The sequence below is a fragment of the Prosthecobacter sp. genome (genome assembly GCF_046154365.1).
In the GTDB taxonomy this organism is placed as follows: domain Bacteria; phylum Verrucomicrobiota; class Verrucomicrobiia; order Verrucomicrobiales; family Verrucomicrobiaceae; genus Prosthecobacter.
In genome coordinates this window covers 57,672-111,264 of record NZ_JBJXFV010000060.1, presented here as the reverse complement: position 1 = coordinate 111,264, position 53,593 = coordinate 57,672, and the positions used below count along the sequence as shown (strand labels likewise).

Sequence of the window (53,593 nt, the reverse complement as noted above, 5' to 3'; positions counted from 1 at the left end):
GAGGCCTTGAAGAAATCGAGTCAGCTTCAACCGGTCCTTGGACCTGCGGCTGAGGATGAAGTCATGCGCCTGATGGCTGAGATAGACCGTGTAAGGGCGCATCAAAGGCCGCGGGCGAGCAGAGATTCATGCTGTTGCAGGTAATCCTGGAGGGAGATGCGCTTCCCGGCATCCATTTCGGCGTGCAACCTCGCTAGCTCGCCAGCCTCGTCCTCGTCCTCGTCGGACTGAAGATCGAACAGAAACGCTGTCACTTCGCGTCGTTGGGCGCTGGAGAGGGTGCGAAGGTGATTTTTGACTTCAATGACACTCATGGCGTGAAGATAAGAGTCTTGCCGCTGATCTCAACGGCGAAGATTCATGCTGGACAGGGGATGAGGCGGTTCGCTAACATGTGCATCATGTGCTGCTTCACGGGAAAAGTCGAGGAGGTCAAAAATACGCGCATCTTTGCGCGGTTGGGTGAGCGTGGGAACCAGGTGCTCATTTACCAGATGTCGGTGAAGGCGCCGCAGGATCTGGCGATGGTGCTGCCGATTCCGGTCAAGGAGGGGGTGGGTGAGAATGCGGTGAAGTTTTTCGATTTTTCGAAGTATGAGACGGTGTTTGAGGATCTGTGGGAGTTGTTTCCACCGCCTGTATCAAGAAGCGCTGATCCGTTTGGTGCGCCGGCCGCAGCTGCGGTCTATTCGCTGCGTGTGGTTTCCGTTGGCGCTTACGATGCGAGCTTTGTGCCGACAATTGCCGACTTCAGTCGCCTAGATGCCCGGTTTCGACTGCCGAATGATGTGTGGGCGAAACTGCCGGGCTACGCGGACTTCGGGTTCGCCGTGTTCAAGCTGAAACCGGGCAATGCCCAGGTGCATCCGATGGCGTTTTCATTTCCGACGGCACTGGCGGGCACGGTGTTCTTCCCAACGTTGCACATTCATGAGGGTGAAGTGCATGCGAAGGAGAAATTCGACCACACGCTCTATCTTCAAGGCAGTGGCATGGACACGGCGCGCAGCGGCTGGCTGGAATCACCGCTGTTGCCGGTCACGAAGGTCAAATGCGGCAACACACACGGCATGATCCGTCCTGACCTGCATGTGTTTCGCAGTGTCATGCGTGGAAAATTCGAGAACGGCGATGTCGTGGTGAAGCCGAGGAAGGTTTGAGCATGGCCGAGGTCACACGATTCGCCCCCAGTCCCACCGGATGGCTGCATCTGGGGCATGCGTATGCGGCGGTGTTTGCGCAGGAAGCGGCAGGGCAGGGGGGAAGGTTTTTGATCCGTCTCGAAGACATCGATGGCACGCGGGCCCGGCCTGAATATGAAGAGGCGATCTTTGAGGATCTGGCGTGGCTCGGATTGAGCTGGGAGACGCCGGTGCGACGTCAAAGCGATCATTTCGACGATTACAGAGCTGCTTTGACGAAGCTGGAGACACTCGGCGTGCTGTATCCGTGCTTCTGCACGCGGCGGGAGATTCAGGAGGAGATCGCACGCGCTGGCAACGCACCGCAGGGGCCGGACGGGCCGCTGTATCCTGGAACGTGTCGCAGTCGTGATGCGGCAGAGCGGAACGAACGCATCGCTGCGGGTGAGGCATATGCGCTGCGGTTAGATGTGAGCAAAGCCATGCGGCTGGTTTCACACGAACTCGCGTGGACAGATCGCGAGCGTGGTCGTTGCAAGGCGCAGCCCGATGTGTTCGGCGATGTGGTGCTGGCGCGGAAGGATACGCCGGCGAGCTATCATCTCGCCGTGGTGGTCGATGATGCGCTGCAGGGCATCACGCTGGTGACGCGCGGTGAGGATTTGATGGAGGCGACACATCTGCATCGCTTGTTGCAGGAGCTGCTCGGCCTGCCGGTGCCGGAATGGCATCACCACCGCCTGATCACCGATGAAAAGGGCAAACGCCTGGCGAAGCGGGATGATGCGCGCTCGTTGCGCAGCCTGCGTGTGGCAGGGTGGACGCCAGAACGCGTGAAAGAAGCGATCCGCTGATCAGAACATGAAAGGCGGCGGAATGATCTGCACGCCACCACCGCCGAGCGGATTGCCTTTGGTCTCCTCGATCTCGGCGACGACGCCATCTTTGAAGCTGACACTGAGCGTGCCGACCTCGACCTTCACATAGATCACTGTTTGCACGAGTTGGCCAAAAGCATCACGACCAGTGGTCGTCTGCGGCACTCTTTCGTAGATGCTGAACTCGAGCTTCTCCTCCTTGCCTGCGGCGTTGATTTTGGCGCTGGTGCGGGAGGGCTTGCCCAGGGATGCCTGCACCTCCTGGCTGGTCATGCCGAGGGCGACTTGGTGGTTCTGAATGAGTTCCTCAACCTTCTTGGTGCGCTCGTAGAGTTTTTTGAGATTGGCGGCCAGATTCGGATCAGCGGACAACACATCGGCCTGACGAATCCAGCCGGCGACGTCGCCATGCCGCGCCCGGCCACGCACACGGTAGGCCGTATCCGACATGGCAATTAGTGTGACGAGCGTGCCCGGCGCAAAGGAGCCGATCGCGCCTTGAAATTTGCTGGTGGGATACATCGGTGCCTCGATCTGCACTTTGAGCACGACCGGCTTCGGTGTCATGCCTTCCACGGAAAACGTGCCCGGCTCCAGATTCTGCAAAGACGATTTGTTGCGGGAAGACGAGGTCACCGTCTGCCCCTGGGTGGTCTGCAATGCGAACAGGGTAAGAAGGATCCGACAGAGCGCTTTCATGGGCATGGGGCTGGTTTTGAGATGAGAATAGCCGACACAGACGGTCCCCGGCAACCTTTTGTTCGACGCCTCAAGCCTCCCGCGTATCCCTTCCCACCTCAGACCATGCCCAACGGACCTCTTTCTACCAAGCTCTTCGATCTCGCCAAGCAGTTCATCCCCGGCGGCGTGAATTCACCCGTGCGCGCCTTTCGCAATGTCGGCGGCGATCCCTTTTTCGTGAAACGCGCCAAGGGCTGCCGCATCTACGATGTCGATGACCGCTGCATGATCGACTACGTCGGCACTTGGGGTCCCGCGATCCTCGGCCATGCGCCGATTGCCGTTATCGAAGCCATCCACAACGCCGCCAAAGACGGCGTCAGCTTCGGCATCCCGAACCTCTATGAAGTCGAAATGGCCCGCACCATTTGCCAGTGGGTGCCCAGCATTCAAAAGGTGCGCATGGTCAGCAGCGGCACGGAGGCCACCATGTCTGCCATCCGCCTCGCACGTGGATTCACCGGCCGCGACCGCCTGGTGAAGTTCGACGGCTGCTACCACGGCCATTCCGACAGCCTGCTTGTCGCCGCCGGCAGTGGCGCGCTCACGCATGGCAATCCCGACAGCGCCGGCGTGCCGCGTGCCTTTGCCGAACTCACCAGCGTGCTGCCCTTCAACGACGAAGCGGCGTTGGAGGAACTGTTCGAGAAAAAAGGCCACGAAATCGCCTGCATCATCGTCGAGCCGTATCCGGCGAACGCGGGGCTCATCCTTCCCAAGCCCGGCTTCCTGCAAAAGCTGCGCGACATCACTACAAAGCACGGCGCACTGCTCATTTTCGACGAAGTCATGACCGGTTTCCGCCTCGCCAAAGGCGGTGTGCAGGAGCTGGAGAAGATCACGCCCGATCTGACCTGCCTTGGCAAGGTCATCGGCGGCGGCTTGCCCGTCGGCGCCTTTGGTGGTCGTGCCGACATCATGGACTACCTCGCGCCGCTTGGCCCCGTGTATCAGGCGGGCACTCTCAGTGGAAATCCTGTCGCCCTCGCGGCTGGTCTCGCGCAATTACGCGAGCTGGAAAAGAAAAACGGCTACGCCCTGCTCGAAAACCTCGGCCAGATCATGGAAACCGCCGTGCTCGACGTGCTCAAGAAGAAGGGCCTCAACTACCGCTGGTATCGCAAAGGCAGCATGTTCTGCCTCTTCTTCACCGAGCAGGAAGTCCACAACCTCCAGGACGCCAAAACGAGCGATCTCGCCGCCTTCCGCAAATTCTTCCACCACTGCCTCGACCACGGCGTGTACTTCGCGCCCAGCCAGTTCGAGACCGGCTTCATCAGCATGGCCCACAGCCGTGACGACCTGGAACAGACAGCGGAAGTCGCCGCTGCGGCGCTTGCTGCGCTGTAAAAAAGCCGTGTCACGAACACGGCGGCATGATAATCTCCCGCCATGCCACAGCTCACGATTGATCTTCCCGAGACCATCATGCCCGCCCTGACCCGCAAGGCGGAGGGATGGCAGCAAACGCCTGAGAGCTTCTTGTCCTCCTACGTCGTGCTTTGCCTGGAAAATGACGAGCAACCCGCCGCTGATCCAGCGCGTGAGGCGCTGGAGGATATTTTGGAGGAACGGGACAAGGGGCCGTTCGTTCCTGTGCCGGATGATCTTGTGGAGCGTGTGATGCGGAAAGCGATGGCCCGAATCCAGCAGCGCGAGGCGCATGTTTGATCCAGCCAAACACATGCATCCCGATGTGGAGGATGTCGATCTGGTGGAAATCGCCGAATACATCGCGTTGGATGACCCGGAGGCTGCCAGAAGAGTGATTGCGGCTGTGCGTGAGATGTTGCTCACGCTCGCCAGGAACCCTGGTGTCGGCACTGAATACTCGCCGCTGCGCCGCACGTTGAAAGGCATCCGCATGATCCCGGTTACCGAATATCGCAACTACCTCATCTACTACCGCCCGCTGCCCGACAATTCCGGTGTCCGCATTCTTTACGTCCTCCACGCCGCCCGTGATGCCACCACCTTCGCTCGCGAGCACCGCCGCCAGTAACGATTCGTCATTTCCATGAACTCCCCTCGCTTCGCCGTCGCCCAGCTTGATGAAATTCCGCCCACGCCTTGCCCATGTGGTCAGGCGCGACGTGCGTTCAAAGAAGACTGGAACACACTCGCCACCGTGCATCTCACCGACATCCACGCGGACAGCCGTGCGCACTACCACCAGAAGATGACGGAGATCTACATCGTGCTCGAAGGCGAAGGCCATCTGGAGGCCGATGGCCAGATCATTCCGCTCAAACCGATGACCACCGTGATGATTCGGCCTGGCTGTGTGCATCGGGCGGTGGGCAAGCTGAAGATCATCAATGTGCCGATGCCGCCGTTTGATCCGGCGGATGAATTCGAGGTTTGAGCACTGACCTGTATGCGCGACCTGTTGACCAGTTTGGATTCGACGCGGCTTGGTTTCTACAAGTCGATTCTCGAAGAGGCGGAGATTCCCTGCTTCATTCGCAATGAAACGACCGCGCAGCTCACCAACATCTTTATCATGCCGCTGCAGCCGACGCTGTGTCTGCTGAACGATACTGATTATGACCAGGCCAGCGCGCTGCTCGGCTCATACCGTTCTTCCCAGCCCGCCTCGTCCGAAGAATGGCTCTGCCTCTCCTGCAAAGAATCCAATCCCGTCTCGTTTGAGCTGTGCTGGAACTGTCAGGCCGCCAAACCCGAATGATCACGACCATGAACAAACTCGCTGTTTCTCTGCTGGTGGCACTGCTGCCGACCCTCGCGAATGCTGAAACACCCAAGGCGAAGAAATCGGGCATGCCCGAGGGATTCCATGAGCTGAAAATCGGCGAAGCTGCGCCGGATTTTGAGCTGATCGGCATCGACGAGGAAAAGCACACGCTCAAAGACTATGCGGACGCCGATCTGCTCATGATCGCCTTCCTCAGCAATCACTGCCCCACGTCACAGGCAGTCGAAGGGCGCATCAAAAAACTGGTAAAGGACTACAAGGGCAAAGGTTTGAAGCTCGTGGCGATCAATCCGAACGATCCCGCCGCCCTGCGGCCCGATGAACTCGGCTACTCGAAGTACAACGACAGCTTTCCCGAGATGAAGCATCACGCCAAGGAGCAGGGCTTCAACTTCCCCTACCTCTACGACGGCGACACGCAGAAGACCGCACTCGCCTACGGCTGCCTGGCCACGCCGCATGTCATGATCTTCGACCAGGAGCGCAAACTGCGCTACCAGGGCCGTCTCGACGACTCACGCTATGATGCTGAAGCCACGGTGACATCCCCCGATGCCCGCAACGCCATCGAAGCTCTATTGGCAGGCAAACCGGTGCCTGTGGCTGAAACGAAGCCACACGGCTGCTCCACCAAGTGGATCGACAAGCGCGGGCAACTCGCTGCCGACAATGAAAAATGGGAGAAGGGCGAGGTGGAGGTCGAATTGATCGATGCGAAGGGCATTGCTGCGTTACGGAAGAATGACACGCAGAAAGTCCGCCTCTTCAACGTCTGGGCCACCTGGTGCGGCCCCTGCGTGAAGGAATTTCCCGGACTCGTCGCCACCTCGCGCAAGTTCGGCCTGCGCGAGTTTGAGTTTATCAGCATCAGCATGGATGACCCGAAAGAGCTGTCGGCGGTGAAGGCTTTCCTCGAAAAGCACAACGCCATCGTCCCTGACAAGCTGAAGCCCTCGCTCAAAGCCGAAGGCCGCAGCGGCAACGCCTACGTCTTCAATGAAGCCAGCAGCGATGCGTTGATCCAGGCGCTTGATCCCGAATGGCCGGGACCGATCCCGCATACGCTGGTCGTCGCTCCCGGTGGCGAAGTCATCTTCCGCCACAACGGCGAGATCGACGGCGACGAACTGCGCGAAAAAATCCTGGCGCACATGGGCCGGTTTTATGTGCCGTGAAACCTGAGTTGATAGTGGATGGCCTGAGCATGCATCGTCTGCACCGTTTCAGGCTATCAACCATCAACTGTCGCAGGGTGATCAAAACCAGCCGCACACGAGTTTCACGAAGTTCAAACCTTCCGCCGTGAGCTTGCCGGTGCTGCCGCTGCCGGTCACACAACCGCGAGTTTGGGTGTAATGCGGAATGCCCGCATCCTTCACCCAGATCACGGTGGGTTGTGAGACGACGATGTTCGATGCTTTCACCGCCAGCGGCAGGCCCCAGCGGCTGAAGGTGACCTCCCAGCCTGCGGACTTGCCGGAAGGCCGCGGTCCATCCAGCAGCCAGGGATATTTCTTCACGATCTCCATCGTCGCATTGCCTGGAACGGCCACGCGGTAGCCGCTTTCCGTCGCCCGTACGGCACTGGCAGCGGTGACGGCGGGATTCTTGTGCTGCGCGAGGAACAGCGCCTGTAAATCGAGGCCAATGAGGTTCAGGCCGTTGAACACGCCATGATGATTCGGCGTGGCAAAATTCGCCGCATGCCAGGCCTCGAAGCGGCTGGAGAGAAACAAATTCAGCTCCACATGCACATGTGCACGCCGCTGGTCGATCCCGCTGCCGGTGTAGCCCAGAAGACCGAGCGTCGTGCCCGCCTTCACCTTCTGGCCTGCGACGACGCGAGATTCCGCCAGATGCGCATACAGCGAGCAAAACGGCCCCTGGCCCCAGTCATGCTGCACCACGATGTAGCGCCCGTAGTTGCTCAGATTCGCGGCCGCAGCGGCATACATTACCACGCCATCGGCAATCGCCCGCACTTCATCCTGCGGATTGCCGCGCGCATCACGTTGCAGCGGCTTGATGTCGAGGCCTTCGTGAAAACGTGCATAGGCGATGCGGCTGCCGAGGCGTCGCGGATCGCGCACGAAACCAAACTGTCCGCCTTCCCACGGCGTGGTCTTGGCGCCCTCGAAGTCACGATCCACGAACTGGAAAAACTCAGCGGGCTGGTCAAACAGCGCACGGTTGTCCGTGGGCAGCAGCATGTTCTGTGCTTGCGCCACGCAGCCGAGCACAAAGAACGTGAACAACGACAGGTCGAGACGCTTTCTCATGTGCCGGGCAGTTTGAAGCCTTCGAGCGGGATGTCCTTGGTCTTGGGAGCCGGGCGGATGACGCCGCGTTCCTTGTCACGCTTGGCCTTGGCCTCGGCTGCTTCCGCTTCTTTGGCCACGCGGCGTGAGTTCAGCTTTTCCGTATGCGTGGACGGCAGCATGTCCATCCAGCGCGAGGAGGACTTCATGTATTTGATGCGCGGGTAGAACTTGTCCATCTTGTCCACGGTCTCCTTGGACAGCCCGCGCCAGATGGTAAAACGACCATCTGTGATCGGCTGGTCGAGTTCGACCATGTCGATGGGCAGCGCATTGACCATGGTCAGCATCACCATGCCATGACTCATGCGGGAGGCGAGTTCGAGCGCGTTGCGGCCCTTGGTGTCGAGCTGCAGCAGCACGCCATAACTCTGGCCGTCTTCGGCCGGAAACGGCTCGAAACCCGAGATGCTGCGCTGGCTGAACTCAGGAACTTTCCGGAAGGTCATTTCTCGACCACCGATGGGCAGCTTCATGATCTCATTGGGATGCACGATCTCCTCCGACTGCACATGCGTAGTGATCAGCAGCTTGTTCTCACGCATAATATCGCAACTGGCCAGCGGTCCGCAGAGGGCCAGTATCAGAATGGCACGGGGAAATGGTTTCATGGACGCATCAAACCAAAGACGCGCATGCTTTGCAACCCCGGCATCGGCTGATTTGACAACACCGCGTTTCGCCGGACTGTCCGCGCACCACGCCGCCATGCCAGAACTTGTACGCACGCTCATGACCAAGGATGACATGGATGATGGCATTCAAGTGCTGGCGGATTGCATCGCTGCCGCGAATCTCGACGAGGAAAGTATCGCGCTGGTCGGCATCTTCACCCGTGGCGTGCCCCTGGCGAAACGCATCGCCGCCAAAATCGAAAATATGGGCGGCTCGAAGGTCTTGGTGGGCACCATCGACATCACGCAGTACCGCGACGACCTGAACACCTTCCAGATGGTGCCGAAACTCGAAGGCTCCGACATCGCCTTCGACCTCGACGGCCTCAATGTGGTGCTGTGCGACGAGGTGATCTATACCGGCCGCAGCGTGCGCGCCGCATTGGAGGAACTGCTGAACTTTGGCCGCCCCAAGCGCGTGCAACTCGCCGTCCTCGTGGACCGCTGTGGCCGCGAATTTCCCGTGCAGCCCGATTTTACCGCACTCAAAGTCACTCTGGCTCCTGGTGAGCGTGTATCGGTGCGTTTTGAAGAAGTGGACGGCCAGGATGCCTGCACCGTGCAAACCCAAGCCTCACCGAGATGACCCCGCGCAAAGACCTCCTCGACATCGCCTCGCTCACGGATGAGGAAATCGCGTTCGTGCTCGACAACGCCGTGCCCTTCAAAGACCTCTTCAAACGCAGCGTGAAGAAAGTGCCCACGCTCAAGGGCCGGACGATGCTCACACTGTTTTACGAGCCATCGACCCGCACGCGCTCCAGCTTTGAAGTCGCAGCCAGCCGTCTCAGCGCCGACGTGACGCATTTCGACATCGAATCGAGCAGCGTTGTCAAAGGCGAGTCCGTGTTGGACACCGTCGAGACCCTGGAGGCCATGCGCGTCGATTACATCGTCGTGCGGCACAAGCAGTCCGGCACGCCGAACCTCATCGCCAAAAACACCCGCGCCAGTGTCATCAACGCCGGCGACGGCTGGCACGCGCATCCCACCCAGGCGCTGCTGGATGCCTTCACGCTGCGCGAAATCTACAAAGACCTGCGCGGCTGCCGCGCCCTCATCGTCGGCGACATCCAGCACTCCCGCGTCGCCCGCAGCACCAGCCTGATGTTCCGTCGCCTCGGCATGAACGTGGCCTATCTGGCCCCCGGCTCGATGATGCCGCGTGAGGTGCCGCAGGAAATCCCGCAGTTCGGCAACTGGCGCGACGCCTTCGAGTGGAAGCCCGATGTCATCTACCTCCTCCGCGTGCAGAGCGAGCGTCTCGACGAGCCCTTCTTCCCCACCGCCGCCGAGTACCACAAAAACTACGGCCTCACCAACGAACGCGTCGAAATCCTCCGCGAACGCGGCCTCCACCTCATGCACCCCGGCCCCGTGAACCGTGGCGTTGAAATCACCGACACCGGCATGAACTACGAGAAGTGCCTCATCAACCAGCAGGTCGAAAACGGCATCGCCGTGCGCATGAGCGTGCTCTACTGGCTCAGGCCGGGTGCGGTGGAGTAAGCCGTGGGTTTGATCGGTAGGGGGGACTGTCCGCAGCCCGCCGCACGAGGCCAAATCGTCTGCGAACACTACATTCACGACGTCGAAGCCCCGAAGGCCAACGGCCTTCCGTACCTCAGCCCAGGGTTGGCACAACCCTGGGTCACCGAAACCGCCCGCCGCCCTCATTTCGTGCAACCCCAACGGGGTTGCGTCCATCTCCACGCCAGCCCAAACTCTCAAGATGGTCAGAGAGTTGGCGGCGATGGACGCAACCCCGTTGGGGTTGGCCCTTGAGTGACGTTGGGTCGCGGTCCGTTGACCCAGGGTTCTGCGAACCCTGGGCTACCGACGCAAGCCCGTTGGGCTTGATGAGCCCGGCCCCGTGAACTGCGGCGTCGAAATCACCGACACCGGCATAACGACTCGGTGTATCACCTCAACCAGAAGTTCGAAAACGGCGTCGCCGTGCGCATGCGCGTGCTTCTTTATGGGTTGCGGCTGGGACGGCGGAGCGAGCCGCAGCCTACAACTCAAATGGCGGGTGCATCCCGATGGCGATCAAAGCCTCGCGCAAGCCCATCAGACCCGGTCGATTCAGCCGCAGCATCTCCACGGTTGCGCGTCCTGTCGGCGAGAGGCCGACCAACCGCCGGGCATCCGGCAGCCAGGCGAAATGTTCCCGCCACGCCTGCTGGCGCGGATGATACAGCGCCACGGTCAGTTCAGTCACCGGATCGACCGCGCGAGTGCGGGTAAACTTGTGATTGTTACAGCCCTGGCAGGACAGCGCGAGATTATACCCAACGTCACCATGATTGGTGAATCTTGACTGCGGAGTGATGGAGTCGTGGAGTGCTGGAATGCAGAACTCCATCACTCCAAAGGCCCGGGACTCCTAAATCTTGATGACGCGAGGTATATCTGCTGTGGACGTACCGCGTTTGCTGCGCGGCAAAACATGCTCCACTGAAAATGCCTCCGGCGCGTAAGCCTCCGGCGTCATGCAATACTCGCAGCGGCCCTTCGCACGAGCGCGGACGAACCGCCGCAAAGCCGCGCTGACATGCTCAGGCATGAGAGGCGAGTGATTCCAAACCCAGCCGTTCCATCAGTTCCGGCACCGTGGTCTTTCGCAGCGCGGCCAGTTTGACCACGCTCTGCATGCGTCGTGCATTCAGCGTCTCCACCGCGTCTGAGAGCCGCAGCAACTCACGGTGCTCCGCAGGCGTGAGCGTGCCGTTCTTCCGCCGCGTGGCAAGGCGGCGGTAAGCCGCGCGCTCATCCACCGGCAGCGTGGCGTTGATGGTCTCCAGTAGCCGGGCCTCATTCGCCTTGAGCGCGCCTTTCTTCGTCGCAGAGAGCCTCTGGAGCTTGTGTAGCACACCCTCCATGTCCGACACATTCATCTTGCCCAATTCGCGAAGAATCAGCGCGGGCGTGAGGTGGCTGGCAGTCATCGACATGGCCGGAGAATGGCGTGTTTGGCTCGAAACTCAAGTGGTGAACGCCCACACTGCGAGCGGGAAACGATGTCGCGCCATCGAAGCCACGAAGGCCAACGGCCTTCCGTAACTCAGCCCAGGGTTGGCACAACCCTGGGTCACCGAAACCGCCTGCCGCCCTCATTTCGTGCAACCCCAACGGGGTTGCGTCCATCTCCGCGCCAGCCCAGACTCTCTCCATGCCACAATCCCTCGCCCGCGTTTTGCTCCACACCGTGTTCTCCACCAAGGGCCGCGAACCCGCCTTCCACGACCCGGCGTTTCGTTCCGAGGTGCATGCGTATCTGGGCGGTTGTGCCAAGGCGCTCGATTGCCTGCCCATCCAGATCGGCGGTGTCGCCGATCATGTGCATCTGCTGACGACGCTGTCCCGCACCATCGCCATCGCGGAGTTCGTGAAGGAGATCAAACGTGTCTCCTGCCATTGGATTCAGGAACGCGGCGGCATGTTCCGCCAGTTCCATTGGCAGGCGGGGTATGGATGTTTCTCGGTGTCCGAATCGAACACGAATGCCGTCACGCGATACATCGAACGGCAGGAGGAACATCACCGAAAGATCACGTTTCAGGACGAATACCGCGAGTTGTTGCGCCGTCACGGGCAGGCATGGGACGAGGCGTTTGTGTGGGATTGAAGACGGACGGGGAGCCAGCGGCGATGGACGCAACCCCGTTGGGGTTGGTCCTTGAGTGACGTTGGGGGAATTCGTTGACCCAGGGTTCTGCGAACCCTGGGCTGAGTTACGCAAGCCCGTTGGGCTTGTGTTACCTCAATACCTCCCATCCCGCGACTCGAAGTGCGTCGGTTTGCCGAGCGACTCGCCGCCGTGTGAGACCCAGCTTGCGACCCATTCGGTGAGTTCTTCATCGCGGACGAAGGGGATGCCGAGTTCGACGAAGCTGCGGTAGGGATTGCTCAGCAGCGCATCGGGGGCTTCCTTGCCTTCGATCTGCACCGCTTTGCCGAAGAGTTCGCCGAAGCGCTGCGCGACTTCGCGCACGCTGAGGGTGGCGGTGCCGGTGAGATTCACGGTCCAGGCGGGGCTTTGGGCTTTGGCGAGGCTGAGGAGCGCGAGCGCGTTCGCATCGCCCTGCCAGATGGTGTTGAAGTGGCCCATGCGCACGTCCACCGGCTCATCGTCCCAGACTTTTTGTGCGATGTCCACCATCACGCCGTAGCGCAGGTCGCAGGCGTAGTTCAGGCGGATGAGTGAAACGGGCGTGCCGCGGGTCTGGCTGAAGTGCTGGAAGATGCGCTCGCGGCCCAGGCAACTCATGGCGTATTCACCAGCGGGATGGAGCGCGTCCTCCTCCTTGCTGCCGCCGTGTTCCAGCGGCACGAGGCCATAGACATTGCCCGTGGAGAAGGCGGCGATGCGGCTGCGGTGATAGCGCTCGCACACGAGGCCGGGCAGCCACGCGTTCATGGCCCAAGTCATCGGTTCCTGGCCGGTGGAGCCGAATTTCATGCCGGCCATGTAGATCACGTTCGGCGCGTGCGGCAGGTAGGCCACGGCGTTCGTGTCGAGCAAATCACTGCCGATGACTTCGACGCCATGCTGCAGCAACGCTTCCGCCACACCTGCCTCGCGAAAGCGCGACACCGCGAGCACCCGCCGCTTCGTGCCCGCCTCATCGCTGGCCCGTTTCGCCATGCGGGCGAGGGACGGCCCCATCTTGCCGGCGGCACCCAACACGATGATGTCGCCGGGTAGGTTGTGCATCAGGTCGATCACGGCGGGCGTGGGGCGGCTGAGGCGTTCTTCGAGTTCTTCCAGGGTCTCGGGCGGCATGGGCTGGATATATGAACGGATTTCGCCTTTGGAAAAGCCTTTGCTTCACGGCCTGCCTTGCCATCGTGCGCGCTCCCACCGCTCATGCACCCGGAAATCGCCCCCATCGCCGCCGGTCTCGGCATCTCGCCCGAACATCTCATCCTGCACGGCCGCGACATGGCCAAGATTAGCCTCCAGGCCCTCCACGGGAAGCCGCAACGCGGGAAACTCATCCTCGTCTCCGCCATCACCCCCACGCCGGCGGGCGAGGGCAAAACCACCGTCTCCATCGGTCTCGCGCAGGGTTTGAAGAAAATCGGGCAGAGCGTCGCGCTCGCACTGCGCCAGCCGTCGATGGGGCCGGTCTTCGGCCGCAAAGGCGGTGCCACTGGCGGCGGCAAAAGCAGCGTGCGGCCCGCGCATGCCATCAATCTGCACTTCACTGGCGACTTCCACGCCATCACCTGCGCGCACAATCTGCTCTCCGCTGTCATCGACAACCATCTCTTCCTCGGTGATGCGCGCCTACCGCCCGAACGCGTGCTGTGGAAGCGCGTGATGGACATGAACGACCGCGCCCTGCGCAGCGTGCGCACCGCCGTCGGCAAACCAACCGAGCGCGTCACCGGTTTCGACATCACTGCCGCCTCCGAGATCATGGCGATCCTCTGTCTCGCCGAATCACTGCCGGATCTGCGCCGCCGCCTCGAGCGCATCGTCGTCGGCTTCACGCCAGAAGGCGAACCGGTCTTCGCCAAAGAATTCCGCGTCACCGGGGCCATGCTGGCGCTCTTGCGCGAGGCACTGATGCCGAACCTAGTGCAGAGCCTCGAAGGCGTGCCCGCCTTCCTGCACGGCGGTCCGTTTGCGAACATCGCGCACGGCTGCAACTCCGTGCTCGCCACGCGCATGGCGCTCGCGCATGCCGATTTCGCCGTCACCGAGGCCGGCTTCGCTTTTGACCTCGGCGGCGAGAAATTCATGCACATCAAGTGCCGCCAGGCCGGCTTCGCACCCGCCGCCATCGTCATCGTCGCCACCATTCGCGCTTTGAAGATGCACGGCGGCGTGGCTTTGGACCAGCTCACGCAGACCGACACCGCCGCGTTGAGCCGTGGCCTGGAAAATCTCGCCGCACATCTCGACAGCGCCGCGCAGTTCCAGCGTCCGGTCATCGTCGCCATCAACCGCTTCCACACGGATGACGATGCTGAGATTGCGCTCGTGCATGAATTCTGCGCCGCCCGCGGTGTCCCCAGCGCCACCGCCGATGTCTTCGCCCACGGTGGCGATGGTGCCGTGCAGCTCGCCGAAAAAGTGCTCGCCGCTTTGCCCGCAGAGACGCCGCCGCTGCCGTTCCTCTATCAGCCTGACGACAGCGTCGAAACGAAGCTCCACGCCATCGCCACGAAGATCTACGGTGCCGATGGTGTGCTGCTCACCGACGAGGCCAAGGCCAAACTCGCGCTCTTTGCCCGCAACGGCTTCGACAAGCTCCCGCTATGCATGGCGAAGACGCAGGACAGTCTCTCCGACGACGCGAAGAAGCGCGGCCGCCCACGCGGCTTCACCATCACCGTGCGCGACTTCGAAATCGCCAACGGGGCCGGATTCCTCGTCGCCTTGACTGGAACGATGATGCGCATGCCTGCACTGCCGAAGGTTCCCGCCGCCGAGCGCATCCAGGTCACGGATGAGGGCATCATGAGCGGGATTTAGCCCGCAAAATGAAGCTGGCAACACACCAGCTCGATGGATAAACTCCGCGCATGAGTCTGCTCACCCTCGAAGTCGAATTGGATCAAGGCCGCGTCACCGCCAAGGGCGGCGAACTCCTGCCGCAGCATGCGAAGGCGCTGCTGACCATCCTGCCAGCGCAGAACGGGGCCAAACGCAATCCGCTGGAACCGCATCCCGATCTGCAAAGGGTAAAATTCTTTGAAGACCCCGCCACGCCACTTGCCGAAGACGAATGGCCGGAGGAATCGCGGTGAAGCTGCTGTTGGATACATGCGCCATTCTGTGGCTCGCGCGTGACCCGAAGCGGCTTGGGGATGCTGCACGCCAGCGTGTCGCGGCAAGACCTGAATCCCTTTATGTTTCAGCGATCAGCGCCTTTGAGATCGGAGTGAAGCACCGCAAGGGCAAGCTCGATCTGGACCTGTCACCTGAGGATTGGTGGAAGCTTGCCGTCCAGCATCATGGCCTCCAGGTTCTCCCCGTCACTGACACCGTGGCGCTGGCAAGCACCGCCCTGCCAAAGCTGCATGCCGACCCATGCGACCGCATCATCATCGCCACCGCAGCGGGCATGCATGCGGACATTGTGACTTCGGATTACCTCATCGCGCAGTATCCATCTGCCTCGGTGGTGTGGTGAGCCTGCCTGAAACCTTGCCCACATGCAGCGCACGCTCTAGCATCCGGTGCGCATGATCCTGGCCCGCACCCTCATCTTTGGCTTTCCGCTGCTCGTCGCGGCGGTGGCGTGGTGGGCGGCGGCGGAATCGCACCGCAGCCGGACGCAGCCCAGTGATGGCATCGTGGTCATGCTGCCGCAGAGCGTGCCGGCGCTGAATCCCTTCCTGCCTGCTACCGAGGTGGAGAGGGAGATCATCGACCTCGTGCATGAACCGCTCCTCCGCATCGGTGCGGAGGGTGCTTTGCAGCCGGTACTGGCGGAACTTTGGCGTTGGTCACAGGACGTGACCTGCTGGTTCGTCGATGCAGCGACAGCCAAACGTGCGCAGGAACTGTTGCAGGCGCAAATCGGTGAGACCAACCGCTGGGCGGAGTGGCATCTCAGCTCGACGCGTGTGGCGGACAACATGCTCCTGCTGAATTTCAGCGATGCGAACGCCGGGGGTGTTCAACGTGCGTTGGAAGTCATCGCCGGGCTGGAACTGCAGCCCATCGCGTTCTGGCGCATTGAACGCCGCACACCGCTGCGTCAGGCCTGGGACAAGTTCATCGCTGGATCATCGCAGGCGCGGCAGATTCAGCGCGTATGGTTCGATGGCGCTAACGCCTGTGAAATCGTCGTGACGGGTCCATCGCAACGACTGTTCGATGAACTGCATCGCTTCTTTGATGCCAACACGAACGAACCGACCACGATGAATCCGCTGGCTGAAGTCGGAGCGCTCAGCGAGCCGGTGCTCGATCTCGACATCCGCCCCGGACAGCGCTGGCATGATGGCACGCCGGTCACGGCGGCGGATGCGCGGGCCACCATCGAGTTTCTGCGCTCGCGCGACTGGCCGCTGCCAAATCGTGAGGCGCTGCGTCACATTCAATCGCTCGAAGCGCAAAACAACGGCTCGCGTCTGCATGTGACCTATCGCAGGCGCTATGGACCGGCGCTGGGCGCATTTGCGGGTCTGCCCATGCTGCCCGCTGCGTGGCTGCATGATCATCCAGATGCCAAGGAGACCGATTTTATCCATCAAGCGCCTGCCGGAGCCGGAACGCACCGTATCGCCGCCCGTGATGCGCGTTCGCTCATCCTCGTGCCGGTGAATCACGACAAAACGGCGGCACGTTTCCTGTTCAACTTCTCCGCTTCACCGCTGATGACGCAGATCGGCGTCCGCACCAGCACGGTGGATCTCGTGTGGCCCGCTGCGGCAGCGGATCGCACGCATCTGACGCAGTTGCGCTTCACACCGCCTCGGCAGCGGCTCGTTGTGCTCTGGAACACGCGGCATGACATCTTGAAAAATGTGCGGCTGCGCGAGGCGCTGGCCCAGGCCACTGACACGGACGATCTCATCCGCTCGCTGCCCGGCCGCCTCGGCCATGTGGATGCCAGTTTGTTCGCGCCCGGCCTTTGGTTCAGCACGCAGGCCAAACGCCTCCCGTTTCAACTCGAGGCAGCCCAGAAAACTCTCACCGATGAAGGCTGGCCGCGCGATGTCGCTGGCACTGCCCGCAGTCCAGACCGCTCTATGCAGTTCAAGCTGCTCGTGCCGTCAGGTGATGCGCTGCACACGCAGACGGCGCAGCGGCTCGTCGCACAGTGGAGCAAGCTCGGGGCGCAGGTGACGATTGAAACAGTCGAGGACGCGCAAACGCTCGCGCAGCGCCTCCACGAGCATCAATTCGATGCTGCGCTGCTCGATCAGCGCTTCGAGGTTTCGTGGGATCAACTGCCATGGTGGCATTCTTCGCAGGCAGCACCCGGCGGCACGAATTTCTGCGGTGTCACCGATCCGCAGATCGATCTCCTGCTCGAAGCACTGGATGCCGAGGTTGAACCAGCCCATGTGCCGGCACGGGTGCGTGAGCTGGAGGCCAAACTGCTACCCCTGCACCCCATGCTGACGCTGTTCACCACACACGATGAGGCCGCCGCCGTGCCTTCTCTGCAAAACATGACGGCAACGGCGGAACCGACCGCCGGCTGGACACTGCGCGCCCTGGCCGTGCCGCCGAAGCGCAAACCTGCCGCGCCCGCCATCAACCTCAAACTGCGCACTCCCGAATGATGAGCGTGCAGTACTTCTCACCACCTCCGCGCTGGCTGCCACTGCGTCTGCTGCTCGGCGGTGTGATTGCCGCCGTGGTGCTGCTGCTCACGCAGCAGCGTGGTTTGAGCACGTTGTTCGCTTGGGATGTGCCTGCGCCCGGCCTGTGGACGCGTTGTGGCGCGAGTTTGATCGTGCTCGTCATCGCATTGCTGCTGGCGCTGAGCATCGGCCTTGCGGCGGGACTGCTCGCACGGCGCATGGGCCCGCGTGTGGAAATGCTTGTCGCCTTTTTCGGTCGTGCGCTGGCCTGTCTGCCGATTGCGGCGGTTGCGTGGGGTTTCATCGGCGGTTGGATCGGTCATCTTGGCTGGCCGGTCGAAACGCTGCTTCCCGCGCAGCTTCCAGAAGCCGCCGGCACCTGGCAGACCATGCTGGCACGTGAGCTATGGGAATTTCTGGCCCCAGCTTTGGTGCTGGCGCTGCCGTTGTGCGGCGAGGTGATTCAATGCGTTATCACCGACGCCACCGCGACAGCCGATCTCGATTTTTCACTGCGCGCTCGCGGCGTTCCTCATAGTTCGCGGCTTTGGGTGCATCATCTGCGTCAGTTGCTGCCGCTGCTGCGCGTGCGCATGCAGTCGCTCTGCCTCATCGCGCCGGTTTACCTCATCATCGTCGAAGATGTGCTCCGTTTCATGGGCTGGGGCGGCTGGATGGCGCAATCAATCCGCGCTGGTGATGTCAGCGGCATCGCGCACGGTTTCATTGCGTGCGGAGCCATGCTGGCGCTGCTGTGCGTCTCTTTGTTTGTGCTGCGTGGCAAGCTGAAATCTCCCAGCAGCTTCATGCCGGCGCTTGCCTGGCATCCGTGGTTCCTCTGGGCGCTGGGTGCGATGACGCTGCCGAACCTGTCTGCCGTGTCCTGGCTCATCCTCTGGCTCGCGGTGCTCGTCGCCAGCAGCGCCGCATGGCATCAAGCGTGGAACAGCATCGAGGATCAACTGCCCATCGACGCCTCACGCGTGCTCGGTGCCAGCGAAGGCATGATCTGGCTCAAACACATCGCCCCGGTGCAGTTCCGCATGCTCGCCGCCTGGGTCTGTGCGGTCTTTGCGCAGACGCTGCTGTGGATCGCCGTGGCCTGCGCGGTGCAGCCGCGCTTGCTTGCGGAGCTGGGTGATCATCTCGCGCAATGGTGCCGTCCATTAGCGATTGCCTCGATGCAGGATGCGGCGCAGACGCTCGCCGATCCTGCCGCAATGCTGCACGCCGGTGGCAGCATCGCGCTTGCCGCCTTGTGTTTGATTCAAGTCAGCCGCATCGTTCAACCTCGACCCACCTGAAGCCTCATGTCCGACGCCCTCATCCAAACAGACGCCCCGCTGCTGCGCATTCGCGATCTCCAGATCGAATTTGGCCGTCATGACGCCACGCCGGTGAAAGCCGTCAAATGCCTCAGCCTCGAACTCAAGCAGGGCGAGTCCATCGCGCTCGTCGGCGAAAGCGGCAGCGGCAAAAGCGCCACCGCGCTCGCTTTGGCACGCCTGCTGCCCGAACCTCCTGCTAGCATCTCCGCAGCGGAGATGACGCTGAACGGCCACGAGATTCTGCAGATGAACGAACGCGAACTGCGCGCCATTCGCGGCAAAGAAATCGCCTACATCTTCCAGGAGCCGAGCACCTCGCTCAATCCCGTGCTCACCATCCGCACGCAGATCGGCGAAGCACTCGCGCTGCATCGTCCTGATGTCGCCAAGGCCGACCGTGACGATGAGATCGTCAAGTGGCTCGACAAAGTCGGCATCGTCGATTCGCGCAAGCGTCTGCACGCCTATCCGCACGAACTCAGCGGCGGCATGCAGCAGCGTGTCATGATCGCCATGGCGCTCTGCACGCAGCCGAAGCTCCTCATCGCCGACGAGCCGACCACCGCGCTCGACGTCACCATTCAAAAGCAGATCATGGACCTGCTGGCCCAGCTCCGCCGCGATCTCGACATGAGCATCATCCTCATCACGCACAACTTCGGCATCATCCGCGACGTCGCCGACCGCGTCGCCGTCATGTTTCGTGGCGAGATCGTCGAAACCGGCCCGGTGGACGAAATTTTGCGCAATCCGCAGCACGCCTACACCAAGGCGTTGCTCGCCTGTGTCCCACGCATGGGTGCCAAGCAACCACGCCTCAAGGCCATCGACTACACCGCGTTCGCGTAGCAGTTTTTACGCAACATAGTCCATGGGAAGCAGGGCGGCAGGCATCGCCATCACAGCTTCCAAGATTGGCGGAAGATCGGCCCGTGGCGAATACAGTTGGGAGCCGCTCCTGTGGCCCGTCATGCCTGACACGATGCTCGCCAACGCCATTCGCCCGCACCTGAAAAGTGATGAATCAGCGCGTCTTCGCCACAAACGCCTCAGGAGTATCCGCGAAAAACTCTCCCACGTCGCCATCCGGCATGCCGTGGCTACGGATGCCTTCCAGCCTGCGACGGCTGCCGCGCTCGCTGCCCGGACGGTTCGCCGTGCGCTGAACCAATTCCGTGATGACGGGCGCGGCGATCGCGGCACTGGCTGCCAGCAGGGTCAGCGCGATCACATTGGACGAACCACGGCGCATGCCACGGCCAAACAAAATGCCCAGCGCACAACCGGCGGCGGCGGGGGCGATGAGAGAGGCATAGGATTCGTAGTTCGGGGCAGGCGGGTTTTCTTGCATGCGCCATCATAGCCGCACCCGCGAGAATCGCCAAAGAGGAATTTGCCCGCCACCTGCTTTCCGGCTAATGAAGCCCTGCTCACCACCTCTGACGTATGACCCAAGCCACCACCCACAAACGTTACGCACTCATCCTCGCCGGAGGCAGCGGCCAGCGCTTCTGGCCCATCAGCCGCGACGCCCAGCCGAAGCAGTTGCTGAAATTGTTCGGTGAAAAAACATTGCTCGAACTCACCATCGAGCGCCTTGACGGCTTTGTGCCCAAGGAAAACATTCTGATCCTCACCAACAAGCAGCAGGAGGCCAGCGTGCGAGCCATCATCAAAGACTTGCCCGCTGAAAACATCGTCGCCGAGCCGGAAAAACGCGACACCGCCCCCGCTATTGCCCTCGCCGTTGGCTGGGTCGTCGCCCGTGATCCCATGGCCACCATGATCGTTCTCCCGGCCGATCATCTCATTCAAAACCACGCCGAGTTCCAGCGCGTGCTCGCCAATGCCGCCCTCGCCGCCGAAAACAGCGGTAGCCTCGTCACCGTCGGCATCAGACCCACCTGGCCTTGCCCCAGCTATGGTTATGTCGAGCGAGGCCGTCGTGCCAGCATCGGCGGACTTGATGACCTGCCCGTCTGGGAGATCGCACGCTTCCGTGAAAAGCCCAACCCCGACCTCGCCGAGCACTTCATCAGCCAGGGCAACTTCCTGTGGAATGCCGGCATGTTCATCTGGACCATTCCTGCCATCTTCGGTGAACTCAGCCGCCACTGCCCCGTGCTCGCCGATTTCATCTCCGAGCTGCGTGGTTCCAAAGATTTCAGCGCCACCGTGGCAAAGCAGTTCAGCAAGCTGCCAAAGCTTTCCATCGACTACGCGCTCATGGAACGCGCCTCCCGCGTGCTCAACATCGAGGCCACCTTCGACTGGGACGATGTGGGCAACTGGACCAGCGTGGGCCGCTACCTTGAGGCTGACAGTGATGGCAACCAGCACAACTGCGCCCTCTCGCAGCAGGATGCCGCCAACAACATCGTCTTCACCCAGACCGACCAGCACGTCGCGCTCATCGGCGTGCAGGATCTCATCGTCGTCGCCGCGAAAGACGGCCTCCTCGTCGCCTGCCGCAGCAAGGCCGAGAACATCAAAAAAATCGTCGATGGCCTGCCCGCAGAGCTGCGGTGAGACGTTTTGCTGAATCGTCATGCCGCGCATCCTCGCCATCGACCACGGCACCGTGCGCATCGGCCTCGCTTTGAGTGACGAGACGCAGATCGTCGCTAGTCCCTTCAAAACCATCGACGCGAACCACGAGCCCGAGCGCACCATCGCCCGCATCGTCAAGGAGAAGCACATTGGCAAAATTGTCATCGGCATGCCCTACCACATGAGCGGCGACAAAGGCGGTGCAGCCGAGCGTGTCGAAAAATTCGCGACCAACCTTGGCAAGGAGCTTCAGCAAACGATTCCGATCGATTTCGTCGATGAACGCCTCTCCTCCGTCGAAGCTGAGGCCGCCATGTCACGCGCTGGCATCACCGGCAAGCGCGAACGCAACGAGATCGTCGATCAACTCGCCGCCGTGGTCATCTTGCAGGAGTATTTGAACCAGCAGCGCGGCCCCGAGAGTTTCCTGCTGCCCGACGCCGCCTACGAACTCGCCTGGACCGATGAGCCGAAGCGACGTCGAAAGTAAAGCCGGTCTGCAGCGCGGCCCGGAGCCGGGCTTCAAGCGCTTGAAGCTCACCATCGCTTACTGCGGCACGCCTTGGCGTGGCTGGCAAAGCCAGGAAGACGGCGGCACCGTGACCGACGCCATCAACGCCGCCATTCGCAAAGCCACCAGCATCGAAACTCGCGTACAAGGCAGCGGCCGCACCGATGCCGGCGTGCATGCGCTTGCTCAAGTCGCGCACTGCGACGTACCCGAAACCGTGCGCATGAGCGGTGAATCGTGGGCGAACGCGCTCAACGCCTGCCTGCCGCTCACCATCCGCATTTTGAACGTCGAAGAGCCTGATCCGAGCTTCCACGCCCGCTTTGACGCTATTGGCAAAACCTATCGCTATCGCATCTGGCGTCCGCGCATGCTCTCGCCCTTCGAGGCCGATCGCGCCTGGCATGTCTATGGCCTGCTCGACATGGAAGCGCTGCGCTGGTGCTGCGAAAAACTCGTCGGCACGCACAACTTCATCCGCCTCTCCGCCAATCGTGGCGACATGCCCGAAACTCAGCGACGCCTTCTGCCAGACAAAACCACGCGCACCATCCACCGAGTCGATGTGCGTGAAGAAGGCGACATGCTGGAACTCGAATTCGAAGGCGACGGCTTCCTCTACAAAATGGTGCGCCTCATCGTCGGCAGCCTCCTTCACGTCGCTCGTGGTCGTGAGCCGAAAGAATGGTTCGCCAGCTTGCTGACTGATCCCACCGGCATGCAGAGCAATCAAACCGCCCCCGCCTGTGGTTTGTATCTCGTCGGCGTGAACTATCCGTGACCAAGCCGTCAAGATCGTCAAGCCGTGCTCAAGAGGTGCGGTCTCATCCCAGGTGCGATACTTGACAACTCTTGACCAACCTTGACCGGCCCTTCCCCTTGGGCCATGAACCCCGCCCCTCATGTCCCACGAAGCCCAAATCGCCCGCCGTCGCTCCTTCGCGATCATTTCGCACCCGGACGCCGGTAAAACGACGCTCACCGAAAAGCTCCTGCTCTACGGCGGAGCCGTCGCGCTCGCAGGTTCCGTGACCGCACGCAAAAACCAACGCGCGACGACCTCTGACTGGATGGAGTTGGAAAAACAGCGCGGCATCTCCGTCAGCTCCACGGTGCTGCAGTTCGAGTACAAAAACTGCGTCGTGAACCTGCTCGACACGCCGGGTCACAAAGACTTCTCCGAAGACACCTATCGCGTGCTCACCGCCGTCGATGCCGCCATCATGGTTATCGACGCCGGTAAAGGTATCGAGGCCCAAACGCGCAAGCTGTTCGAAGTCTGCCGCCGCCGTGGCGTGCCCATCTTCACCTTCATGAACAAGCTCGACCGCCCCGCGCGCGAGCCCATGACGCTGCTCGATGATCTCGAAACCGTCCTCGGCATCGGAGCCTGTGCCATCAACTGGCCGCTAGGACTCGGTCAGCAGTTCCGTGGCGTGTATGACCGCCGCAAAAAGGACGTGCATCTCTTCGAGCGCACCGTTCACGGCGCTTACCGTGCTCCCGAAAAAGTCGGCGGCCTCGACGACGAGTTCGTCGCTACTCACACCGTCCCTGAAGCACTGGAGCAGGCCAAAATGGAACTCGAAATGCTCGACGGCGCCGGTCACGAATACGACCGCGCCAAGATTGATCGCGGCGAACTCACGCCCGTCTTTTTCGGAAGCGCCAGCAACAACTTCGGCGTGCAATTGCTCCTCGATGGCTTCCTCGAACTCGCACCACCACCTGAAGCCCGCATGGCCGACGACGGTCGCATCATTGAACCCAACAACGAAGGTTTCTCCGGCTTCGTCTTCAAAATCCAGGCCAACATGGACCCGCGTCATCGCGATCGCATGAGCTTCGTGCGCATCGTCAGCGGCAAGTTCGAGCGCGACATGCAGGTCACCCACACGCGCACCGGCAAAATCGTCCGCCTCGCCAACTCGCAGAAACTTTTCGCCCAGGATCGTGAAACCGTGAATGAAGCCTACGCGGGCGATGTCGTCGGCATTGTCGGCAATCACGGCTTCGGCATCGGCGACACTCTCGCCACCGATCCCAAGCTCAAATTCGACGAAATCCCCCGCTTCGCGCCGGAAGTCTTCGCCTACCTGCACAACCCCAGCACCGCGCACTACAAACGCTTCCGCGACGGCCTGGAGCAGCTCCTCAGCGAAGGCGTCGTGCAGCAGTTCACCCAGCCCCACGCTGGTCAGCGCGTGCCCTTGCTCGGTGCCGTCGGCCCCTTGCAGTTCGAAGTCGTGCAGTTCCGCCTGGAGAGCGAATACAACGCCCAAAGCCGCATCGAAAACGCCCCCTACACCGTCCTGCGCTGGGTGCGCACCAAAGACGGCGGCGCCATCGAAGACTTCGACATCCCCAGCGGCGTCACCACCGCCCAAGACAACCAGGACCGCTGGGTCGTCTTCTTCAGCGACCAATGGGCCATCAACTACTTCGAGCGCCGCAATCCGAACGCCGAACTGTCCGAGATTCCGTGGGATGAGGTGGAGAAGGCGAAGGCTTGATTTGAGTTGCCGATCCCTCCGTTCATCCATCATGCTGTCTGCATGACCACCGCCGAAATCACCTCCGCGCTCGCTGTCATCCGGCAGGCGACGGATTTGAATGCCAAAGCACTGCTCATGGCGGGACTGGTATCCGAGTTGTTCCGTGAGCGTGGCTTTGAGCCCGTGGTTGTTGGCGGTTCCGCCATCGAGTTCTACACCGACGGCGCCTACATGTCCGGCGACACCGACATCTGCTGGACCGGCTGGCCGATGCCGGATGAAGAGCAGCGGAAGGAAATCATGCTGCAGATTCCCGGCATCACAGCACACGGCGGCAGCAAAAGCTGGGGCATCGAGGATCTCTGGATCGATCTGCTGGGTGAGATTGACTATCGAGCGGACAAAGATCTTGTCGTTTTGGAGACCCAGCTCGGTGAAGTGACGCTGATCCCAGTGGAGGATGCGCTCGTGGGACGTGTCTATGCTGCCAGGAAATATTGCAACGGTTACGATGAAAAAGACGATGACTGCGCCAAGAAACTGATGGCCAGTGTGCTTCAAGGTCGCATACCCTTCGACTGGCAAGAGGCTCGCCGGGTGGCAGCATGCCCGAAATACGACTGCGTGCCGGAGTTCGAAGTCGTACGGGCCGAAGTCGAAGCCGAACTGGCAAAATCGAAGTCCTGAGCTATATCTTGTCCCATGACACCGACGAAACTCATCATCAAACCGGAGCGCCGCTTCACCTGGGAGCAGTGGCAGGCGGGCCGTGCTGAGAGACGGCGGCTGGGGAATCTTGTGGCTCCAAAAAACATCCGGCGGAAGAAGAGCGAGGGAGATGAATACCTGCGCGAAACCTACGGCGGCGAACGCGGCCCGCCCTTCAACAAGCCCTTCGATCCCTCGGCGGACGAGAAGTGACGGAGCGCGAGTATTCTACTCGCCTGACTTTCCTGCCGCTCTCGAGCCACAGCCAACAGGCGAGTGGTCTTTGACACACTCGCGCTCCAGTTCTCGATCATGAAATCCAAAACCGTCGTCATCACCGGCTGCACGCGCGGGCTCGGTCGCGCGATGATTCCGCGCTTCATCGCCGCAGGATGGCAGATCGCCGGTTGCGGGCGAAATGAGGCTCAGACCGCCGAATTGAGCCTCCAGTTGCCTGCCCCGCATCTGTTTCAAGCCTGCGATGTCTCGCGTGAAACCGACGTCGCCGCGTTTTGCGCCGCCATCGTGAAACAATTTGGCCCGCCCGACCTCGTGCTGAACAATGCGGCCATCATCAATCCAAACGCGCCGCTGTGGGAGACGAGTGCGGAAGACTTCAGCCGTATCATCGACATCAACATCAAAGGCCCGGCCGCGATGATGCGCCATCTGCTGCCGGCGATGCTCAAACGCGGCAGCGGCGTCATCGTGAACTTCTCCTCCGGCTGGGGCCGCTGCACGGCGGCGGATGTGGCACCGTATTGCGCCACGAAATACGCCATTGAGGGCCTTGCTATGGCCACGGCCCAGGACACAGGCGGCAAAGTCGCCGTCATCCCGATGAATCCCGGCATCATCGATACGGACATGCTCCGTAGCACCTTTGGCGGTGAAGCGGGTGGCTTCCCCGATGCCGATGACTGGGCGAAACGAGCCGTGCCCTACTTCATCAAGCTCGGACCCAAAGACAACGGCAAGCCGCTCACGGTGCCCGGAGGATAGGCCTCCGGCCTGTCAGTGGATCGAGGCTTCCAGCCTTTGATCATCAGATTGAAGGCGGGACGCCCCAATCCGTTGACAGCCTGGAAGGCTATCCTCCATGATGCACCCATGCGCCTCCTCATCACCGCCGGCCCGACGCGTGAGCCGATTGATCCGGTGCGGTTTCTCTCGAACCGCTCTTCGGGTCGCATGGGTTATGCGCTCGCTGAAGCCGCGTGTGAAGCCGGACACGAGGTGGTGCTCATTTCCGGCCCGGTGACGATTCCAGCACCTGAGGGCGTGACATTGGTCCATGCGGAAACAGCGCGGGAGATGTTTGACGCGGTGCAGATCTACCTCAGCGGCTGCGACGCGGCCATTTTCAGCGCGGCGGTGGCCGATTACCGGCCGGTGCAGGTCGTGGCGCAAAAATTGAAGAAGACCGCCGACAAGCTCACGCTCGAACTCGAACGCACCGAGGACATCCTCGGCTCCGCTCGGTCAAAACTCGGCTTTCGCGGCTTCCTCGTCGGTTTTGCGGCCGAAACCGAGAACCTCATTGCACATGCTCAAGAAAAGCTCGTTCGCAAAGGCTGTGACATGATCGTCGCCAACGATGTCTCGCAGGCGGGCATCGGGTTTGACAGTGTGGAAAACGCAGTCACCCTCTGCCTCCCCGGCGGCCGGACGATTGCCCTCCCCAAGCAATCCAAAACCGCCCTCGCGCGCGAATTGATCGCCGTCATCGCATCCAGCATCCAGCATCCAGCACCTAGAATCCAGTGAACGAACTCCTCGCCACCGCCACCGCAGCCGCGCACGCCGCCGGCAAAATGATCAAAGACAACTTCGGCTCCGAACTCACGGTGAACGAAATGCAGCGTCACGACATCAAGCTCGAACTCGACGTGCTCAGCCAGAAGCTCATCACCGAGATGATCCTCGCGCGTTTCCCCGATCACGCGATCCTGGGCGAAGAAGGCGGCGACATCGGCGGCAACGGTGAAGTCGAGTGGATCGTCGATCCCATCGACGGCACGGTGAACTACTTCTTCGGCATCCCACACTTTTGCGTCTCCATCGCTGCTCGGAAGCGCGAGTCGAAGGAGTTGCTCATCGGCGTGATCTTTGACCCGATGCAGAACGAAACGTGGAGCGTCATTCGTGGTGAAAAGCCAATGCTCAACGGCAAAACCGTCAGCGTCAGCACTCGCGCTGAAATGGCCGAAGCCGTCGTCACCGTCGGCTTCTCGAAGAGCAAAGAGGCACTCGATCTCGGCTTCGACCGCTACAAGCGCATCGCCTACGAAGTGCGCAAGACCCGCATGCTTGGCAGTGCTGCGCTCGCCATGGCCTACATCGCCTGCGGTCGTCTCGACGCCTATGTGGAGGAGCAGATCAGCTTGTGGGACATCGCCGCCGGTCAGCTCATGGTCGAAGAGGGCGGCGGCAAAGTGATGCTCAAACCCAGCACCACCAAGCCTGGCACCATGTTCATCTGCGCGTGGAACGGCAAGCTGCCCATCGAAGCGTCTCTCTAAACACGCATGTCCGCCCCCGACACTCGCGAAGTCATTCTCGAAGCCCGCGAACTCACGCGTGAGTTCGACGGCGTGAAGGCGCTCGATGCTTTCAGCTTCAAACTGCATCGCGGTGAGGTGCTCGGCCTGCTCGGCGCGAATGGTGCGGGCAAAACAACCGCGATGAACTGCCTGCTCGGCCTCACGTTGCCGACCACGGGCGATTTGTTCGCCTTCGGGCTGCCGCTGCAGGCAAATCGCATCAAAATCCTGCAACGCTCGAATTTTTCCTCCGCCTACACCGCGTTGCCGGGCAATCTGCTCGTGTGGCAGAACCTGCTCGTGTTTGCGCGCATTTACGGCGTGCCGAATCCGAAAAAGAAGATCGCCGAGCTGCTCGAACTTCTCGAAATCACGCATCTCGACAAACGCGTCACCGGCCAGCTCTCCGCCGGCGAATCCACTCGCGTGAATCTGGTCAAAGCCTTCCTCAACGACCCCGAGCTGCTCATGCTCGATGAGCCCACCGCATCGCTCGACCCCGACATCGCCGACAAGGTGCGCAAAGTCGTGCGCAAGGTGCAGCGCGAGCGCAACATCGGCATCCTCTACACCTCCCACAACATGCGTGACATCGAGGAGGTCTGCGACCGCGTGATCTTCCTGCACAAGGGCAAGATCGTGTGTGAAGGCACCCCGGCGGACATCGTCGCGCAGTCCAGCAGCGACAATCTGGAAGATGTCTTCATCAAAATCGCCCGTGACGGCGAAATCCTCGACGAACCCAAAAAGGATCCCGCACCATGAGCATCCGCATCATCAGTGCCCTCGTCTTGCGCTACCTGTTTCTCTACACGCGGACGCCCATGCGCCTCGTGGAGCTCGTGTTCTGGCCGCTTGTCGATCTCGTCGTGTGGGGCAACGTCACCGTCTTCATCCAGAAGAACAGCAACACGGAGTTCGGCGGCTTCATCCTGTTCTTCCTCGGCGCGATGATCCTGTGGGACGTGCTGTTTCGCGCGCAGCAAGGCGTGGCAATCTCCTTCCTCGAAGATGTGTGGACCCGCAATCTGCTGAATGTCTTCGTCGCCCCCGTGCGCACGGTGGAATATCTCAGCGCCACCTTCTTCGTCGGCTTTCTGCGCATTCTCGTGACCGTCGTCGTCATGAGCCTCGTCTCGTGGATCGGTTACTCGTTCAACATCTTCCAGCTCCAGTGGTGGCTGGTGCCGTTTTTCCTCAACCTCATGGTCTTCGGTTGGTCACTCGGCATGATCTCCACCGCGCTCATCCTGCGCTGGGGCCAGGCCGCCGAATCGCTCGCCTGGGCCGTGCCGTTCTTCATCCAGCCCGTCGTGGCCGTGTTTTACCGCGTCGAGGACATGCCCGCGTGGTCACAGCCTTTTGCGTGGCTCTTTCCCGCCACGCCGATTTTTGAAGGCATGCGCGAGGTGATGAAAACCGGCACCATGAACTGGAATCACCTGTGGCTCGCCGCCGGTTTGAACGTGATCTACCTCACCCTCGCTGGCTGGCTGTTCGTCTGGGTGCTCAACATGACCCGCAAACGCGGCCTGCTGACGAAGTTCGCCACGCAATAGTAGCCTTGTTGCAGTGCAACAAGGAAGCCTGTTCCGCAGGAACAGGCTTACTTTGCGCTGCCCGACCTACTTCCACACACCCGCCGCTCGCAGCACCGTCTCATGCACGGCGATGTCATGCGCGGCATCCCAAGCCAGTTTTTTCTCGCCACGCACGATCTTCGCCAGATCGACGAACTCCGCTGCATAGCGATCCTTCGGCACGGTGAGCTGAAACGACTGAGTTCCCTTCTTGTAAGCGCCGCGAGCCTGCGTGAGCGATAGATTCACCTTCCCCGACTCGAGCGGCACGATCTCAAACGTTCCCTCAGTTCCCGTGACGTTGAACCGCCGCCGTGGGCCGCCAAACGGGTCGGCGTGATTGCAGCGGACCACCGCCGTGGCCTTCGCGTACTGCAAGACCGCCATCTGGTTGTCCTTCACGCCATCTTGAGCTGTCGGTGTTGAAAATGACTGCACGGACTGCGGTTTTCCTAGAATCGTCACGACGGCGTCCATCACATGGCAGGCCAGTTCAAACATTCCGCCGCCTTCGAGCGCGCCGATGACGCCACGCTGCTTCTTGTCGGCCAGTTTGCCCATCGCCGCGTCGATTTCCGTGATCTCGCCGAGCCAGCCTTCGCGCACGGCCTGGAACAGCAGCTCAAACGCCGGGTTGTAGCGCAGCATGTAGCCCATCTGCACCGTGAGGTCGCGTTTCTCGGCCTCCAGCCGCATGGATTTGAACTCGTCATGCTTGAGCGCACCCGGCTTGTCCAGATGCACATGCTTGCCTGCCTGAACGCAGCGCATTGCCGTCGCGCACGCGGTCTCAATCGTCGTCTCCACCGCCACCGCCTTCAATTCCGGCACGGCGAGCAGTTCCTCCAGGGTCATCGACTTCACCCCTTCGTAGCCCTTGCCTTCCGCAACACCGACGACTTCCCAAAGCTCCGGCAAACTCCGCAGCGCAGCCATCTTCCCCGCCGCATGGGCATGTTCCGTGCCGATCTGGCCGATGCGCAGTTTGGCGCTGCCGCTGGTGGCAAAGGCCGTGGAACCGCAGGCGAGAATGAATGAGCGTCGTTTCATGAGTCTATGAAGCGCTCAATCACCCGCGCTTCTTGCCAGGACCTCAAATGAGGGTTGGCAGCCGATGCGCGGTGTGGCATTTTCCGCCATGAAGACTATGACCGGCCAGATGACCACGGATGAGCAGTACGCTGTCGTGGTGGAAAAAATGAAGGCGCTCGGGCTGCGCGTGCCCGCCCGTGGTGCTTGGAAAGAAACGGTGGGTCATATGAAGGGCAGCCAGCACTTTGCCGAGGCGATGCGACTTGGCGCTGAATGGCGCGCCGAGGTGAACCGCCAGTCCATCGAAGAACTGAATGCTCGTTCTTGATACCAACCACTACCGAGAAATCGCGGCAGAAAGCGTGATCGGCAAGCGCCTGGCGCAAAGACTGCATGACTCGGGTGACGAGGCCTTTCTGGCCATTGTTACCGCAGAGGAAGTCTTGAAAGGCTGGCTGGCACAGATACAACCCCATCGGCAGCGAGATCGTGGCGTGAGTGCTTATCACGATTTTCAAGAAAGCCTGGATGGTCTCTCCAAATGGTTTTCGCTGCCGTGGACGCACGATGCCGCCGACATTTTTGACGATCTCCGACGCCAGAAGGTGAACATCGGCACGATGGACTTGCGCATTGCCGCCATCGCGCTCGAATACGGGGCCAAGGTGCTGACGCGGAACCTCGTGGATTTTGAGAAGGTGCCGGAGCTGCTGGTGGAGAACTGGCTCGATTGATCTCGATCACCCACGCTTCTTACCTCCGCGTTTCGGCTTGCCGTAAACGACGTTCTGGCGCTGCGGCAGCGTGCCGGTGTCATCGGTGTTCAGACCGGCGCGTTTCTTGAGTTCGCGGATTTGATCACGGAGCAGAGCAGCGCGCTCGTATTCGAGCTTGCTGGCGGCTTCGGCCATTTCTTGTTCGAGTTCGCGGATGGTTTCGGTGATGGCGAAATCGCCGCCGCCTTCGCGGACGACGCTTTCTTCGATCTCACGGGCCTTGCCGAGCACTTGCAGGCTTTCTTGAACGGCACGCTGCACGGTTTGTGGCGTGATGCCGTGCTTCGCGTTGTGATCGGTCTGCACTTGGCGGCGGTAGCCGCTGATGCTGAGCAGGGCGCGGATGCTTTTGGTCTCGATGTCGGCAAAGAGGACGACTTCGCCGTTGATGTGGCGTGCGGCGCGGCCTGAGGTTTGAATGAGCGATGATTCGCTGCGCAGGAAGCCTTCTTTGTCGGCATCAAGGATGCAGACGAGGCTGACTTCGGGCAGGTCGAGGCCTTCGCGCAGGAGATTGATGCCGACGAGCACGTCGCAATCGCCCGAGCGCAGGCTGCGCAGGATTTCGACGCGCTCGATGGCGTCGATGTCGCTGTGCAGGTAGCGGACTTTGAAGTCGAGATTGCGCAGGTAGTCGGTGAGATCCTCGGCGGTGCGCTTGGTGAGCGTGGTGACGAGCACGCGCTCGCTTTTTTCGATGCGCTGGCGGCAGAGCTCGATGGTTTCGTCGATCTGGCCCTTCCGCGGCTTGATGGTGATGACGGGATCGAGTAAACCGGTGGGACGGATGATCTGCTCGACGACTAGGGAGCGGCCCTTGGCCGTGACATCGAATTTTTCGACGGCTTCGGCACTGCCGCTGACGCGCACGGTTTTGGAGAAGGGCAGGGGATCGGCGATCTTCGCGATGTAGCTGGTGTTGCCGACGACGCTGTTCTCGATTTCAAAGCGTGCAGGCGTGGCGCTGACATAGACGAGCTGCCCGACCTTCCCCATGAACTCCTCGAAGCGCAGCGGGCGGTTGTCGAGAGCGCTTGGCAGGCGGAAGCCGTGCTCCACGAGCACGGTCTTGCGCGATTTGTCGCCCTCATACATGCCGCCGATCTGCGGGATGGTGACGTGGCTTTCGTCGATGAACATCAGCGGCGGCTCTTTGAAGAAATCGAGCAGCGTGCCCGGTGTGGAACCCGGTGCGCGACCGGTGAGATGGCGACTGTAGTTTTCGATGCCCTGGCAGAATCCCATCTCCTGCATCATCTCGATGTCGTACTGCGTGCGCATCTTGATGCGCTGCGCTTCGAGCAGTTTGCCTTCCTTCTCGAACCACGCGACGCGCTCCTCGGCCTCCTCGCGAATCTTCACGATGGCTTTGCGCAGTTTGTCGCCGGGTGTGACGAACTGTTTGGCTGGAAAAACGGTGTAGCTCGGCATTTTGAGCGTCACGGTGCCGGTGAGCACGTCCACGGCGCTGATGCGGTCGATTTCATCGCCGAAGAACTCGATGCGGATGGCTTCGTTTTCGAGATAGGCGGGGACGACCTCGATCACATCGCCACGGGCACGGAACTTGCCGCGGGTGAGCTGGATGTCGTTCCGCTCGTAGAGCATATCGACCAACTTGGTCAGAAGCGTCTCACGCGACATCTGCTGGCCCACATGGACCGGCAGCATCATGCCTTCGTAGTCTTCCGGCGATCCCAAGCCGTAGATGCACGACACACTGGCGACGATGATCGTGTCCTGCCGCGTGATCAGCGCTCCCATGCTGGAGAGGCGCAGGCGCTCGATCTCGTCGTTCACCGCGCTGTCCTTCTCGATGAAGGTGTCCGTGCGGGCGATGTAGGCCTCCGGCTGGTAGTAGTCGAAGTAGCTGACGAAGTACTCGACCGCGTTGTGTGGGAAGAAGTTCTTAAACTCCGAGTAAAGCTGCGCCGCGAGCGTCTTGTTGTGCGAGAACACCAGCGCTGGCCTACCGATTTCCGCGATGATGTTGGCCATCGTGAAGGTCTTGCCCGAGCCGGTCACGCCCATGAGCGTCTGATGCCGGTTTCCGGCACGTACGGACTTCGTCAGCTTCGCGATGGCCTGTTCCTGGTCGCCTTGGGGGCTGTACTCGGTGTTGAGCCGAAAGGCGGACATGGCAGGAGCCGCGACGGCTTAGGACATGCCCGAACCGGCCTGATCCGGCACTGGCAGATCCGCAGGATCCATCTCTTGGGCCTTGGCCGGAGCCGACTGAGCGTAGCGCTGCCGGTATTCCTTCCAGGAGATGAGTTTGCGGTCGGATTCATCCCAGAGGCGCAGGTTGATACACTTCAGGCTGGACCAGAACGTCAGCGGCTTCACCGAATGGAACATCGGGTGGGAGTTGTGGCACTTTTCCAGGTAGTAATTCGGAATGCGGGAGCTGAGATGGTGAACGTGATGGAAGCCGATGTTGCCGGTGAACCACTGGAAGATTTTCGGCAGCTTGTAGAAGGAGCTGCCTTCCAGCGCGGCGGTGGTGTAGTCCCAGTCTTCGCGGTGCTCCCAGTACACGTCTTCATACTGGTGCTGCACGTAGAACATCCAGATGCCCGCCATGCCGGCGAACATCGTGACGGGAAGCTGCATCAGGACGTAGTTTTTGAAGCCGAAGAGCCAGCTCAGTGCGGCGATCATCAGCGCCAGGGCGATGTTCATTGTTATGACCGAAGCGCGATCCTTGCCCTTCGCACGGGGTGAAGGGAAGCGTTGATGGATGAGGAACAAGAACAGCGGCCCGATGATGAAGAGTGTGATCGGATTGCGGACAATGCGATAAAGCAACCGCCACTTGGGCTTGGCCTCCTCATACTCCTTCACCGTCATCGTCCAGATGTCCCCATCGCCACGGCGGCTCAGGTCACCCGAAGTCTGGTGGTGTACCGAGTGCTGCCAAGTCCAGTGCAGGTAGGGCGTGAAGGTCAGCATCCCGCTGATGAAGCCGAGGATGCTGTTGGCCCGCTTGGATTTGAAGTAGGAGCCGTGGCCGCAGTCATGAAACATGATGAACACGCGCACCAGCAGCAGTCCCGCCACAGCGGCGATCGCCAGCGTCACCCAGTAGGATGTATGATTCAGACTCCAGAACATCGCATACCACAGCAGCGCGTAGGGGATGAAGGTGTTGACGATCTGCCAGGTGGCACGCGGAATGGAAGGAACCTGGAAGGGGGCGACAATTTTTTTCCATTCGGAAATCGTGGCCTGGGGCTTGGCTGATGTCATCTCAGGGGCGCTGGTCGTGGTCATGGTTGATGGAGCGCGGTATGTAGCAGGTTTTTGGGATTAGTCCCGCACTCAATTTGTCAAAAACCTCTCAATTTTGGTACTGGCTGGGTGCATGCGGACTCAATAATCCCGGAACGGCCCCCGTGGCTCCGCCGCATCCATCTCGGCCCGCCACTTCGAGAAACGATCCCGCATCATCTTCGCGATCTCCGGTTTCTCGGCGCTCAGATCATGCTTTTCGCCGAGGTCGGTCCTCAAATCGTAAAGGCCGTTGCCCTTCGCCGACTCCAGCCACTTCCATTTTTCAAACCGCGCCGCATTGTCACCACGGCGCTGCCAGAACATCGCCGTGCGCGGTGATTTCGCCTCGCCGCGCAGCACCGGCAGCATGTTGAAGCCATCGAATTTCACACCATCAGGAGCTTTCGAGCTGCTGGCCGCCAGCAAGGTTGGCACCAGCTCCAGTGAGGTCAAAAACTCATCCGTCACCTCCCCGGCGGGCAATACGCCTGGCCAGCGCATGATGAACGGCACACGCAGGCCGCCTTCCCACATCGAACTCTTGCCGCCCTTCAGCGGCGCGTTGCCGCCATTGCCGCTGCCGCCGTTGTCGGAGAGGAAGAGGAGGATCGTGTTGTCCTGCTGGCCGGTTTTTTCGATGGCATCCATCAAAGCACCGATGGCCTCGTCCATGCACGTCACCGCGCCGCAGTAGCGGGCGAGCTTCTCATCCTTTACCTTGCCGCGATACATCGCCACATACTTCTCCGGCGCTTGCACACCCTCGGCCACTTTCTTTGCACCTTCCGTCGTGCCTTTGCCGAATGACGACGCCCCATGCGGTGCGTTGAAGGCCAGGTAGAGGAAGAACGGCTGCTTCCCGGCATGCTCGCCGACGAACCGCAGCGCCTCGCGGCGGAACACATCGGTGACATACGTTCCCTGGTCCTCCTGCGTGCGTTCATTGCCACGAAACAGCGACGGCACGCCGTAGCGCTCGTGCGTGTAGTAGTCGATGCCGTTGTTGCCGTGGCCGTAGAAGAAATCGAAGCCGCGTTGCAGCGGTAGGAAGCGCTGCGCCTGCCCCATGTCCCACTTGCCGACGCAACCCGTCGCGTAGCCCGCTTTTTTGAGCATGTCACCAATCGTCACCTCCCGCACATCCAGCCCCAGTGTCATCTCCGGCGACACCGCATACTCCTCCGGCGAGTACAGATGGCCGAAGTTCACCATGTCATTGCGCACCATGTCGTACAGCCCGTTGCGCTGCGGGTAGCGACCCGTCAGCACGCTGCCCCGCGACGGCGTGCATGCAGGCCACGTCACATAAAAACTCGTCCCCCGCACGCCCTCGGCAGCTAGCTTGTCCAAATTCGGCGTGATCAAGGGCTTGGTGCCGATGCAGCCGAGATCGGGGTAGCCCTGGTCATCGCTGACGATGAGAATGACGTTCGGCTGGCCTGCATGACACACGCAGACCAGCCACAGGAAGAAGAGCATTCGGAACCACATGCACTGCTAAACGCAGGCATGCTCCGCTCCTTACTTCACCTTGATCAGCTCCACGTCGAAGATCAGCGCCTCATTCGGGCCGATGTCGCGACCTGCGCCGCGTGAGCCGTAGGCGAGCTTGGAAGGGATGAAGAAGCGATACTTCGCGCCTTCCTGCATGAGCTGCACGCCTTCCGTCCAGCCAGCGATGACGCCGTTCAGTGGGAACTCGATGGATTCTTTGCGGCGATACGAACTGTCGAAGACGTTGCCATTGATAAGCGTGCCTTCGTAATGCACCTCCACCGTGTCCGTGGCCTTCGGACTCTTGCCGGTGCCGGGGGTGATGACCTTGTATTGCAGGCCGCTGGCCGTGACTGTCACGCCTTCTTTCGTGGCGTTGTCTGCGAGAAATTTTTCACCTTTGGCGAGAGCGATGTCGGACATGAGGGGCGGGAGTGTTGGAGTTGTGGAGGGTTGGGATGCGGAGGCTAGCAAGAGGCCGAAAAATGTCGAATGACGAATGCAGAATGACGCCAAGCCGTGTTCATGCAGTGATAACCAGCGGACAGAACGAATGTTCCGAGTGTCTGGTATATCTTTTAAACCGCAGAGGATGGACGGGCGCAGAGCATTGCATCCAGAATCTGAGTTCCGACCTCTGCGCCCGTCCATACTCTGCGGTGTTGCTAAATTCAGCGTTTCCCTAAACTCACGGCATGAACCGCGACCGCCTCCTCTCGCAACTCACCTCGCACAGTGGCCCGTTCGACATCGCCATCATCGGGGGCGGTGCCACGGGACTCGGAGCGGCGGTGGATGCGGCTTCGCGCGGGCATTCCGTCGTGCTTATTGAGCAGTCGGACTTCGCCAAAGGTACCTCCAGTCGCAGCACGAAGCTGGTGCATGGCGGCGTGCGTTATTTGAAGCAGGGCAATGTCTCGCTCGTGCTCGAAGCGCTGCGTGAACGCGGCCTGCTCTGCAAAAACGCGCCGCATCTCGTGCACAGCCTGCCGTTTGTCATTCCGAGCTACCACTGGTGGGAAGGGCCGTTCTACGGCATCGGTTTGAAGGTCTATGACACGCTCGCGGGCCAGCTCGGTCTCGAACCCTCGCGTTATCTCTCGCGGGAGGACATGATCGAGCTGCTGCCCACCTTGGAGACAGAAGGACTCGACGGCGGCGTGGTCTATCACGACGGGCAGTTCGATGATGCGCGTCTTGCCATCCACCTCGCCCGCACTGCGGTGAATCACGGCGCCATCACGCTCAATCACACGCGCTGCTGCGGCCTGATGAAGGAAAAGGGTCACATCATCGGTGTGAAGGCGGAGTGCATGGAAACCGGCAGGCAGCATGAGATCCGCGCCCGCTGCGTCATCAACGCCACCGGCGTCTTCGTCGATGATCTGCGCCGCATGGACGATGCGAAGGCCGAAAACATCGTCGCACCCAGTCAGGGCGTGCATCTGGTGCTGCCGCGTGAGTTTCTGCCCGGCGACTCGGCCATCATGATCCCGAAGACCGACGATGGCCGCGTGCTCTTCGCCGTGCCGTGGCATGGCCGCGTCATCATCGGCACCACGGACACGCCCGTGCAGCACACCAGCCTCGAACCACGCCCGCTGCCGGATGAGATCGAATTCCTCATGACGCACGCAGCCCGTTATCTCACACGCGATCCACGTCCGTGTGATGTCTTGAGCATGTTCGCGGGTCTGCGTCCCCTCGTGGCCGCAAAAGCCGGCTCCACCGCCGAACTCTCGCGCGATCACACCATCCTCGTCGCCGATTCCGGCCTCATCACCATCACTGGCGGCAAATGGACGACGTATCGCCGCATGGCCGAGGATGTCATCGACCACGCCGAGATGATCGGCGGCATTGGTGTGAAACACTGCGTCACCCACAATCTCATGATCCACGGTTCGGCCACCGTGCTCGCCAAAGACGACCCACTCGCCGTCTATGGCAGCGATGCCGCCGAGATTCGTGATCTTGCCGCCAAAGAACCTGAATGGTCCGGCAAAGTGCATCCCAAGCTCGACCTGACCTGTGCCGAGGTCATCTTCCACACCCGTCACGAACTGGCCCGCACCGTGGGCGATGTCCTCGCCCGCCGCAGCCGCAGCCTGCTGCTTGATGCGCAGGCCAGCATGTCCGCCGCGCCGCGCGTAGGCGCTTTGATGGCCGCTGAACTCGGCTGGGACGCGAAAACGACCGCGCATCAGGTGGAACGCTATCAGCATCTCGCCTGCGGCTACATTTTGGAAGGCTGATCAGAATGGTCCGCACAATTCGTCATTGTCCATCCCTGCCCACCACTCCATTCCTCCTCCACTCCATTCCTCCTTCATGACACCCTCCACCAGCTCCGCGCAGGCATCATCGGCACAGGATTTATCGGCCCCGTTCATATTGAGGCGTTGAAGCGGCTCGGCGTGACGAGGCATGATGCATGACGGGCTTTTTTGTTTGCCGCTGCACTGTTGTCTTTCTAACCTGCGCTCATGGCAGCCCGAACCGTGGCATTTCTCAACTTCAAGGGTGGTGTCGGCAAGACGACGAACACCGTCAACATCGCCGCCATCATGGCGCTGCATCCGCAGCTGGCCGGCAGGCGCGTCCTGGTGGTGGATATGGACCCGCAGAGCAACTCCACGCTCTGGTTCATCAACCGTGAGGGTTACCAGCAAGCGCAGGAGCAGCGCCGCACGATCCACCACCTGTTTGATCATTTTGAGCGCGGCGGCACGCCCGACCTGCGCCCCCTGATTCAGAAGAGTGTGCTCGAAAATCACGCCACAGGCGGCCGGCTCGATCTCGTGCCCGGCTCTTTTGAGCTGCTGCCGTTGGAAGAACGGCCCGACCTCGGGCATAGCGTCAAACAGGCCGATGGAGTGCTCGCCGCGGCGCTGAAAAAGCTTCGCGGCGAATATGACTTCATCCTCATCGACTGCCCGCCCGCGTGGTCGCTGTTCACCCGCAACGCTCTCCGTGCCGCTGATTTTGTCGTCGTTCCCTACACGCCTGACTACCTGGCTCTGGAAGGCATCAAATGGATCAACCAGCTCCTGCGGCGGTATGCCGTCCAGGCCGCGCCCTACCGCGTCGCGAAGCTGGCAGGAGTGATCATCAACCGCCACCAGACCTACCAGCCGGTGCTGGCCGCGCTGCTGGAGCTGCGGGAGGTGCTGGAGAACTACAGCCAGTTGCAAATGCTCGACATCAAGATCCTTGAGCCAAGGATTCGGAACTCCACCGCCGTCAGCGACGCGACCAATGTGCAGCAGGCGCTCATCATCGCGCGCCCGCATGATCCTGTGACCAAGGACTTCGTCGAACTCACGGCAAACCTCGTCACCCTCCTCAACCACTTTCCCCTCCCTGAAGCATGAACACTGCTGACTTGAAGCAAATGCCCGCCCGGCTGCGCGCGTTGGCGGACCAGATGGAACGTCTCGGCCCGCTGCTGAATCCTGAGGCGTTGAAGGCTCCTTGGAAGAGCCTTGTGACTTCCGTCGCCCGCCTTGGCAGTCTGGAGCCGGCAGACGTGCTCGCACCCATGGAGGACTATCTCGCCTGCCGCCATCCCTGGCTCACGGCCTGGGCGGCGGCACCCGACGCCATGACGGACGTGTGCAAGAACATGCTCGGGCCGAAGGCCAAAGTGCTGAAGCCGCAGACCGGCGAGGACGCCACCGAGCGGCAGCTCCGCCTCCTGTGTCTCTGCCTCGCCGCAGTTGGCAGTGGCGCCGTGCTTGAGGCCATCGCCCAGCCAGAAAGGCAGGCGCCAACCACGCTGGCCACACCCACGCGGTTCATTGAAGACCCTGACGCGCGTGATGCCCTGCATCGCTGGGGCGCGGTGCCGGAGGATGAGTTCCTGGCGCAGGCGAAGCACGCCGCCCCCGACCTCATTAAGCGTGGTGCCGCCCTGCTGGGCTTCAAGCTCTCCGCCAAACCCACGCCCACGGCGCTTAAAAAAGTTCACCGCGCTGCCGTGCAGTTTCACCGCAACACGCGGGTTTGAGAGCTTCGCCTGCGCACGGCCGGTGTGACGTTTGGTGGGAAAAGCGCCGCCACATCCTCCGGCTAAGGGCCAGCAGCGCAAAACACCATGCCAGGTCGAACACACTTCCGACCAGCCTCCTTCCGCGCTCGCCGTGGGATGAATTCGTCATTGTTCATCGTTCTTCACCACTCCAATACTCCACAGCATCATGACCCCTCTCCACCACCTCCGCGCAGGCATCATCGGCACCGGCTTCATCGGCCCCGTTCACATTGAGGCGCTCAAGCGGCTCGGCGTCACGGTAAATGGCATTTGCGGCTCCACCAAGAGCGCACGCAAGGTCGGCGAGCTGTGGGGCATTCCCGAGATCTACGGCGACTACGATCATGAGGCGATGTATGCCTCGCCGAACATCGACGTCGTTCACATCACCTCGCCGAACCGGGTTCACGTCGAGCAATGCCTGAGCGCACTCGCGATGGGCAAGCACGTCATCTGCGAGAAACCACTTGGCATGACCGCGAAGGAGACGCAACTTGTTGTCGATGCGGTGAAGAAAGGCGGTAAACGCGGCCCGGTGTTCGCGGTGAATTACATGTGCCGCTTCTTCCCCGCCATCCTGCAAATGCGCGCGATGGTGGCGCGTGGCGATCTCGGCAAGATCATGCACGTCCAGGGCCACTTCTTCCAAGACTGGCTGATGTATGAGACCGACTACAACTGGCGCATTCTCGCTAGCGAAGGCGGCAAACTGCGCGCCGTGGGCGATGTCGGCACGCACTGGATCGATGCCGTCAGCTTCGTGCTCGGCTCAAAGCCCAACAGCGTCTTTGCGCACATCGAGACCTTCCACAAGACCCGCAAGCGGCCGAAAGGCGAGGTGAAGACCTTTGCGAAGGTCGATCCCAAGAACATGATCGACTACAAGGTCGATACCGAGGACTTCGGCAGCGTGCTGTTGAAGTTCGGCAAGGCCAAACACGGTTTCGCCGACGGCGTGCATGCGAACGCGAGCATCTCGCAGGTCGCCGCCGGCTGGAAATGCAGCCTCAGCTTCGGCATCTACGGCACGAAGGGCAGCGTGCGCTGGGATTTGCAGCAGCCGAACGAAATCCAGGTCGGTCATCGCGATGAACCGAACCAAACGTTGAATCGCGGCACGCCCGGCTTCCTCGAAGATGTCGCCAACTTCACCGACTACCCGCCCGGTCACGCCGAAGGTTTCAGCGACGGTCACAAGATGCACTACCGCGCCATTTACGAGCACATCGCCAGCGGCAAAAAAACGCCCGCCGTCTTCGCCACCGCCGAAGACGGCCACCACGAAGTCAAACTCTGCGAGGCCATTCTCGAAAGCAGCAAGGCGAAGACGTGGGTGAAGGTGTGAGGTCTTTTGTTGTCAGCTTTTTTCGCCGCAGGACAGTGGTTCCTTGGTCGATGCTTCCGAGAAAGGGTTTTTACGCCGTGTTCAAAGAAGATGATGATACTTCAAGCCGCTCTTTGACGAAACACAGACATGAGTGCACTCCGCAAAGTAACGACCATTTTGGGTTTTGGCCTTGGGTTCCTCCTCCTTGCTGTTGCATCCAACATCGCAGGTTGGAGCCTGATTTTTTCCGATCATCGCGGCGTAAAGACAGAGATTGCCATTTATATCGTGGGATTGCCCTCCGTCATTTTCTTTGGCCCTGCGTTTCTCATCCCACCTCGCTCGTTCCTGGATTCGACATGGGGCGTAGTTCTGACCACGGTGGTGCTCGTCGGCTTTTGGGGTCTGATACTCAGAACGATCTGGACCTTGATCCGCAGACAGAAGAAATAGATCATGTGTGCTGTCGCCGTTCCCAAGACTGAACTCGGTGCTTCTGAGCTTGGACGTAGTAGTTCCCCATCCTCAGCGCCTGCCGAATCGCGAGCGCGTCGTTGAGCGCTTGGTCAATCGTGTCGCCGAGGGCGGTGAAGTAGCCCATTTTGCGGCGGGCGCGGGGCTTCGCGTTTGCCGTAGAGGTGGCGTCTGGCGAGGGAATGATTCAGGACGGGCGAAACGTCGGAATGCGTGAAAATGCGAGTTTGAGAAATTTAAACTGCCAGTTTAGATTCCTCAAATGAAGGCAGTCACGCGAAACATCCAAAAACACCTGCTCACGGCGGCGAAGAACTTTCCCGCCGTGGTCATCACCGGGCCGCGCCGCTCGGGGAAAACCTTTCTGCTGCGCAAGCTGATGCCGAAGGCGGAATACTATCTGTTTGAAGACCCGGACATCATCTCCCGCTTTCGCAACGACCCGCAGGGCTTTCTGGATGGCGTGAAGCTGCCGGTGATTCTCGATGAGATTCAGCACCTGCCGGAAGTCTTCAACTATGTGCGCAGTCGCATCGACGCGAACCCGCGCAAGATGGGCCAGTGGTTCCTCACGGGATCGCAGGAGTCCGGCCTGATGCGCAACGTGACCGAGTCCATGGCGGGTCGGGCGGCGGTGATGCAACTCCTGCCACTGGCGGTGAGCGAAGCGCCCAAGGTCGGCATGCTGAACGGTGGCTACCCGGAGGTGGTGGCACGTCCCAAGGCCGCGCGGCTGTGGTTCAGCTCGTATCTGCAAACGTACATCGAGCGTGATGTGCGCACGGTCTCGGCCATTCAGGATCTCGGTGCGTTTCGGCGTTTCCTGTCGCTGCTGGCGACACGTCACGGCCAGATCTTGAACAAGACCGATCTCTCCGCGCCGCTGAGCATGAGCGTGCCGGGCATCGGCAAGTGGATGGACATTCTGGAGATGACGGCGCAGATCATCGTGGTGCCGCCGTTCTTTGAAAGCATCGGCAAGCGCATCATCCGCTCGCCGAAAATCTTCATCGCTGATCCGGGGCTGGCCTGTCACTTGCTCGGCATTGAATCGGAGGCGGAGTTGGAGCGCTCGCCGTTTCTTGGCAGCATCTTCGAGGGCCTCGTGGCCGCAGAAATCGTCAAGGCGCAGGTGAATGCAGGCAAACGCCGCGAGATTTACTACTTCCGTGACCAGCAGGGGCTGGAGGTCGATTTCGTGGTGCCGGGCAAGAACGGCTCCATGCACTTGATTGAGGCGAAGGCGTCGCGCACGGCCAAACCGGACATGGTGGTGCCGATGCGCCGCCTCAGTGAGGCATGGACGAAGCATTTCGGCCCAAAGCGCGCGGTGAGCTGCACGCTGGTGCATCGCCCGGCGCGCGCGGCCAGCACGTCACGCGCCATCGCGGATGGCATGCAGGTCATTTCCTTCCAACAGCTCGGCGAAATGGTCGAAAAGCTGTGATTTTGCCCCTGAGGCAGATTTGAGGAATCTAAACTGGCAGTTTAGATTCCTCAAAGTCAGGCGATGCCCAAAACTCGCCGAATTGCGAGCGCATCCTTGAGTGCTTGGTCAATTGTGTCGCCTAGGATGGTGAAGTGGCCCATTTTGCGGCGGGAGCGGGCTTCGCGTTTGCCGTAGAGGTGAAGCTTGGCGCGCGGGTGGTTTAACACGGGCGACCAATCGGGATGAGTGAGCGGAGCGGGCCAGATGTCGCCGAGGAGGTTGATCATGACGGCGGGCGTGTGCTGGGAGGCGTCGCCGAGCGGGAGGCCGCAGACGGCGCGCTGCTGCTGCTGGAACTGGTTCGTGCGGCAGGCGTCGATGGTGTAATGGCCGCTGTTGTGCGGTCGCGGGGCGATTTCGTTGACGATGACCTTGCCGTCGCTGGTGACGAACATCTCGACGGCCATAGTGCCGACGTAATCGAGGCCTTCAGCAACGGCTTTCCAGAGTTCGACGGCCTGCGCGATGATCTGCGGCTCCACGCGGGCGGGAGCGATGGTGACATCAAGGATGTGATGCGTGTGCTGGTTCTCGACGCAGCCGTGTGTGGCCATGCTGCCGTCGATGCCGCGTGCGCCGACGACGGAGACTTCGCAAACGAAGCTGACCCATTGCTCAACGACGGCGCGATGGCCGACGAAGCCGCTCCAGGCTTCGGTGAGATTGGTTTCGGCGGTGACTTTGCACTGGCCTTTGCCGTCATAGCCGAAAGCGGCGGTTTTGATGACGCATGGGCGGCCGAGTTCGGCCACGGCGGCTTCGAGGCTCTGCAAATCATCGACGACGCGGAATGGTGCGCAGGCGATGCCTTGGTCGCGCAGGAAGTTTTTCTCACGCTCGCGATGCTGCGTGGTGAAGATGGCCTTCGAGCCGGGACGCAGCGGTTTGACGGCCTCGACGGCTGCCAGGCAGGATGCGGGAATGTTTTCAAATTCAGCCGTGACGACATCGACCTGCTGCAAAAAGCGGTTCAGAGCCGCGGTGTCGTCGTAGGGGGCATTGATCTCGATGTCGGCGAACTGGCCTGCGGGGCAGCCCTGCGGTTCATCAGTGAAGATGGCGATGCGATGGCCGGCGCGGCGTGCTTCGAGGGCGAGCATACGCCCAAGCTGACCGCCGCCGAGGATGCCGAGGGTGCTGGGAGGGAAGAAGACGGCAGACATAGTGCTCAGTGCTCAGTGCTCAGTGCTCAGTGCTCAGTGCCGCACATGAGCGCTCATTCAAGACTGAGCACTGAGCACTGAGCACTAAAATCTTCGCTACATCCATGATTTGCTTCCCCACCCTCATGCCTTCGGTTCAGCTTCGAGTTCCTTCTGGCTTTCGAGCACTTTTTGCGTCTGCCGTTCGCGGAAGGTCTTCAGTTTGGCGGCGAGATCGGGATTTTCATTCGCGAGCATGGAGATGGCGAAGAGTGCGGCATTCAAGGCACCGGCGCTGCCGATGGCGAAGGTGGCGACGGGGATGCCGCCGGGCATTTGCACGATGGAGTAGAGACTGTCCACGCCGTTGAGCGCACGGCTGGTCACGGGAACGCCGAGCACGGGGATGGTGGTCATGCTGGCGGTCATGCCGGGCAGATGCGCAGCACCGCCGGCACCGGCGATGATGCATTTGAGGCCACGCTGGGAGGCGGTGGTGGCGTAATCGTAAAGAAGCTGCGGCGTGCGGTGCGCGCTGACGACTTTCTTTTCAAAGGGCACGCCAAAGTCCTGCAGGACCTGAGCGGCATTCTGCATGGTGGGCCAGTCGGAACTGGACCCCATGATGATGCCCACGAGGGGCTTGATGGCGGCGTTGTTGCTCATCGGGAAGGTGGGCAGGATGGCGGGGGGCGGGGCAGCGTCAAATCTTCGATTTGGCGGGAGCGAAAAGCAGTGCCATGTGCAGAGCGCATGACTTTTCTCGACAAGCTGAATCAACGCATCGCCCAAACCGGTTCCAACCTCTGCGTGGGTCTCGATGTGCGGGCTGAAAACGCGGAGGAATCGACGAAGCGGTGGATTCTGGATGTGATCGCGCAGACCGCGCCGTTTGCGGCCGCTTTCAAACCGAATTCGGCCTACTTCGAGGCGCTGGGCTGGCGCGGTGTGAAGATGCTGGAGGAAATTCTGCGAGAGATCCCGCAGGAGATCCCCATCGTGCTGGATGTGAAGCGCGGGGACATCGGCGAGACGCAGGGTTATTACGCGAAGGCCTGTTTTGACGTGATGAACGTGGATGCGGTGACGCTGAACGCCTACATGGGCCGCGACACGCTGGAGCCGTTCCTCAAATACACGGACAAAGGGCTGTATCTGCTCGGCGTGACCTCAAATCCGGGCGCGAAGGACATCGAGCTGCAACAGACCGGGAATCGGCAGGTCTATGAACTCGTGGCCGAGATGACGAATGGGCATCCGCAGGCCGGTTTGGTGGTGGGTTTGACGAATGCCGCGCCGGATGTGCTGGATCACATTCCTGATGTGCCGCTGCTGATTCCCGGCCTCGGAGCGCAGGGCGGCGATCTGGCGGCGCTGAAGGGCAGCGGGCGGAAGGCACCGCTGCTGGTGAATGTTTCACGCGGCGTTTTGTATCAAAACGATGACAAGACCTTTGCGCAGCGGGCCGAGGATTGGATGCGTCAAATTCAAAACGCGCTCGGCTGATTTTCATTTTTAAGAATGACGAAATCGAAACGTGGAAGCCGCTTGCTTGCAGCGTATTCGAGCGCATGGATGGCGCTGGTCATCCTCCCAAAAACCCATTGGCCGCCTCCATGGTTTTCGATCTCAGCGAGCACCTCAAAACCCCTTTCCAGCGACGGATCTACCGTCTGCTCGGCCCTGCCGTGGAAAATGCGCTGGGCCTGCGCGGATTCGATGAGGTGTATCAGGAGTCGGCCCGGCTGTTTCGTACACATCCACAGCATCCTAAAGTGTTTGCATGGTTTGACTCGGTGGCGCATGCGCTCAAGCTGCAGGAAGACGTCGATCTGCCGACGGAGTTTGCGTTTCCGAAACAAGGGCCGCTGATCATCGTGGCGAATCATCCGTTCGGCATCATTGATCCGATCATGCTCGCACGTTGGGCGGCGCAGTTCCGACCGGATTTGAAGGTGATGACGAACTCGCTCATGCTGGCGATGAAGGAGCTGGAGGGTCATGTGATCCCGGTGGATCCGTTCGGCGGCGAAGGCGCGGCGAAACGCAATCTGGTGCCGATGAAGGAGGCCATCCGCCTGCTGCGTGGCGGTGGGGCGCTGGTCATCTTCCCGGCGGGCGAGGTTGCCTCGTACAAACCAGGACGCGGTGTGGATGAGCCAGCGTGGAGCAATCACGTCGGTTCATTGGTGCGGCGCACGCAGGCGACGGTGCTGCCGGTGTATTTCCCCGGCTCGAATAGTGCTCTGTTTCACGCTGCCGGGCTGATCCATCCGCGCCTGCGCACCGGCCTGCTGCTGCGCGAGTTTTGCAACCGGGCCAACACGCCGGTGCCGATGCGGGTAGGACAGCCAATTCCGTATTCGCGCCTGAAGAAGTTCGAGGATGACGAATCCCTCACACGCTATCTGCGCGTCCACACCTTTGTGCTGCATCAACGCGGGAAGGAACCAACCGCGAAACTGACCGTGGCGGGTGAAAACATCACGATCACGCCACCGTCCGAAACCCAGCAGGCGCGCATGGTGGAGGAAATTGACTCGCTCCGTGCCCGTGGCGGACGCCTCGTGGGCCAGAGCAACTTATCCGTGTATCAGGCGCACTCCCATGAAATTCCCACGCTGCTGCCGGAGATCGGGCGGTTGCGCGAGATCACTTTCCGTGAGGTCGGCGAAGGCACCGGCAATGACATCGACCTCGACAAGTACGACCGCTATTATGAGCACCTCATCCTGTGGGACGAGGAGAAGGAGCAGGTCGCGGGCGCCTACCGGCTGGGCCGTGCGGATGTCATTTTGCGCGAGTACGGACCAAAGGGACTTTATACCAACACGCTGTTTCGGTTTGAGAAGCCATTCCTCGCGAATCTCGAGGCGGCGGTGGAGATGGGCCGCAGTTTCATCATCAAGGCGTACCAGCGCAATCTCGCCTCGCTGCCGCTGCTGTGGAAGGGCATCGCGCACTGGATCGCACGCAATCCGCGCTACAAGAAGCTGTTCGGCCCGGTGAGCATCAGCAAGGACTACAGCAGCCTGTCGCGGAAGATGATCGTGGAGTTTCTGCAGGACAACCGCATGCACCCGCACCTCTCGAACTTCGTGAAGCCGCGCAATCCGTTCCGCTACCTGCGCACACGCCGCATGATGCGCGAGTTCATCAGCGCCGATCTGCAAAACGTGGATGACTGCTCCGCGCTGGTCTCCAGCCTGGAGACGGACGGCAAGGGCATCCCCACCCTGCTGAAGCATTACCTGAAACTGAACGCCACGATCCTGAGCTTCAACGTGGACAAAGATTTCTCCTCCGTCGTCGATGGCCTGATCATGGTGGATTTCACCGAGACCGATCCGCGGCTGCTCTCGAAATACATGGGCGAGCAGAACTGCCGCGAATATCTGGCCAGCCACCAAAAAAAAGCGGCCTGAAACCAGGCCGCTTCGTGACAACAACTCGCAGGCTCGAGTTTACTTCACATGGGCGACGCCGTTGGCATCGGTGCTGAATTCCGGCTCGATGAGGCCGTATTCACCATCTTTGCGGCGGAACAGGATGGCGAGGCGGTGCGTTTGCTGGTTGTGGAAGAGCACAAAGGGCTTGTCGCTGATCTCGATGTCCATGATGGCCTCGTCAGCAAAGAGCGGGCGGATTTTGTACTTCTCTTTGTGAACGTAGGAAGGTTCGATCTGCTCCTCATCCTTGTGCATGGAGTCTTCATGAAAGACGTGCTCTTCAAGGTGGCGGATGGAGCCGTCCTTGCGCGGGCGGTGGCTGCGGAGCAGGCGCGTCTTGTACTTGCGCATGCGGCGGGCGATCTTGGCGATGCTTTCGTCGATGGAGGCGTAGATGTCCTCCGTGGTGGACTTCACCTCGATGACAATGTGGTCGGCGCAGAAGAGGATGATTTCCGCCATCTGAATGCGGTGGTTCTGCACATCGAGGATGACCTTGGCCTCGATGATGCGCGGGTAGTCGAGATGGAGGCCCTCGACTTTTTTGTGCGCGTAGTCACGAATCGCCTCGGTGACGTCCATGTGGCGGGCGGTGACGATGATGGGGAGGTTGATATTGTTTTTTTGCATGGTGGGTTCTCCTTTGAGGTTGGGAATGGTGGTGGGTTGGGTTGAGCGTCACATGGTGAAACCTTCGCCCAGATATAGGCGGCGGGCTTCATCATCATTGACGAGAAATTCTTTGGTGCCGTGGCGGCGCACCCTGCCCTCAAAGATGAGGTAGGCGCGGTCCACGATGTTGAGGGTCTCACGCACGTTGTGGTCGGTGATGAGAATGGCCAGACCGGCCTGACGGAGCATGCGGATGATGTCCTGAATCTCACTGACGGCGATGGGATCGACGCCGCTGAAAGGTTCGTCGAGCATGAGCAGCTTGGGGTTGGTGACGAGCGAGCGGGCAATGGTGAGACGGCGTTTTTCGCCACCGCTGAGGGTGATGGCGAGATTGTCTGCCACATGGTCGATGCCGAACTTTTCCATCAAGGACTGCGTCTGTTCCTCACGCTCCTGCTTGGTATATGACTGCGTTTCCATGACGGCGAGAATATTTTCACGCACCGTGAGGCGGCGAAAGATGGACTCCTCCTGCGGCAGGTAGCCCATGCCAAGCCGGGCACGCATGTACATCGGCTGATCCGTGGCATCTTTGCCATCAAACATGACCTTGCCGCCATTCGGCTGCACCAGCCCGACGATCATGTAGAAGGTGGTCGTTTTGCCGGCACCGTTCGGGCCGAGGAGGCCGACGATCTCACCGCTTTTGACTTCAATATCGACACCGTTCACCACCGCACGACCGTCATAGACTTTTTTTAAGCCTTCGGTATGCAGCAGGATGGTTTCACTCTGTCCGCCACCCTCGACATTGTCCCAAGCGGTGGCGGTGAGTGCGCCAGCGGCGCCCCCCCCGGAAAGCGATAGCTCCTGGCCAGCTGTATCCTTGATCGGTTTCTTGCGTGAAGCCATGGTCACTGCGGTGCGGGTGCGGGAGCCGGGGTGGCAGGAGCCATACCGCTGCGGCTCTTGGGTGTCGCATCTTCTCCTTGGAGAACGATGGTTTGATGCCCACCATTGGTGGTAAGCTTGCCCATTTGATCAATGATCATGACACAGCCGGCTTCGGTCGCCTGGTGCAGCCGGTTGCCTGCCTGCACCTGCGGCCAGTCGAGCAGGGTGGTATTGCCGGTTTTGCCGTCGTAGATCAAGTGTTTGCAATGGCCGACCTGCAACTCGCCCTCCTCGGAAATTTTTTCGACGGTGACCATCGGGCCGCGGGCATCGGCCTTTTCGATGGGGGGTGCGGCGTTGCTCTCTTTTTTGGCCGGGGCAAGGATGTCTGAGTCTTTCGCTGCGGGACCGGTGGTTTTGGGCTTGGTTGCTCCGAGCGCTCCACCGCCCTGCTTCGCCATGTAGATCTCAAGCTCTTCGCACTCGATGTACATCTGCGGGTGGCGTGCCTTTACGTCACCGGTGTAGAGGCCGTAGCCGAGGTTGGCGTCAAAGAAGGCGTTCTTCTGCGCGGTGATGAGGAGCTGGCCTTTGGTAGCCTTTGGAACTTCATCCAGATTCAAGGGCTGGAGCGGTTTCGGCTGCGGTCCGACCGGAGGCGGTGGTGTTTCAACCACGGGAATGGCGGGAGATGCCGTGGCGGGTGAGGGTGTGGTGGTTTTGGGAGTATCCGTGGCGTTTTGCATCAACGCCTGCGCGGCCTGGAGCGCTTTCTGGCGTATCTCGGCACTCTCGGGAGAAATCATCAGCTCCTTGGCCTTATCCTTCACCTCGTCGGGCACATTTTTAGCAATGGACTTCGCCGCATCAAGCGCCTTGGCCTTGGCTTCCTCATCCACCTTCTTTTTGCGGAAATCGAACAGCGGCCGCTGGCCGCTTGGGCCTTGAGCCCATGCGTCAACACTGCTGACGAGCAGGACAATGCAGAGAATGGATGACGCTTTCATGTCACTTCGCGGGTTTGGGTTCGGCGGGGCTCTTTCCCTCGCCGCTGAGGAAGCCGCTGTCAAAGATCACCATGCGGATGTTTCCAGTCATGCGGCCCTGGTTTTTCACGGTGTCAAAGATGAGGCTGTCGCCTTCGACCTCAAAATCGGCACGGCTCACGCGGCTGCGTTCCGAGCTGCGCAAAATACCACCCTCGGCCATCTGATAAAAAGCGGTCTTCAAGTCGATGCGCACATCGTTCTTCGGATCGATGTTGAACATCTGCACGGACAGCTTCTCCGCCCACAGACGCTCGTCATCAATGCGGCGTATCACGGCGGCGGTGATGAGCGAGGTGCGACGGCCCGTGACATCGAAGGAAGGAATGACCGCTCCCTTGCTTTCGGCCCCGAGCGGTACCATGCGCAGGAAGGCGGAGATGCCGGAGTCCGCCAGCACCGTCTGCTGCGCCGTGGCGAACATGACGAGTCCCGCCATCACGCCGAGCACGATGGAAAACGCGAGCCTGCGGCGCTGCAGCAGCTCAAGTGATGTCACGAACCAAGTCATGAATTTTTCGCAAGGTTTCCACCACTGCCGCGATTTGCGAGAGTGGGATTTGATTGGGGCCGTCTGAAAAGGCATTCGCCGGATCGGGATGCGTCTCCATGAACACGCCGTCACATCCCGTCGCCACTGCCGCACGGGCGAGCACGGGCGCCAGCTTGCCATCGCCACCTGTGGTGGTGCCCTGGCCGCCGGGGCGCTGCACGCTGTGCGTGGCATCCATCACGACGCGGTAGCCGAGTTCGCGCATCCAATAGAGCGAGCGCATGTCAGCCACGAGGTTGTTGTAGCCGAAAGTCGTGCCACGCTCGGTGAACATGAAATTTTGACAGCCGACGCTCACGAGCTTGTCAGCGATGTTTCGCACATCCCACGGAGCTAGAAACTGGCCTTTCTTCACATTGACAGTACGTCCCGTCTCACCCGCAGCGACGATCAAATCGGTCTGGCGGCAGAGAAAAGCGGGAATTTGGAGCAGGTCGATGTGTTCCGCCGCCTGCTGCGCTTCCTCGACGGAGTGGATGTCCGTCGTCACCGGTACGCCGAGTTTCGCGCCGATCTTCGCCAGCAGCTTGCAGCCCGCCTCACAGCCAAGACCGCGATACGACGAAATGGCGCTGCGGTTCGCCTTGTCGTAAGAGGCTTTGAAAATCCAGCGCCAGCCATGCTGGGTAGCCAAAGCGCCGAGTTTTTCTGCGACATCCCAGATGAATTCCTCACTCTCGATCACACACGGACCGAGAATCAACACCGGCTCCGTGTCATCCATCGACACCGACCCTATTTTCACCACCGGAAGAGAGAACGTCCCCATAAAAGCTTTAATTTGATCCTGTGAGCGCCGCTCCAGAATCGGTTTGAAGTTCTCCAACCCCGTTGCGCTGCCCGCTGCCGAAAGTGTAGCGGGAGGGCTGGAGATGACAACGGGAGATTCAGGGGAATGCAGCTCCAGCCGTTGTGGCGGACCTGCAAGTTTGGCGAATCACAACAGATGCTGCTCTGAGGGGCCGTGCCAAGGAGAAGATAAACGCCTGCTTTGTCGATCCCTCCAGCGCCACCAATTCGACAAGTCTTCTCACTCCAGCACCTTGATCTTCACATTCCGATACCACACCGGAGCCTGCGCTTTGCCGTGAAGGCCCTGGAGGCCGATGGGACCCTTGCGGGCGAAGTTTTTGAGAGCGACGGGGAATTTGTTCGGGGTGCCATCGGGGTTCTTTTTCACTTCGGGCCAGTTGTCGAGGTTGGCGTTGATGACTTCCTCGCCGTTGAAGACGACGCTGATGAGGCTGCCTTTGCAGGTGATGGTGAAACGGTTCCATTCGCCGACGGGCTTGGCCATGCTCTTGCTGGGCGGCATGGCGTCATAAATCGCGGCGACCATGCCGTATTTGCTGCCGTCGGCGCTGTCGTGGACCTGGATTTCGAGGGCGGAGAGGACGTTCTTGATGTCGCCGGAACGGAGGAAGACGCCGCTGTTGGATTCCGCGATCACCTTGAATTCGAGATCGAGGGTGAAGTCGCCATACGAGTCCTTCGTCCAAAGCGTGTCGTGGGTCTTGGCGACGAGTTCTTTGCCCTGAAACACCCAGCCGGCGGGATCGGCGGTGTTGGAGAGATCGGCGAGGAAGAGGTCTTTCCATTCCGTGGTGTCGGGATGCTCGGCGGCGAAGGACAGGCTGACGGTGGCGAGGAGGGTGAGGGCGATGTGTTTCATGGTGGTGGTGGGCATCCAACCTGAGCTTGGAGGGGAAGATTCCAAGTTCCAGAGTTTAGGAGACACTGATTTAATCACCGGCGAGAGAAAGTCGAGCGATGAGGCGGAGGATGATCGTTTGCAGCGAATGGAACCACAACTGCGCTTTGCCCCGGCGGAGTAAGTTGGGAAATCGAAGATCACCCGTCGCGCCAAGTTCTTGGCGGAAATGAATCGGGTGGTGCCTTGGACACGGCTGGTGGAGTTGATTCGTCCGCACTATCCGACTGGCACTTCCTGTTGCCCGGCCCCCTGCACCACTTCGAGCACGCGCATCCCGCGCAGACCGGTGAGCAGAAAACGATCCGCGCTGCGTTTAGTGCTCTGCCATGCGCCGAATCGCCCTCTCCTTCCTCGCCACCACGTTCATTTTTGCTGAAGAACGGCCCGATCTGCCGCTCGTGGACATCTCGGATCAAAAGGACCGCCATACCGTGATCGCCGCTGGCACAGACCAGGTTTATCAAGGCCACCCAACAACCACTTTGATGCCGGATGGCAAAACCATCTTCTGCGTCTGGTGCATCAACCATGGCGGTGCCGCCGGGCCGATGGCGCGCAGCGACGACGGCGGCGTGACGTGGACGCGCATGGATGAATCGTTGCCGCCCGGCTTCAAGACACATCAAAACTGCCCCAGCATCTACCGCATGACGGATTCGGCGGGCAAAGAGCGCCTGTGGGTCTTTTCGGCGGCGTTAGGCAAGCGTAAAGGCCCCGGCATGCCCAGCATCATGAGTGAGGACGCTGGCAAGACCTGGAAAGAAATGCCGCCGCTCGGTTTCCCCTGCGTCATGACCTTCAGCAGCATTGTGAAACTCCACG

At 60.8% G+C, this 53,593-nt stretch carries 60 protein-coding genes and 1 pseudogene (2 of these 61 only partly in view); 39 read left to right on the top strand and 22 right to left on the bottom strand.

Annotation, left to right across the window (positions count from 1 at the left end; all coding sequences use genetic code 11):
• Together ACKVY0_RS07080 and ACKVY0_RS07075 are read right to left on the bottom strand one after the other, a co-directional pair.
• Positions 1 to 102: the 5' portion of a hypothetical protein gene (locus ACKVY0_RS07080; protein ID WP_409214097.1), read on the bottom strand. Its footprint begins 165 nt before the window's first position; 102 of the gene's 267 nt are visible here — the first part of the coding sequence; the start codon lies at positions 100 to 102; its stop codon lies beyond the left edge, outside the window.
• Positions 102 to 314: a hypothetical protein gene (locus ACKVY0_RS07075; protein WP_409214096.1), complete on the bottom strand. Its 213-nt coding sequence runs from the start codon at positions 312 to 314 to the stop codon at positions 102 to 104. Before ACKVY0_RS07075 ends, ACKVY0_RS07080 begins: the two co-directional genes overlap by 1 nt.
• 87 nt (positions 315 to 401) lie before the next feature.
• Between ACKVY0_RS07075 and ACKVY0_RS07070 the strand changes: the two genes are divergently transcribed.
• Both ACKVY0_RS07070 and gluQRS read left to right on the top strand, forming a co-directional pair.
• Positions 402 to 1,160, top strand: a complete 759-nt coding sequence (locus tag ACKVY0_RS07070; protein WP_409214095.1) for a hypothetical protein — start codon at positions 402 to 404, stop codon at positions 1,158 to 1,160.
• A 2-nt stretch (positions 1,161 to 1,162) separates the two neighbouring features.
• Positions 1,163 to 1,996 carry a tRNA glutamyl-Q(34) synthetase GluQRS gene (gene gluQRS / locus ACKVY0_RS07065; protein ID WP_409214094.1) on the top strand — a complete coding sequence of 278 codons (834 nt, stop codon included), beginning with the start codon at positions 1,163 to 1,165 and terminating at the stop codon, positions 1,994 to 1,996.
• Here gluQRS and ACKVY0_RS07060 read toward each other — a convergent pair whose 3' ends face one another.
• Complete coding sequence (locus ACKVY0_RS07060; RefSeq protein WP_409214093.1) at positions 1,997 to 2,719, bottom strand: hypothetical protein; 723 nt, start codon at positions 2,717 to 2,719, stop codon at positions 1,997 to 1,999.
• A 105-nt stretch (positions 2,720 to 2,824) separates the two neighbouring features.
• Here ACKVY0_RS07060 and hemL point away from each other — a divergent pair, with 105 nt between their 5' ends.
• Genes hemL through ACKVY0_RS07030 form a run of 6 tightly spaced genes read left to right on the top strand, consistent with a single transcriptional unit; the run spans position 2,825 to position 6,652 of the window.
• Positions 2,825 to 4,111: a glutamate-1-semialdehyde 2,1-aminomutase gene (hemL, locus tag ACKVY0_RS07055; RefSeq protein WP_409214092.1), complete on the top strand. Its 1,287-nt coding sequence runs from the start codon at positions 2,825 to 2,827 to the stop codon at positions 4,109 to 4,111.
• Between the two features lie 42 nt (positions 4,112 to 4,153).
• On the top strand, positions 4,154 to 4,432 hold the full coding sequence (locus ACKVY0_RS07050; protein ID WP_409214091.1) for a hypothetical protein: 279 nt from the start codon (positions 4,154 to 4,156) through the stop codon (positions 4,430 to 4,432).
• Positions 4,425 to 4,763 (top strand): type II toxin-antitoxin system RelE/ParE family toxin, encoded by a 339-nt coding sequence (locus ACKVY0_RS07045; RefSeq protein ID WP_409214090.1) that lies wholly within the window; start codon positions 4,425 to 4,427, stop codon positions 4,761 to 4,763. Before ACKVY0_RS07050 ends, ACKVY0_RS07045 begins: the two co-directional genes overlap by 8 nt.
• A 15-nt stretch (positions 4,764 to 4,778) precedes the next feature.
• The gene (locus ACKVY0_RS07040) at positions 4,779 to 5,126 is read left to right on the top strand and encodes a cupin domain-containing protein (RefSeq protein WP_409214089.1); all 348 of its coding nucleotides are present in this window, start codon (positions 4,779 to 4,781) and stop codon (positions 5,124 to 5,126) included.
• A 12-nt stretch (positions 5,127 to 5,138) separates the two neighbouring features.
• A complete protein-coding gene (locus ACKVY0_RS07035; RefSeq protein WP_409214088.1) occupies positions 5,139 to 5,450 on the top strand; it encodes a DUF2007 domain-containing protein in 312 nt (103 codons plus the stop codon).
• Positions 5,451 to 5,458: 8 nt separating this feature from the next.
• Positions 5,459 to 6,652, top strand: a complete 1,194-nt coding sequence (locus ACKVY0_RS07030; protein ID WP_409214087.1) for a redoxin domain-containing protein — start codon at positions 5,459 to 5,461, stop codon at positions 6,650 to 6,652.
• An 81-nt stretch (positions 6,653 to 6,733) separates the two neighbouring features.
• On the opposite strand, the gene ACKVY0_RS07025 is transcribed toward ACKVY0_RS07030, so the two are convergent.
• Together ACKVY0_RS07025 and ACKVY0_RS07020 are read right to left on the bottom strand one after the other, a co-directional pair.
• A complete protein-coding gene (locus tag ACKVY0_RS07025; RefSeq protein WP_409214086.1) occupies positions 6,734 to 7,756 on the bottom strand; it encodes a murein hydrolase activator EnvC family protein in 1,023 nt (340 codons plus the stop codon).
• A complete protein-coding gene (locus tag ACKVY0_RS07020; RefSeq protein WP_409214085.1) occupies positions 7,753 to 8,406 on the bottom strand; it encodes a hypothetical protein in 654 nt (217 codons plus the stop codon). The genes ACKVY0_RS07025 and ACKVY0_RS07020 overlap by 4 nt, the downstream gene beginning before the upstream one ends.
• 97 nt (positions 8,407 to 8,503) lie before the next feature.
• Between ACKVY0_RS07020 and pyrR the strand changes: the two genes are divergently transcribed.
• Together pyrR and ACKVY0_RS07010 are read left to right on the top strand one after the other, a co-directional pair.
• Positions 8,504 to 9,055: a bifunctional pyr operon transcriptional regulator/uracil phosphoribosyltransferase PyrR gene (gene pyrR / locus ACKVY0_RS07015; protein WP_409214084.1), complete on the top strand. Its 552-nt coding sequence runs from the start codon at positions 8,504 to 8,506 to the stop codon at positions 9,053 to 9,055.
• The gene (locus ACKVY0_RS07010) at positions 9,052 to 9,978 is read left to right on the top strand and encodes an aspartate carbamoyltransferase catalytic subunit (RefSeq protein ID WP_409214083.1); all 927 of its coding nucleotides are present in this window, start codon (positions 9,052 to 9,054) and stop codon (positions 9,976 to 9,978) included. The genes pyrR and ACKVY0_RS07010 overlap by 4 nt, the downstream gene beginning before the upstream one ends.
• A 505-nt stretch (positions 9,979 to 10,483) precedes the next feature.
• On the opposite strand, the gene ACKVY0_RS07005 is transcribed toward ACKVY0_RS07010, so the two are convergent.
• Positions 10,484 to 10,834, bottom strand: a complete 351-nt coding sequence (locus ACKVY0_RS07005; protein ID WP_409214082.1) for a hypothetical protein — start codon at positions 10,832 to 10,834, stop codon at positions 10,484 to 10,486.
• Positions 10,835 to 11,027: 193 nt separating this feature from the next.
• Positions 11,028 to 11,417, bottom strand: a complete 390-nt coding sequence (locus ACKVY0_RS07000) for a hypothetical protein (protein WP_409214081.1) — start codon at positions 11,415 to 11,417, stop codon at positions 11,028 to 11,030.
• Between the two features lie 224 nt (positions 11,418 to 11,641).
• Between ACKVY0_RS07000 and ACKVY0_RS06995 the strand changes: the two genes are divergently transcribed.
• Entirely contained in the window at positions 11,642 to 12,097 is a 456-nt protein-coding gene (locus tag ACKVY0_RS06995) for a transposase (protein WP_409214080.1), read from the top strand.
• Between the two features lie 135 nt (positions 12,098 to 12,232).
• Here the strand turns inward: ACKVY0_RS06995 and ACKVY0_RS06990 are convergent, their stop codons facing one another.
• The gene (locus ACKVY0_RS06990; RefSeq protein ID WP_409214079.1) at positions 12,233 to 13,255 is read right to left on the bottom strand and encodes an NAD-dependent epimerase/dehydratase family protein; all 1,023 of its coding nucleotides are present in this window, start codon (positions 13,253 to 13,255) and stop codon (positions 12,233 to 12,235) included.
• Positions 13,256 to 13,339: 84 nt separating this feature from the next.
• Here ACKVY0_RS06990 and ACKVY0_RS06985 point away from each other — a divergent pair, with 84 nt between their 5' ends.
• From ACKVY0_RS06985 to ACKVY0_RS06960, 6 genes are read left to right on the top strand one after another with little or no spacing between them, the layout of a single operon-like run.
• Positions 13,340 to 14,956, top strand: a complete 1,617-nt coding sequence (locus ACKVY0_RS06985) for a formate--tetrahydrofolate ligase (protein WP_409214078.1) — start codon at positions 13,340 to 13,342, stop codon at positions 14,954 to 14,956.
• Positions 14,957 to 15,006: 50 nt separating this feature from the next.
• Entirely contained in the window at positions 15,007 to 15,231 is a 225-nt protein-coding gene (locus ACKVY0_RS06980; protein WP_409214077.1) for a hypothetical protein, read from the top strand.
• Positions 15,210 to 15,617, top strand: a complete 408-nt coding sequence (locus ACKVY0_RS06975; RefSeq protein ID WP_409214076.1) for a type II toxin-antitoxin system VapC family toxin — start codon at positions 15,210 to 15,212, stop codon at positions 15,615 to 15,617. The genes ACKVY0_RS06980 and ACKVY0_RS06975 overlap by 22 nt, the downstream gene beginning before the upstream one ends.
• Positions 15,618 to 15,669: 52 nt before the next feature.
• Positions 15,670 to 17,724: an ABC transporter substrate-binding protein gene (locus ACKVY0_RS06970; RefSeq protein WP_409214075.1), complete on the top strand. Its 2,055-nt coding sequence runs from the start codon at positions 15,670 to 15,672 to the stop codon at positions 17,722 to 17,724.
• A 5-nt stretch (positions 17,725 to 17,729) separates the two neighbouring features.
• Positions 17,730 to 19,049, top strand: coding sequence for a hypothetical protein (locus ACKVY0_RS06965; RefSeq protein WP_409214074.1), 1,320 nt, complete (start codon positions 17,730 to 17,732; stop codon positions 19,047 to 19,049).
• 6 nt (positions 19,050 to 19,055) lie between these two features.
• On the top strand, positions 19,056 to 19,922 hold the full coding sequence (locus ACKVY0_RS06960; protein WP_409214073.1) for an ABC transporter ATP-binding protein: 867 nt from the start codon (positions 19,056 to 19,058) through the stop codon (positions 19,920 to 19,922).
• 175 nt (positions 19,923 to 20,097) lie between these two features.
• Here ACKVY0_RS06960 and ACKVY0_RS06955 read toward each other — a convergent pair whose 3' ends face one another.
• Positions 20,098 to 20,424 carry a hypothetical protein gene (locus ACKVY0_RS06955; RefSeq protein ID WP_409214072.1) on the bottom strand — a complete coding sequence of 109 codons (327 nt, stop codon included), beginning with the start codon at positions 20,422 to 20,424 and terminating at the stop codon, positions 20,098 to 20,100.
• Positions 20,425 to 20,519: 95 nt separating this feature from the next.
• On the opposite strand from ACKVY0_RS06955, the gene ACKVY0_RS06950 reads away from it, so the two are divergent.
• From ACKVY0_RS06950 to ACKVY0_RS06900, 11 genes are all read left to right on the top strand, one after another.
• Positions 20,520 to 21,602: a mannose-1-phosphate guanylyltransferase gene (locus ACKVY0_RS06950; RefSeq protein WP_409214071.1), complete on the top strand. Its 1,083-nt coding sequence runs from the start codon at positions 20,520 to 20,522 to the stop codon at positions 21,600 to 21,602.
• 19 nt (positions 21,603 to 21,621) lie between these two features.
• On the top strand, positions 21,622 to 22,113 hold the full coding sequence (gene ruvX / locus ACKVY0_RS06945) for a Holliday junction resolvase RuvX (RefSeq protein WP_409214070.1): 492 nt from the start codon (positions 21,622 to 21,624) through the stop codon (positions 22,111 to 22,113).
• Positions 22,088 to 22,915 carry a tRNA pseudouridine(38-40) synthase TruA gene (gene truA / locus ACKVY0_RS06940; RefSeq protein ID WP_409214069.1) on the top strand — a complete coding sequence of 276 codons (828 nt, stop codon included), beginning with the start codon at positions 22,088 to 22,090 and terminating at the stop codon, positions 22,913 to 22,915. The genes ruvX and truA overlap by 26 nt, the downstream gene beginning before the upstream one ends.
• 121 nt (positions 22,916 to 23,036) lie before the next feature.
• Positions 23,037 to 24,647 (top strand): peptide chain release factor 3, encoded by a 1,611-nt coding sequence (locus tag ACKVY0_RS06935; RefSeq protein ID WP_409214068.1) that lies wholly within the window; start codon positions 23,037 to 23,039, stop codon positions 24,645 to 24,647.
• Between the two features lie 42 nt (positions 24,648 to 24,689).
• Positions 24,690 to 25,316, top strand: a complete 627-nt coding sequence (locus tag ACKVY0_RS06930) for a hypothetical protein (protein ID WP_409214067.1) — start codon at positions 24,690 to 24,692, stop codon at positions 25,314 to 25,316.
• 15 nt (positions 25,317 to 25,331) lie between these two features.
• Positions 25,332 to 25,550, top strand: coding sequence for a hypothetical protein (locus tag ACKVY0_RS06925; RefSeq protein WP_409214066.1), 219 nt, complete (start codon positions 25,332 to 25,334; stop codon positions 25,548 to 25,550).
• Between the two features lie 99 nt (positions 25,551 to 25,649).
• Entirely contained in the window at positions 25,650 to 26,339 is a 690-nt protein-coding gene (locus tag ACKVY0_RS06920; protein ID WP_409214065.1) for an SDR family oxidoreductase, read from the top strand.
• Positions 26,340 to 26,447: 108 nt separating this feature from the next.
• Complete coding sequence (locus ACKVY0_RS06915; protein ID WP_409214064.1) at positions 26,448 to 27,104, top strand: phosphopantothenoylcysteine decarboxylase; 657 nt, start codon at positions 26,448 to 26,450, stop codon at positions 27,102 to 27,104.
• Positions 27,101 to 27,859 (top strand): inositol monophosphatase family protein, encoded by a 759-nt coding sequence (locus ACKVY0_RS06910; protein ID WP_409214063.1) that lies wholly within the window; start codon positions 27,101 to 27,103, stop codon positions 27,857 to 27,859. The genes ACKVY0_RS06915 and ACKVY0_RS06910 overlap by 4 nt, the downstream gene beginning before the upstream one ends.
• A 6-nt stretch (positions 27,860 to 27,865) precedes the next feature.
• On the top strand, positions 27,866 to 28,645 hold the full coding sequence (locus ACKVY0_RS06905; RefSeq protein ID WP_409214062.1) for an ABC transporter ATP-binding protein: 780 nt from the start codon (positions 27,866 to 27,868) through the stop codon (positions 28,643 to 28,645).
• A complete protein-coding gene (locus ACKVY0_RS06900) occupies positions 28,642 to 29,439 on the top strand; it encodes an ABC transporter permease (protein WP_409214061.1) in 798 nt (265 codons plus the stop codon). Before ACKVY0_RS06905 ends, ACKVY0_RS06900 begins: the two co-directional genes overlap by 4 nt.
• A gap of 66 nt (positions 29,440 to 29,505) precedes the next feature.
• Here the strand turns inward: ACKVY0_RS06900 and ACKVY0_RS06895 are convergent, their stop codons facing one another.
• Positions 29,506 to 30,510, bottom strand: coding sequence for a Gfo/Idh/MocA family protein (locus ACKVY0_RS06895; RefSeq protein ID WP_409214060.1), 1,005 nt, complete (start codon positions 30,508 to 30,510; stop codon positions 29,506 to 29,508).
• A gap of 88 nt (positions 30,511 to 30,598) precedes the next feature.
• Here ACKVY0_RS06895 and ACKVY0_RS06890 point away from each other — a divergent pair, with 88 nt between their 5' ends.
• Both ACKVY0_RS06890 and ACKVY0_RS06885 read left to right on the top strand, forming a co-directional pair.
• Positions 30,599 to 30,820: a hypothetical protein gene (locus ACKVY0_RS06890; protein WP_409214059.1), complete on the top strand. Its 222-nt coding sequence runs from the start codon at positions 30,599 to 30,601 to the stop codon at positions 30,818 to 30,820.
• Entirely contained in the window at positions 30,807 to 31,226 is a 420-nt protein-coding gene (locus ACKVY0_RS06885) for a type II toxin-antitoxin system VapC family toxin (RefSeq protein ID WP_409214058.1), read from the top strand. Before ACKVY0_RS06890 ends, ACKVY0_RS06885 begins: the two co-directional genes overlap by 14 nt.
• Positions 31,227 to 31,232: 6 nt before the next feature.
• On the opposite strand, the gene uvrB is transcribed toward ACKVY0_RS06885, so the two are convergent.
• From uvrB to ACKVY0_RS06865, 4 genes and pseudogenes are all read right to left on the bottom strand, one after another.
• On the bottom strand, positions 31,233 to 33,407 hold the full coding sequence (uvrB, locus tag ACKVY0_RS06880; RefSeq protein WP_409214057.1) for an excinuclease ABC subunit UvrB: 2,175 nt from the start codon (positions 33,405 to 33,407) through the stop codon (positions 31,233 to 31,235).
• A gap of 18 nt (positions 33,408 to 33,425) precedes the next feature.
• Entirely contained in the window at positions 33,426 to 34,541 is a 1,116-nt protein-coding gene (locus ACKVY0_RS06875; RefSeq protein WP_409214056.1) for a fatty acid desaturase, read from the bottom strand.
• Between the two features lie 99 nt (positions 34,542 to 34,640).
• Positions 34,641 to 36,020 carry a sulfatase-like hydrolase/transferase gene (locus ACKVY0_RS06870; RefSeq protein ID WP_409214055.1) on the bottom strand — a complete coding sequence of 460 codons (1,380 nt, stop codon included), beginning with the start codon at positions 36,018 to 36,020 and terminating at the stop codon, positions 34,641 to 34,643.
• 42 nt (positions 36,021 to 36,062) lie between these two features.
• Positions 36,063 to 36,446 (bottom strand): annotated as a pseudogene (locus tag ACKVY0_RS06865) (FKBP-type peptidyl-prolyl cis-trans isomerase); the annotation flags it as partial.
• 284 nt (positions 36,447 to 36,730) lie between these two features.
• Between ACKVY0_RS06865 and ACKVY0_RS06860 the strand changes: the two are divergent.
• From ACKVY0_RS06860 to ACKVY0_RS06835, 6 genes are all read left to right on the top strand, one after another.
• Entirely contained in the window at positions 36,731 to 38,290 is a 1,560-nt protein-coding gene (locus tag ACKVY0_RS06860; protein WP_409214054.1) for a glycerol-3-phosphate dehydrogenase/oxidase, read from the top strand.
• A gap of 231 nt (positions 38,291 to 38,521) precedes the next feature.
• Positions 38,522 to 39,409 (top strand): ParA family protein, encoded by an 888-nt coding sequence (locus ACKVY0_RS06855; protein ID WP_409214053.1) that lies wholly within the window; start codon positions 38,522 to 38,524, stop codon positions 39,407 to 39,409.
• Positions 39,406 to 40,044 (top strand): hypothetical protein, encoded by a 639-nt coding sequence (locus ACKVY0_RS06850; protein WP_409214052.1) that lies wholly within the window; start codon positions 39,406 to 39,408, stop codon positions 40,042 to 40,044. The genes ACKVY0_RS06855 and ACKVY0_RS06850 overlap by 4 nt, the downstream gene beginning before the upstream one ends.
• 190 nt (positions 40,045 to 40,234) lie before the next feature.
• A complete protein-coding gene (locus ACKVY0_RS06845; RefSeq protein ID WP_409214051.1) occupies positions 40,235 to 41,413 on the top strand; it encodes a Gfo/Idh/MocA family protein in 1,179 nt (392 codons plus the stop codon).
• 129 nt (positions 41,414 to 41,542) lie between these two features.
• Positions 41,543 to 41,848 carry a hypothetical protein gene (locus ACKVY0_RS06840; RefSeq protein ID WP_409214050.1) on the top strand — a complete coding sequence of 102 codons (306 nt, stop codon included), beginning with the start codon at positions 41,543 to 41,545 and terminating at the stop codon, positions 41,846 to 41,848.
• 283 nt (positions 41,849 to 42,131) lie between these two features.
• A complete protein-coding gene (locus tag ACKVY0_RS06835; protein ID WP_409214049.1) occupies positions 42,132 to 43,316 on the top strand; it encodes an ATP-binding protein in 1,185 nt (394 codons plus the stop codon).
• Positions 43,317 to 43,372: 56 nt separating this feature from the next.
• On the opposite strand, the gene ACKVY0_RS06830 is transcribed toward ACKVY0_RS06835, so the two are convergent.
• On the bottom strand, positions 43,373 to 44,521 hold the full coding sequence (locus ACKVY0_RS06830; protein WP_409214048.1) for a 5-(carboxyamino)imidazole ribonucleotide synthase: 1,149 nt from the start codon (positions 44,519 to 44,521) through the stop codon (positions 43,373 to 43,375).
• Between the two features lie 123 nt (positions 44,522 to 44,644).
• On the bottom strand, positions 44,645 to 45,166 hold the full coding sequence (purE, locus tag ACKVY0_RS06825; protein WP_409214047.1) for a 5-(carboxyamino)imidazole ribonucleotide mutase: 522 nt from the start codon (positions 45,164 to 45,166) through the stop codon (positions 44,645 to 44,647).
• An 87-nt stretch (positions 45,167 to 45,253) separates the two neighbouring features.
• Between purE and pyrF the strand changes: the two genes are divergently transcribed.
• Together pyrF and ACKVY0_RS06815 are read left to right on the top strand one after the other, a co-directional pair.
• A complete protein-coding gene (pyrF, locus tag ACKVY0_RS06820) occupies positions 45,254 to 46,006 on the top strand; it encodes an orotidine-5'-phosphate decarboxylase (RefSeq protein WP_409214046.1) in 753 nt (250 codons plus the stop codon).
• Between the two features lie 110 nt (positions 46,007 to 46,116).
• The gene (locus ACKVY0_RS06815) at positions 46,117 to 47,925 is read left to right on the top strand and encodes a lysophospholipid acyltransferase family protein (RefSeq protein WP_409214045.1); all 1,809 of its coding nucleotides are present in this window, start codon (positions 46,117 to 46,119) and stop codon (positions 47,923 to 47,925) included.
• 39 nt (positions 47,926 to 47,964) lie between these two features.
• Here ACKVY0_RS06815 and hpf read toward each other — a convergent pair whose 3' ends face one another.
• The 6 genes from hpf to ACKVY0_RS06785 all read right to left on the bottom strand — a co-directional run bounded on the left by hpf (position 47,965) and on the right by ACKVY0_RS06785 (position 52,729).
• Positions 47,965 to 48,579 carry a ribosome hibernation-promoting factor, HPF/YfiA family gene (hpf, locus tag ACKVY0_RS06810; RefSeq protein ID WP_409214044.1) on the bottom strand — a complete coding sequence of 205 codons (615 nt, stop codon included), beginning with the start codon at positions 48,577 to 48,579 and terminating at the stop codon, positions 47,965 to 47,967.
• Between the two features lie 48 nt (positions 48,580 to 48,627).
• The gene (gene lptB / locus ACKVY0_RS06805; RefSeq protein ID WP_409214147.1) at positions 48,628 to 49,347 is read right to left on the bottom strand and encodes an LPS export ABC transporter ATP-binding protein; all 720 of its coding nucleotides are present in this window, start codon (positions 49,345 to 49,347) and stop codon (positions 48,628 to 48,630) included.
• A gap of 131 nt (positions 49,348 to 49,478) precedes the next feature.
• Entirely contained in the window at positions 49,479 to 50,465 is a 987-nt protein-coding gene (locus ACKVY0_RS06800; protein ID WP_409214043.1) for a hypothetical protein, read from the bottom strand.
• Position 50,466: 1 nt separating this feature from the next.
• Complete coding sequence (locus ACKVY0_RS06795; RefSeq protein ID WP_409214042.1) at positions 50,467 to 51,003, bottom strand: hypothetical protein; 537 nt, start codon at positions 51,001 to 51,003, stop codon at positions 50,467 to 50,469.
• Positions 50,990 to 51,826 carry a 3-deoxy-8-phosphooctulonate synthase gene (kdsA, locus tag ACKVY0_RS06790; RefSeq protein ID WP_409214041.1) on the bottom strand — a complete coding sequence of 279 codons (837 nt, stop codon included), beginning with the start codon at positions 51,824 to 51,826 and terminating at the stop codon, positions 50,990 to 50,992. The genes ACKVY0_RS06795 and kdsA overlap by 14 nt, the downstream gene beginning before the upstream one ends.
• Positions 51,827 to 52,087: 261 nt before the next feature.
• The gene (locus ACKVY0_RS06785; protein WP_409214040.1) at positions 52,088 to 52,729 is read right to left on the bottom strand and encodes a DUF1080 domain-containing protein; all 642 of its coding nucleotides are present in this window, start codon (positions 52,727 to 52,729) and stop codon (positions 52,088 to 52,090) included.
• 368 nt (positions 52,730 to 53,097) lie between these two features.
• Between ACKVY0_RS06785 and ACKVY0_RS06780 the strand changes: the two genes are divergently transcribed.
• Positions 53,098 to 53,593: the start of a sialidase family protein gene (locus ACKVY0_RS06780; RefSeq protein ID WP_409214039.1), read on the top strand. It continues 620 nt past the right edge of the window; only the first 496 of its 1,116 coding nucleotides appear in the window; it begins with the start codon at positions 53,098 to 53,100; its stop codon lies off the right edge, out of view.

What these genes read in the sequence shown, in the direction of transcription:
- ACKVY0_RS07075 (WP_409214096.1), bottom strand. Translation starts at nt 314, where the DNA reads ATGAGTGTCATTGAAGTCAAAAATCACCTTCGCACCCTCTCCAGCGCC.
- ACKVY0_RS07070 (WP_409214095.1), top strand. Translation starts at nt 402, where the DNA reads ATGTGCTGCTTCACGGGAAAAGTCGAGGAGGTCAAAAATACGCGCATC.
- gluQRS (WP_409214094.1), top strand. Translation starts at nt 1,163, where the DNA reads ATGGCCGAGGTCACACGATTCGCCCCCAGTCCCACCGGATGGCTGCAT.
- ACKVY0_RS07060 (WP_409214093.1), bottom strand. Translation starts at nt 2,719, where the DNA reads ATGAAAGCGCTCTGTCGGATCCTTCTTACCCTGTTCGCATTGCAGACC.
- hemL (WP_409214092.1), top strand. Translation starts at nt 2,825, where the DNA reads ATGCCCAACGGACCTCTTTCTACCAAGCTCTTCGATCTCGCCAAGCAG.
- ACKVY0_RS07050 (WP_409214091.1), top strand. Translation starts at nt 4,154, where the DNA reads ATGCCACAGCTCACGATTGATCTTCCCGAGACCATCATGCCCGCCCTG.
- ACKVY0_RS07045 (WP_409214090.1), top strand. Translation starts at nt 4,425, where the DNA reads ATGTTTGATCCAGCCAAACACATGCATCCCGATGTGGAGGATGTCGAT.
- ACKVY0_RS07040 (WP_409214089.1), top strand. Translation starts at nt 4,779, where the DNA reads ATGAACTCCCCTCGCTTCGCCGTCGCCCAGCTTGATGAAATTCCGCCC.
- ACKVY0_RS07035 (WP_409214088.1), top strand. Translation starts at nt 5,139, where the DNA reads ATGCGCGACCTGTTGACCAGTTTGGATTCGACGCGGCTTGGTTTCTAC.
- ACKVY0_RS07030 (WP_409214087.1), top strand. Translation starts at nt 5,459, where the DNA reads ATGAACAAACTCGCTGTTTCTCTGCTGGTGGCACTGCTGCCGACCCTC.
- ACKVY0_RS07025 (WP_409214086.1), bottom strand. Translation starts at nt 7,756, where the DNA reads ATGAGAAAGCGTCTCGACCTGTCGTTGTTCACGTTCTTTGTGCTCGGC.
- ACKVY0_RS07020 (WP_409214085.1), bottom strand. Translation starts at nt 8,406, where the DNA reads ATGAAACCATTTCCCCGTGCCATTCTGATACTGGCCCTCTGCGGACCG.
- pyrR (WP_409214084.1), top strand. Translation starts at nt 8,504, where the DNA reads ATGCCAGAACTTGTACGCACGCTCATGACCAAGGATGACATGGATGAT.
- ACKVY0_RS07010 (WP_409214083.1), top strand. Translation starts at nt 9,052, where the DNA reads ATGACCCCGCGCAAAGACCTCCTCGACATCGCCTCGCTCACGGATGAG.
- ACKVY0_RS07005 (WP_409214082.1), bottom strand. Translation starts at nt 10,834, where the DNA reads ATGGAGTTCTGCATTCCAGCACTCCACGACTCCATCACTCCGCAGTCA.
- ACKVY0_RS07000 (WP_409214081.1), bottom strand. Translation starts at nt 11,417, where the DNA reads ATGACTGCCAGCCACCTCACGCCCGCGCTGATTCTTCGCGAATTGGGC.
- ACKVY0_RS06995 (WP_409214080.1), top strand. Translation starts at nt 11,642, where the DNA reads ATGCCACAATCCCTCGCCCGCGTTTTGCTCCACACCGTGTTCTCCACC.
- ACKVY0_RS06990 (WP_409214079.1), bottom strand. Translation starts at nt 13,255, where the DNA reads ATGCCGCCCGAGACCCTGGAAGAACTCGAAGAACGCCTCAGCCGCCCC.
- ACKVY0_RS06985 (WP_409214078.1), top strand. Translation starts at nt 13,340, where the DNA reads ATGCACCCGGAAATCGCCCCCATCGCCGCCGGTCTCGGCATCTCGCCC.
- ACKVY0_RS06980 (WP_409214077.1), top strand. Translation starts at nt 15,007, where the DNA reads ATGAGTCTGCTCACCCTCGAAGTCGAATTGGATCAAGGCCGCGTCACC.
- ACKVY0_RS06975 (WP_409214076.1), top strand. Translation starts at nt 15,210, where the DNA reads ATGGCCGGAGGAATCGCGGTGAAGCTGCTGTTGGATACATGCGCCATT.
- ACKVY0_RS06970 (WP_409214075.1), top strand. Translation starts at nt 15,670, where the DNA reads ATGATCCTGGCCCGCACCCTCATCTTTGGCTTTCCGCTGCTCGTCGCG.
- ACKVY0_RS06960 (WP_409214073.1), top strand. Translation starts at nt 19,056, where the DNA reads ATGTCCGACGCCCTCATCCAAACAGACGCCCCGCTGCTGCGCATTCGC.
- ACKVY0_RS06955 (WP_409214072.1), bottom strand. Translation starts at nt 20,424, where the DNA reads ATGCAAGAAAACCCGCCTGCCCCGAACTACGAATCCTATGCCTCTCTC.
- ACKVY0_RS06950 (WP_409214071.1), top strand. Translation starts at nt 20,520, where the DNA reads ATGACCCAAGCCACCACCCACAAACGTTACGCACTCATCCTCGCCGGA.
- ruvX (WP_409214070.1), top strand. Translation starts at nt 21,622, where the DNA reads ATGCCGCGCATCCTCGCCATCGACCACGGCACCGTGCGCATCGGCCTC.
- truA (WP_409214069.1), top strand. Translation starts at nt 22,088, where the DNA reads ATGAGCCGAAGCGACGTCGAAAGTAAAGCCGGTCTGCAGCGCGGCCCG.
- ACKVY0_RS06935 (WP_409214068.1), top strand. Translation starts at nt 23,037, where the DNA reads ATGTCCCACGAAGCCCAAATCGCCCGCCGTCGCTCCTTCGCGATCATT.
- ACKVY0_RS06930 (WP_409214067.1), top strand. Translation starts at nt 24,690, where the DNA reads ATGACCACCGCCGAAATCACCTCCGCGCTCGCTGTCATCCGGCAGGCG.
- ACKVY0_RS06925 (WP_409214066.1), top strand. Translation starts at nt 25,332, where the DNA reads ATGACACCGACGAAACTCATCATCAAACCGGAGCGCCGCTTCACCTGG.
- ACKVY0_RS06920 (WP_409214065.1), top strand. Translation starts at nt 25,650, where the DNA reads ATGAAATCCAAAACCGTCGTCATCACCGGCTGCACGCGCGGGCTCGGT.
- ACKVY0_RS06915 (WP_409214064.1), top strand. Translation starts at nt 26,448, where the DNA reads ATGCGCCTCCTCATCACCGCCGGCCCGACGCGTGAGCCGATTGATCCG.
- ACKVY0_RS06905 (WP_409214062.1), top strand. Translation starts at nt 27,866, where the DNA reads ATGTCCGCCCCCGACACTCGCGAAGTCATTCTCGAAGCCCGCGAACTC.
- ACKVY0_RS06900 (WP_409214061.1), top strand. Translation starts at nt 28,642, where the DNA reads ATGAGCATCCGCATCATCAGTGCCCTCGTCTTGCGCTACCTGTTTCTC.
- ACKVY0_RS06895 (WP_409214060.1), bottom strand. Translation starts at nt 30,510, where the DNA reads ATGAAACGACGCTCATTCATTCTCGCCTGCGGTTCCACGGCCTTTGCC.
- ACKVY0_RS06890 (WP_409214059.1), top strand. Translation starts at nt 30,599, where the DNA reads ATGAAGACTATGACCGGCCAGATGACCACGGATGAGCAGTACGCTGTC.
- ACKVY0_RS06885 (WP_409214058.1), top strand. Translation starts at nt 30,807, where the DNA reads ATGCTCGTTCTTGATACCAACCACTACCGAGAAATCGCGGCAGAAAGC.
- uvrB (WP_409214057.1), bottom strand. Translation starts at nt 33,407, where the DNA reads ATGTCCGCCTTTCGGCTCAACACCGAGTACAGCCCCCAAGGCGACCAG.
- ACKVY0_RS06875 (WP_409214056.1), bottom strand. Translation starts at nt 34,541, where the DNA reads ATGACCACGACCAGCGCCCCTGAGATGACATCAGCCAAGCCCCAGGCC.
- ACKVY0_RS06870 (WP_409214055.1), bottom strand. Translation starts at nt 36,020, where the DNA reads ATGCTCTTCTTCCTGTGGCTGGTCTGCGTGTGTCATGCAGGCCAGCCG.
- ACKVY0_RS06860 (WP_409214054.1), top strand. Translation starts at nt 36,731, where the DNA reads ATGAACCGCGACCGCCTCCTCTCGCAACTCACCTCGCACAGTGGCCCG.
- ACKVY0_RS06855 (WP_409214053.1), top strand. Translation starts at nt 38,522, where the DNA reads ATGGCAGCCCGAACCGTGGCATTTCTCAACTTCAAGGGTGGTGTCGGC.
- ACKVY0_RS06850 (WP_409214052.1), top strand. Translation starts at nt 39,406, where the DNA reads ATGAACACTGCTGACTTGAAGCAAATGCCCGCCCGGCTGCGCGCGTTG.
- ACKVY0_RS06845 (WP_409214051.1), top strand. Translation starts at nt 40,235, where the DNA reads ATGACCCCTCTCCACCACCTCCGCGCAGGCATCATCGGCACCGGCTTC.
- ACKVY0_RS06840 (WP_409214050.1), top strand. Translation starts at nt 41,543, where the DNA reads ATGAGTGCACTCCGCAAAGTAACGACCATTTTGGGTTTTGGCCTTGGG.
- ACKVY0_RS06835 (WP_409214049.1), top strand. Translation starts at nt 42,132, where the DNA reads ATGAAGGCAGTCACGCGAAACATCCAAAAACACCTGCTCACGGCGGCG.
- ACKVY0_RS06830 (WP_409214048.1), bottom strand. Translation starts at nt 44,521, where the DNA reads ATGTCTGCCGTCTTCTTCCCTCCCAGCACCCTCGGCATCCTCGGCGGC.
- purE (WP_409214047.1), bottom strand. Translation starts at nt 45,166, where the DNA reads ATGAGCAACAACGCCGCCATCAAGCCCCTCGTGGGCATCATCATGGGG.
- pyrF (WP_409214046.1), top strand. Translation starts at nt 45,254, where the DNA reads ATGACTTTTCTCGACAAGCTGAATCAACGCATCGCCCAAACCGGTTCC.
- ACKVY0_RS06815 (WP_409214045.1), top strand. Translation starts at nt 46,117, where the DNA reads ATGGTTTTCGATCTCAGCGAGCACCTCAAAACCCCTTTCCAGCGACGG.
- hpf (WP_409214044.1), bottom strand. Translation starts at nt 48,579, where the DNA reads ATGCAAAAAAACAATATCAACCTCCCCATCATCGTCACCGCCCGCCAC.
- ACKVY0_RS06800 (WP_409214043.1), bottom strand. Translation starts at nt 50,465, where the DNA reads ATGAAAGCGTCATCCATTCTCTGCATTGTCCTGCTCGTCAGCAGTGTT.
- kdsA (WP_409214041.1), bottom strand. Translation starts at nt 51,826, where the DNA reads ATGGGGACGTTCTCTCTTCCGGTGGTGAAAATAGGGTCGGTGTCGATG.
- ACKVY0_RS06785 (WP_409214040.1), bottom strand. Translation starts at nt 52,729, where the DNA reads ATGAAACACATCGCCCTCACCCTCCTCGCCACCGTCAGCCTGTCCTTC.